Source organism: Halalkalibacter sp. AB-rgal2, from assembly GCF_041821005.1.
Classification (GTDB): Bacteria; Bacillota; Bacilli; order Bacillales; family Bacillaceae_D; genus Halalkalibacter.
The window spans coordinates 230,687-275,681 of the sequence record NZ_JBGUAV010000003.1; the positions used below are offsets into that span (position 1 = coordinate 230,687).

Annotated in this window: 42 protein-coding genes and 1 other annotated feature; of the genes, 10 read left to right on the forward strand and 32 right to left on the reverse strand. The window is 38.6% G+C overall.

Annotated elements, in window-relative coordinates; all coding sequences use genetic code 11:
* Nucleotides 1–4: 4 nt before the first annotated feature.
* From ACERJO_RS04230 to ACERJO_RS04260, 7 genes are all read right to left on the reverse strand, one after another.
* Entirely contained in the window at nucleotides 5–472 is a 468-nt protein-coding gene (locus tag ACERJO_RS04230; RefSeq protein ID WP_247104216.1) for a PRC-barrel domain-containing protein, read from the reverse strand.
* A 49-nt stretch (nucleotides 473–521) separates the two neighbouring features.
* Nucleotides 522–2,804: an SF1B family DNA helicase RecD2 gene (recD2, locus tag ACERJO_RS04235; RefSeq protein ID WP_373646656.1), complete on the reverse strand. Its 2,283-nt coding sequence runs from the start codon at nucleotides 2,802–2,804 to the stop codon at nucleotides 522–524.
* A 13-nt stretch (nucleotides 2,805–2,817) separates the two neighbouring features.
* A complete protein-coding gene (locus ACERJO_RS04240) occupies nucleotides 2,818–3,474 on the reverse strand; it encodes a tetratricopeptide repeat protein (RefSeq protein ID WP_373646657.1) in 657 nt (218 codons plus the stop codon).
* A gap of 60 nt (nucleotides 3,475–3,534) precedes the next feature.
* Nucleotides 3,535–4,656, reverse strand: coding sequence for a tRNA 2-thiouridine(34) synthase MnmA (mnmA, locus tag ACERJO_RS04245; protein ID WP_247104219.1), 1,122 nt, complete (start codon nucleotides 4,654–4,656; stop codon nucleotides 3,535–3,537).
* Between the two features lie 15 nt (nucleotides 4,657–4,671).
* Nucleotides 4,672–5,823, reverse strand: a complete 1,152-nt coding sequence (locus ACERJO_RS04250; RefSeq protein WP_373646658.1) for a cysteine desulfurase family protein — start codon at nucleotides 5,821–5,823, stop codon at nucleotides 4,672–4,674.
* 22 nt (nucleotides 5,824–5,845) lie between these two features.
* On the reverse strand, nucleotides 5,846–6,265 hold the full coding sequence (gene cymR, locus ACERJO_RS04255) for a cysteine metabolism transcriptional regulator CymR (protein ID WP_247104221.1): 420 nt from the start codon (nucleotides 6,263–6,265) through the stop codon (nucleotides 5,846–5,848).
* Between the two features lie 102 nt (nucleotides 6,266–6,367).
* Nucleotides 6,368–7,333, reverse strand: a complete 966-nt coding sequence (locus ACERJO_RS04260) for a LacI family DNA-binding transcriptional regulator (RefSeq protein WP_373646659.1) — start codon at nucleotides 7,331–7,333, stop codon at nucleotides 6,368–6,370.
* Nucleotides 7,334–7,425: 92 nt separating this feature from the next.
* Here ACERJO_RS04260 and ACERJO_RS04265 point away from each other — a divergent pair, with 92 nt between their 5' ends.
* From ACERJO_RS04265 to ACERJO_RS04275, 3 genes are all read left to right on the forward strand, one after another.
* Nucleotides 7,426–7,575: a hypothetical protein gene (locus tag ACERJO_RS04265; protein ID WP_247104225.1), complete on the forward strand. Its 150-nt coding sequence runs from the start codon at nucleotides 7,426–7,428 to the stop codon at nucleotides 7,573–7,575.
* 126 nt (nucleotides 7,576–7,701) lie between these two features.
* The gene (locus ACERJO_RS04270) at nucleotides 7,702–8,301 is read left to right on the forward strand and encodes a CBO0543 family protein (protein WP_373646660.1); all 600 of its coding nucleotides are present in this window, start codon (nucleotides 7,702–7,704) and stop codon (nucleotides 8,299–8,301) included.
* Nucleotides 8,298–8,786 (forward strand): CBO0543 family protein, encoded by a 489-nt coding sequence (locus ACERJO_RS04275; protein WP_373646661.1) that lies wholly within the window; start codon nucleotides 8,298–8,300, stop codon nucleotides 8,784–8,786. Before ACERJO_RS04270 ends, ACERJO_RS04275 begins: the two co-directional genes overlap by 4 nt.
* Nucleotides 8,787–8,829: 43 nt before the next feature.
* Here ACERJO_RS04275 and ACERJO_RS04280 read toward each other — a convergent pair whose 3' ends face one another.
* The 4 genes from ACERJO_RS04280 to ACERJO_RS04295 all read right to left on the reverse strand — a co-directional run bounded on the left by ACERJO_RS04280 (nucleotide 8,830) and on the right by ACERJO_RS04295 (nucleotide 12,712).
* Complete coding sequence (locus ACERJO_RS04280) at nucleotides 8,830–9,549, reverse strand: class I SAM-dependent methyltransferase (protein ID WP_373646663.1); 720 nt, start codon at nucleotides 9,547–9,549, stop codon at nucleotides 8,830–8,832.
* A 144-nt stretch (nucleotides 9,550–9,693) separates the two neighbouring features.
* Nucleotides 9,694–10,635 (reverse strand): glycine betaine ABC transporter substrate-binding protein, encoded by a 942-nt coding sequence (locus tag ACERJO_RS04285; RefSeq protein ID WP_373646665.1) that lies wholly within the window; start codon nucleotides 10,633–10,635, stop codon nucleotides 9,694–9,696.
* Entirely contained in the window at nucleotides 10,635–11,480 is an 846-nt protein-coding gene (locus ACERJO_RS04290; protein WP_373646666.1) for an ABC transporter permease, read from the reverse strand. The genes ACERJO_RS04285 and ACERJO_RS04290 overlap by 1 nt, the downstream gene beginning before the upstream one ends.
* Entirely contained in the window at nucleotides 11,480–12,712 is a 1,233-nt protein-coding gene (locus ACERJO_RS04295) for a quaternary amine ABC transporter ATP-binding protein (RefSeq protein ID WP_373646667.1), read from the reverse strand. The genes ACERJO_RS04290 and ACERJO_RS04295 overlap by 1 nt, the downstream gene beginning before the upstream one ends.
* Nucleotides 12,713–12,969: 257 nt before the next feature.
* Between ACERJO_RS04295 and ACERJO_RS04300 the strand changes: the two genes are divergently transcribed.
* Together ACERJO_RS04300 and ACERJO_RS04305 are read left to right on the forward strand one after the other, a co-directional pair.
* Nucleotides 12,970–13,515 (forward strand): GbsR/MarR family transcriptional regulator, encoded by a 546-nt coding sequence (locus ACERJO_RS04300; RefSeq protein ID WP_373646668.1) that lies wholly within the window; start codon nucleotides 12,970–12,972, stop codon nucleotides 13,513–13,515.
* A 146-nt stretch (nucleotides 13,516–13,661) separates the two neighbouring features.
* Complete coding sequence (locus ACERJO_RS04305; RefSeq protein ID WP_373646669.1) at nucleotides 13,662–14,111, forward strand: hypothetical protein; 450 nt, start codon at nucleotides 13,662–13,664, stop codon at nucleotides 14,109–14,111.
* A gap of 167 nt (nucleotides 14,112–14,278) precedes the next feature.
* Here ACERJO_RS04305 and ACERJO_RS04310 read toward each other — a convergent pair whose 3' ends face one another.
* From ACERJO_RS04310 to ACERJO_RS04325, 4 genes are all read right to left on the reverse strand, one after another.
* Nucleotides 14,279–15,544: an ABC transporter permease gene (locus ACERJO_RS04310; RefSeq protein ID WP_373646670.1), complete on the reverse strand. Its 1,266-nt coding sequence runs from the start codon at nucleotides 15,542–15,544 to the stop codon at nucleotides 14,279–14,281.
* A complete protein-coding gene (locus tag ACERJO_RS04315) occupies nucleotides 15,537–16,436 on the reverse strand; it encodes an ABC transporter ATP-binding protein (RefSeq protein WP_247104239.1) in 900 nt (299 codons plus the stop codon). The genes ACERJO_RS04310 and ACERJO_RS04315 overlap by 8 nt, the downstream gene beginning before the upstream one ends.
* Before the next feature lie 460 nt (nucleotides 16,437–16,896).
* Nucleotides 16,897–18,090: a chromate transporter gene (locus tag ACERJO_RS04320; protein WP_373646671.1), complete on the reverse strand. Its 1,194-nt coding sequence runs from the start codon at nucleotides 18,088–18,090 to the stop codon at nucleotides 16,897–16,899.
* Between the two features lie 106 nt (nucleotides 18,091–18,196).
* Entirely contained in the window at nucleotides 18,197–19,492 is a 1,296-nt protein-coding gene (locus ACERJO_RS04325) for a replication-associated recombination protein A (RefSeq protein ID WP_373646672.1), read from the reverse strand.
* 203 nt (nucleotides 19,493–19,695) lie between these two features.
* On the opposite strand from ACERJO_RS04325, the gene ACERJO_RS04330 reads away from it, so the two are divergent.
* Entirely contained in the window at nucleotides 19,696–20,310 is a 615-nt protein-coding gene (locus tag ACERJO_RS04330) for an RsfA family transcriptional regulator (RefSeq protein ID WP_247104242.1), read from the forward strand.
* A 277-nt stretch (nucleotides 20,311–20,587) separates the two neighbouring features.
* Here the strand turns inward: ACERJO_RS04330 and ACERJO_RS04335 are convergent, their stop codons facing one another.
* The 4 genes from ACERJO_RS04335 to ACERJO_RS04350 all read right to left on the reverse strand — a co-directional run bounded on the left by ACERJO_RS04335 (nucleotide 20,588) and on the right by ACERJO_RS04350 (nucleotide 24,020).
* Nucleotides 20,588–20,821, reverse strand: a complete 234-nt coding sequence (locus ACERJO_RS04335) for a hypothetical protein (protein ID WP_373646673.1) — start codon at nucleotides 20,819–20,821, stop codon at nucleotides 20,588–20,590.
* Between the two features lie 124 nt (nucleotides 20,822–20,945).
* The gene (locus ACERJO_RS04340; protein ID WP_373646675.1) at nucleotides 20,946–22,622 is read right to left on the reverse strand and encodes an EAL domain-containing protein; all 1,677 of its coding nucleotides are present in this window, start codon (nucleotides 22,620–22,622) and stop codon (nucleotides 20,946–20,948) included.
* A gap of 357 nt (nucleotides 22,623–22,979) precedes the next feature.
* On the reverse strand, nucleotides 22,980–23,540 hold the full coding sequence (locus ACERJO_RS04345) for an AAA family ATPase (RefSeq protein ID WP_373646676.1): 561 nt from the start codon (nucleotides 23,538–23,540) through the stop codon (nucleotides 22,980–22,982).
* Complete coding sequence (locus tag ACERJO_RS04350; protein WP_247104246.1) at nucleotides 23,541–24,020, reverse strand: GyrI-like domain-containing protein; 480 nt, start codon at nucleotides 24,018–24,020, stop codon at nucleotides 23,541–23,543.
* Between the two features lie 190 nt (nucleotides 24,021–24,210).
* On the opposite strand from ACERJO_RS04350, the gene ACERJO_RS04355 reads away from it, so the two are divergent.
* On the forward strand, nucleotides 24,211–24,366 hold the full coding sequence (locus tag ACERJO_RS04355; RefSeq protein ID WP_247104248.1) for a hypothetical protein: 156 nt from the start codon (nucleotides 24,211–24,213) through the stop codon (nucleotides 24,364–24,366).
* A gap of 236 nt (nucleotides 24,367–24,602) precedes the next feature.
* On the opposite strand, the gene ACERJO_RS04360 is transcribed toward ACERJO_RS04355, so the two are convergent.
* From ACERJO_RS04360 to ACERJO_RS04390, 7 genes are all read right to left on the reverse strand, one after another.
* Nucleotides 24,603–25,178 (reverse strand): hypothetical protein, encoded by a 576-nt coding sequence (locus ACERJO_RS04360; protein ID WP_373646677.1) that lies wholly within the window; start codon nucleotides 25,176–25,178, stop codon nucleotides 24,603–24,605.
* 203 nt (nucleotides 25,179–25,381) lie between these two features.
* Entirely contained in the window at nucleotides 25,382–25,738 is a 357-nt protein-coding gene (locus ACERJO_RS04365) for a PilZ domain-containing protein (protein WP_247104250.1), read from the reverse strand.
* Nucleotides 25,739–25,826: 88 nt separating this feature from the next.
* Nucleotides 25,827–27,497 carry a long-chain-fatty-acid--CoA ligase gene (locus tag ACERJO_RS04370; RefSeq protein ID WP_373646678.1) on the reverse strand — a complete coding sequence of 557 codons (1,671 nt, stop codon included), beginning with the start codon at nucleotides 27,495–27,497 and terminating at the stop codon, nucleotides 25,827–25,829.
* A gap of 76 nt (nucleotides 27,498–27,573) precedes the next feature.
* A complete protein-coding gene (locus ACERJO_RS04375; protein ID WP_373646679.1) occupies nucleotides 27,574–29,343 on the reverse strand; it encodes an acyl-CoA dehydrogenase family protein in 1,770 nt (589 codons plus the stop codon).
* The gene (locus tag ACERJO_RS04380) at nucleotides 29,340–30,536 is read right to left on the reverse strand and encodes an acetyl-CoA C-acyltransferase (protein ID WP_373646680.1); all 1,197 of its coding nucleotides are present in this window, start codon (nucleotides 30,534–30,536) and stop codon (nucleotides 29,340–29,342) included. The genes ACERJO_RS04375 and ACERJO_RS04380 overlap by 4 nt, the downstream gene beginning before the upstream one ends.
* A 15-nt stretch (nucleotides 30,537–30,551) precedes the next feature.
* The gene (locus ACERJO_RS04385) at nucleotides 30,552–32,945 is read right to left on the reverse strand and encodes a 3-hydroxyacyl-CoA dehydrogenase/enoyl-CoA hydratase family protein (protein ID WP_373646681.1); all 2,394 of its coding nucleotides are present in this window, start codon (nucleotides 32,943–32,945) and stop codon (nucleotides 30,552–30,554) included.
* The gene (locus ACERJO_RS04390) at nucleotides 32,926–35,082 is read right to left on the reverse strand and encodes a (Fe-S)-binding protein (RefSeq protein WP_247104256.1); all 2,157 of its coding nucleotides are present in this window, start codon (nucleotides 35,080–35,082) and stop codon (nucleotides 32,926–32,928) included. The genes ACERJO_RS04385 and ACERJO_RS04390 overlap by 20 nt, the downstream gene beginning before the upstream one ends.
* A gap of 181 nt (nucleotides 35,083–35,263) precedes the next feature.
* On the opposite strand from ACERJO_RS04390, the gene ACERJO_RS04395 reads away from it, so the two are divergent.
* Nucleotides 35,264–36,028: an electron transfer flavoprotein subunit beta/FixA family protein gene (locus tag ACERJO_RS04395; RefSeq protein ID WP_373646682.1), complete on the forward strand. Its 765-nt coding sequence runs from the start codon at nucleotides 35,264–35,266 to the stop codon at nucleotides 36,026–36,028.
* Between the two features lie 13 nt (nucleotides 36,029–36,041).
* Nucleotides 36,042–37,019: an electron transfer flavoprotein subunit alpha/FixB family protein gene (locus ACERJO_RS04400; protein ID WP_373646683.1), complete on the forward strand. Its 978-nt coding sequence runs from the start codon at nucleotides 36,042–36,044 to the stop codon at nucleotides 37,017–37,019.
* Between the two features lie 300 nt (nucleotides 37,020–37,319).
* On the opposite strand, the gene ACERJO_RS04405 is transcribed toward ACERJO_RS04400, so the two are convergent.
* From ACERJO_RS04405 to ACERJO_RS04430, 6 genes are all read right to left on the reverse strand, one after another.
* Nucleotides 37,320–37,766, reverse strand: coding sequence for a GNAT family N-acetyltransferase (locus tag ACERJO_RS04405; RefSeq protein WP_247104259.1), 447 nt, complete (start codon nucleotides 37,764–37,766; stop codon nucleotides 37,320–37,322).
* A 789-nt stretch (nucleotides 37,767–38,555) separates the two neighbouring features.
* Nucleotides 38,556–39,209 (reverse strand): pentapeptide repeat-containing protein, encoded by a 654-nt coding sequence (locus ACERJO_RS04410; RefSeq protein WP_373646684.1) that lies wholly within the window; start codon nucleotides 39,207–39,209, stop codon nucleotides 38,556–38,558.
* Between the two features lie 296 nt (nucleotides 39,210–39,505).
* Entirely contained in the window at nucleotides 39,506–41,173 is a 1,668-nt protein-coding gene (gene leuA / locus ACERJO_RS04415) for a 2-isopropylmalate synthase (RefSeq protein ID WP_373646685.1), read from the reverse strand.
* Nucleotides 41,174–41,225: 52 nt separating this feature from the next.
* Nucleotides 41,226–41,435: a binding site (T-box leader), on the reverse strand.
* An 84-nt stretch (nucleotides 41,436–41,519) separates the two neighbouring features.
* On the reverse strand, nucleotides 41,520–41,807 hold the full coding sequence (locus ACERJO_RS04420) for a hypothetical protein (protein WP_373646686.1): 288 nt from the start codon (nucleotides 41,805–41,807) through the stop codon (nucleotides 41,520–41,522).
* 30 nt (nucleotides 41,808–41,837) lie between these two features.
* Nucleotides 41,838–42,575, reverse strand: a complete 738-nt coding sequence (locus tag ACERJO_RS04425; protein ID WP_373646687.1) for a saccharopine dehydrogenase NADP-binding domain-containing protein — start codon at nucleotides 42,573–42,575, stop codon at nucleotides 41,838–41,840.
* 380 nt (nucleotides 42,576–42,955) lie between these two features.
* Complete coding sequence (locus ACERJO_RS04430; protein ID WP_373646688.1) at nucleotides 42,956–44,365, reverse strand: Na+/H+ antiporter NhaC family protein; 1,410 nt, start codon at nucleotides 44,363–44,365, stop codon at nucleotides 42,956–42,958.
* Between the two features lie 226 nt (nucleotides 44,366–44,591).
* Here ACERJO_RS04430 and ACERJO_RS04435 point away from each other — a divergent pair, with 226 nt between their 5' ends.
* A complete protein-coding gene (locus ACERJO_RS04435) occupies nucleotides 44,592–44,885 on the forward strand; it encodes a hypothetical protein (RefSeq protein ID WP_373646689.1) in 294 nt (97 codons plus the stop codon).
* The last annotated feature ends 110 nt before the right edge of the window (nucleotides 44,886–44,995 follow it).

Genomic DNA, 44,995 nt, shown 5'->3' on the forward strand with positions numbered 1-44,995 from the left:
TTTCTTACTCGGTCATAATCGCTCGCCCTTTGGTAATCGTTAATGGTTCTTCACTCTTAACGACTTTTCGACCCTCCATTAGATCAGCGATTAATCCTTCTGTCACTTCATACCCTACGATTGTCCCCACTTCTTCTTGAAAATATACATCTTCCATCAAACCTAGCTTCTCACCTTCTTGAGAAAGCAAGGTCATTCCTTGTAGTCGATTCTTTCCATGCTTCAATAAAAAATCATGTTTTCGTTCAAACAATTGGAGTTTCTTAGAGCTCGTAATCATAATAGCGTCTTTGCCAAAGCTTTTCACATCAGAAATAGGTAATAAGCGCTGTCTTGTAAGCCAACCTTTTGGATCAACGAGTAACCCCAATATCCTACCTTCCTTATACACTAAGTCATTCACATGACCACACTCTTGACCTGTCGCTTGCTCAATGACCGGAAAACCTTCTATTATTGAAAATGTCCGCAAAGCTATCGCCACCTTCCGAACATTTATAGCATCTGCAAGGCTATAATCTTTATACTAGTTGACTTTTTCCACTCGCCATTTGTTCTAGTTTATCTTTTAACATCGAATGACGCTCTAACTCATTTTGTTGTGTGATCGCAGACCTAAATGCAGATAGTTCTCCACACAATAACAAGAACTGCTTTGCTCGTGTAATGCCCGTATAAATTAAATTACGTCTAAGCATTCTCGCATAGCTTCGTAATACCGGCATCACGACAATTGGAAACTCACTGCCTTGAGACTTATGAATGGAGCAGCAGTACGCATGAGTAATTTGATTAAGTTCACGCTTCGGATAAACTACTTCCTTCCCATCAAATGAAACAACAAGTTGATCTTGTTTTTCTACATTTTCCTTCGCATAAAAAATGGCGACAATTTCACCACGATCGCCATTATATACATGCTCCTCAGGATTATTCACAAGCTGCAATACAACATCACCTGTCCGATAAACAATGTCACCAAAGCTCAGCTCTCGCCTTCCTTCTTTCTTTGGATTAAATAGCTCCTGTAAAAGGAGGTTTAATTCCGTAATACCTGCTTGACCTTTATACATCGGTGCAAGCACTTGGATATCCTTAGCGGTAAAACCTTTTTTGACGGCATTTTCACAAATTTGTGAAACAGCTTCTTTCACTTGGTCTAACTGACAAGGGAAAAAGCGCCGATCTGCTTGTGGCTCAGCTAGTGATTCAGGAACATGTCCACCTTTAATCGAATGAGCCAAATCTATGATAGATGATCCTTCCTTTTGTCGATAAATATCGGTTAAATGAACCGTAGGTATAACGTTAGACTCAAGAAAATCCTTTAATACTTGTCCTGGGCCAACTGAAGGTAATTGATCTTGATCTCCAACGAAAATGACTTGCATTTTCTGTGGAACGGCCTTCAATAGTTGATTCATCAACCAAATATCAACCATCGAACTCTCATCAACGATCAGTAATTCACCATCAATTTGCTCATGGTCCCCTTTTTCAAAGCCTCCACCATTCCCACTCCATCCAAGTAACCGGTGGATCGTTGTCGCTGGTAAATCAGTTGATTCATTCATTCGCTTTGCTGCACGTCCTGTTGGTGCAACGAGTAAAACTGGAAACGGGTTTGAGTTAGAATATGCATTTGGATCGAGTGACAATCCGTGTAACCTTGCATACAATTCAACAATTCCTTTTATAACAGTCGTCTTACCTGTCCCTGGACCACCTGTTAAAATCATCATTTGTGAAGAAAGAGCCGTTTGAATAGCTTCCTTTTGTGAATTTGCATAAGAAAGCTTTTGCTCTTCTTCTAGCTTTCCCAATTCCTTTAGAAATTCAGCTTCCGGAAATTCAGCTTCTACCTCTTGTGATAATATACGGCGTACATTCGTTACAATGCCTTTCTCCGCAAAAAATAATGTCTTCATATATACACGGTCATCTTCTTCCACAATTAAATCATCTTCAGCCATCATGAGAAGCTGCTGCTCCACTTCGTTCATTTCAATACTAAGTTGTGGCGTAGAGAGAAGTGAAATCACTTGAGGGGCAAATTGATCGCGATATAAAAAAACATGGCCTTCCTGCAAACAAAACTCTTGAATGAAGAATAAACAGCCTGCTCGTATTCGATCAGGGTGATTACCCGTAATACCAATCGCAGCTCCTAGTATATCCGCTCGTCTAAAACCAATTCCATCAACATCTTCAATCAGCTTGTATGGATTTGTTTGAATGATATCAAGTGCTTGTATTTTATAAGCTTGGTACACTTTTAATGAAAGTTCCACACCAAATCCATGCTTTGATAGCTCTAATAATACTTGCTCTACACCTTGCTGTTCAATCAACTCTGAATAAAGGTGATCGGCTTTTTGTCTCGTTAGCTTCGGAATATCATACAACACTGTTCGATCCTCAACAATTCGTGTAATCGCCCGTTCACCTAATTTATCAACGATTGTCTCAGCCGTCTTCTTACCAATTCCAGGAAATCGATCACTTGATAAATATTGAATAATACCACTTTTGGTATGTGGCAGATCTCGTCTAAACTGATCCACTTTGTACTGCAGACCAAATTTGGGATGCTCGGCGAATTGCCCATAGAATAAAAATGTTTCACCTGGCTCTGATTGTGGGAGAACTCCAACAACTGTTAGCTTTTTATCCTCAAGCTCTTCATTTGTCTTTTCAACACGAACTAGGGCAACTGTATAATAGTTTTCATCATTACGAAACAAAATATGAAGAATCGTTCCTTTTACATAACCTCTTTCGACCGTTTCAATTTCATCATTCATCCTTATTCCACCCTTACTTTAAGGCATTTTCAATCGTTTTCTTTCCATTTGCCGCAAGCATATGATCTGGTTGAATGTCTAGCGCTTTATTGAATGAATCTAATGCTAATTGAACCTGATCCTTATAAGCATAAGCCACCCCTAAATTAAATAAGGCGTCAGCATGATTCTCGTCTTTCTCAACAACGTGTCTAAACTCGTTAAGTGCTTCGTCCACTTGTTCTAGTTGTGCCAAACAAAGACCGTAATGAAACCTGGCATCAACATCATCCCCATTTAATTCAACTGCTCTTTTTAATGAACTTAGCGCATGAGGTAATGAGCCAAGCTGGTAATAGCTCATCCCAAGCATAAAATGGACATCTGGCTCATCTAATTTTTCCATGACGGCCTTTCTAAAGAGTTTAACCGCTTCTTCAAATTGATCTTTTTTGTAATAAATCGTAGCAGCACCATAATACGCCGTCGCTGCATGCTCATCTAATTCAATCGCCTTGTCAAAAAATGCAAGCGAGCGCTCAACATCTCCCACAATACCAAGTAAATTACCAAAATTAATGTAACCAGTTGGATCTTTTGGATTCTCTTCTATCGCAGCGGTAAAACATTTCGCTGCTTCCTCATACTGTTGTTCATTCATGTGCTGGATTCCTTGCTCCATCATCGTCATATATTCACAACCTTTTTATCAGTAAAAGCGACCTAAAAGCAAGGCTTCTAAGTCGTAATATTAAGAGTATTTAGCTAACTTTTCATGTAACGGGTAAGATGAACTGACACGATCTATAGTCCCTCCACCTAAACAAACATCACCATCATAAAACACGACAGCTTGCCCTGGTGTAATAGCCCGTTGACGCTCATCAAAAGTTACCAGAACCGTTCCATCTTCATTTGGTGTAACCGTAACAGGCTCATCCTTTTGACGATAGCGAAATTTCGCCGTACATCGAAACTCTGTTATCGGCTTTTCATTAATCCAATTTAGATCAATTGCATCGAGAGCCTCTGAGTAAAGACCTTCATGATGAAACCCTTGTCCAACGATTAAAACGTTGCGCTCAATATCCTTCCCAATCACAAACCAAGGTTCACCAGCACCACCAATTCCTAGTCCTTGACGCTGGCCAAGCGTATAATACATTAATCCATCATGAGTCCCTTTTACTTCACCTTCCACCGTTTGCATCTCACCAGGCTGAGCAGGCAAATATTGTGCAAGAAACTCTTTAAAGTCTCGCTCCCCAATAAAGCAAATACCTGTACTATCCTTTTTCGTTGCTGTTGCCAAATTAGCTTCGACGGCTATTTTACGAACATCATTTTTCGGTAAATGCCCAATAGGAAACATCGTTTTTGATAATTGCTTTTCAGATAGCGCATTAAGAAAATACGTTTGATCCTTATTCTCATCCCGCCCTCGTAATAAATGAGCTCGACCATCACGCCATTCCACTTGCGCATAATGTCCAGTAGCGACATAATCAGCTCCAAGTGTCAACGCATGATTTAAGAAGGCTTTAAACTTAATTTCCTTATTACACATGACATCAGGATTAGGTGTTCTTCCGGCTTTGTATTCTTCAAGAAAATACGTGAAAACTTTATCCCAATATTCCTTTTCAAAGTTCACTGCATAATAAGGGATTCCGATTTGATTACATACACGAATGACGTCTTCATAATCTTCTGTTGCCGTACACACACCATTTTCATCTGTGTCATCCCAATTTTTCATAAAGATGCCAATTACATCATAGCCTTGCTCCTTTAACAGCAAAGCTGTCACTGATGAATCTACACCTCCTGACATCCCAACAACGACACGGGTTTCCTCAGGTCGTTTGTTCACTTTGATCACCTCTGTTTAAATAAATTGCTCTGTCTGCTTAAGTCGCTTCACAATCTTAGCTGTCTGTTTTGCGACATACTCAATTTGTTCATTTGTGTTTCCTAATCCAAAACTAAACCGGATTGCTGAAGTTAACCGTTCATCATCCTTACCAAACATCGCTACAAGAACGTGAGAAGGCTCTACAGAACCTGCCGTACATGCAGAACCACTTGAAGCTGCGATATTAGCCAAATCCAAATTCATTAATAGCGGCTCAATCTGTACATCAAAAAAACTTATGTTCATAATATGTGGTAAACGGTTATACTGGTGACCATTAATCGTAAATTCAATTTCTTCTTTTAATAAGCGATCCACAAGCTGTTGTGAAAACAACTCATATTGCTCTCTTCGGCCTTGAATAGACTTAGTAGCTAACTCTAATGCTTTGGCAAACCCTACGATGGCTGCAACATTTTCTGTTCCAGCACGTCGCTTTCGTTCTTGTTCACCCCCATATACCAATGGCTTTAATCGCTTCGTAGTATAGAGTAAACCTACACCTTTAGGACCATTAACCTTATGTGCTGAAATTGAAGCCATATCTACTGGGAGTGTATTGAAATTTAGGTTGAGGGCACCACACGCTTGAACAGCATCTATATGAAAAGCAGCTTGATGCTCAAGTAACAGCTCACCAATTTCTACAATGGGCTGAATTGTACCAACTTCATTATTACCATACATTAGTGTTACTAAAATCGTATCCTTACGTAATACTTTCTCTACAGACTCGCGGCTGATGGTCCCAGATGTATCAACAGGTAAATACGTTACATCAAATCCACGCCTTTCTAACTCTTGACATGCATGAATAACCGCATGATGCTCAATTTGCGAAGTAATGATATGCTTCCCCTTTGCTTGATGCTCAAGAGCATAGCCGATAATCGCTAAATTGTCCGCTTCCGTACCACCACTTGTAAAGATTAACGTCTGTTCCTTCACTCCAAGAAGTGTCGCCATCGTTGAACGAGCCTGATCTAAGGCAGCTCGAGCTCTCCTTCCTGCTTTATGAATACTCGATGGATTTCCATATTCCGGTCCATAATAAGGCATCATTGCTTCAAGTACATCTGGATGTACCGGAGATGTCGCTGCATGATCAACATACACAAACTCCACTTCTTTTCACCGACTTTCTACATTATATATAGAACATGTAATATTCTTGTTTTCCATCATCCTCAAATGTCGCTAAATCATCTAACGTTGTTTCATCTAGTACATTTTTCACTGCATCACGGATTTTCATCCATAGATTACGTTTAGCTGGTTCTTCATCCTCCATCACTTCAACTGGTGTAATAGGCCCTTCTAATACGCGAATGATATCTCCAGCTGTAATCTCTTGTGCTTCCTTCGCTAGCATATATCCACCATAAGCACCACGAACACTTTTAACTAGCATCGCATTTCGCAACGGAGCAATAAGCTGCTCTAAGTAATGCTCCGAAAGATTATAATCCTTCGCAATTGATTTTAATGATACTGGACCTTCACCATATTTTTTTGCTAATGCAATCATAATCGTTAAACCGTAACGTCCTTTTGTCGAAATCTTCATATGTCAACCTCATTTCTTTAATAAATTCATATCAACAAAGCCTCTTATCGTCCCAACCAACTAATTCTTAGCCATTATAGCATGATCCATTGATTTATGCAGTTAGACAGTTTCCCGTTCAATGAGTTTGACAATAACCTCTTCATATGTAGGTTCTTTATTATTTTGAATGGCTTGCTGAAACAACTTTTCACCCAATTTAACAATTGGGATTTCAATGGTTGTTAAATGCATTAGCTTCGCGATTGGTTGATTATCAAACCCCATTAAAGCCAAGTCTTTTGGAACCTTTATGCCTTCTTCTAGACAACATGTCATAACACCAGCTGCAACTTGGTCACTTGTTATAAGCATTGCGCTCGGTCGATCTTCCATTGTACTAAGCTTCTTAGCCACTCTTTGTCCATCCTCTAAGTGGTAACATTCATAAAAAATATTCGCTTCGTTCAAGCTGAGAGAATACTTATTGTGAAAATTCTTATACGCTTGAGCTCGCCGGAGACTATTTGCCCCATTCCTCCGACCGACACAATAGCCTATATTTCGATGCCCGTTATCATACAAATAATCAAGCGCCATCATAAATGCTTGATAGTGATTGACAAACGTTGCAGAGACTCCTTTGCCACGAGTATCCTCACACATAACGATCGATCCTTCATTCATATAAGCTTCAATTATATCCCATGTGCTTTGACGTGAACAAATAATGAGTGCATCTATTTGACGATTTTCTAACATCTTTAAGGCCTCAAGCTCTCTTTTCTCATCATAATTTGTCTGAACGAGTACGAGGTGGTAGCCATGATTAGCAGCAGCCCTTGTTATTCCTTCAATGAGTAACCCAAAATATGGATCATTCGCAAATGGAACGACCACTCCAACTAAGGACGTTTTCCCTCTACTCAAGTGAACTGCATTTATATTGCGGTGATAGTTACTTTCTCGCACCGCACGTAAAACCGCTTCTTTCTTTTCCTTACGAACATACCTATGCCCATTTAATACACGCGATACGGTCGTGACTGATACACCTGCCATTTTTGCAATATCATGAATATTGGCCATTTTATTTACAACTCCATTTTAGTAAATTACTACTTGTTCTGAAACGCATTTCATAATATACGATGTTCTCAAGTAGAGAAAGGAGGAAAATTATGATATTTGTCCAAGGACTTATTTCACTCATTTTCATGTGTAGCACGATACTTATCTTTGCCTCTGTTTGCATAAAGGAAAATAAAATAACAGAGACTCCAACTGAAACGAAGCAATATGACTATTTGTTTCATTCTTTTCATTCCTAGGTTACAGAGTGTGTGACATTCCATGTAAATGTTACACACTTTTCAAGTTAGGTCATTATGCATGATGAATACCGTTAAGGATATACTAATTTATAACCACTGACTGATAAACAAAAGGAGAACATGATGAAACAAAAACACCTTGGCTTCATTTTAGTGATGATTTTTATAAATGTTTTCTTACGGACATGGAAAACATTCCCTGAATATTACAAAAGTTTATTATACGTTGCATTCATTAATTCTTGTTATTATTATTTATTTAAAAGGAGGCTGTTATGGGATTTCAACCCAGGGGAGTTCAATATTTATGTATTACGTGCTTTACATTTATTTATAGGTACTCCTTTACTCGTACTCAGCTGTTTGGCTTATTTTCCAAAAACATTAAGTAAACAGACCATCTATATTTTAACATGGACATTAGGATCGACATGTATTGAATATATAGCATCCAAGTCTAAATTAATTACCTACCACAATGGCTGGAATATTTTCTGGTCATGCTTTATCTACTTTAAAATGTATACGTTCAGCTATTTATTTCAACTAAGACCTATATTGACATGGGGGCTATCCACAATTTCTCTCATATTTTACATGATTCGCTTTCAAGTCCCTTTAGAAACTCGTTTTCTTAAGGGGCCGATTCTACTATGGCTACAAAAAAATATTCAACCGTATACACAGATTAATCGACTAATAAAGAAAGGGTTTATTTCATGAAAGAAAAAACCGAACAAAAGATATTATGGGGAGTTTTAGTTACGTCTATTATTTCTCTCATTTATTTATTGAAAAAACCATCTATTAAAGATTGGTTGCTTGTTTATTTTATGAATGGATTTTCTAATGTTTTTATTGACGCCTTTTTCGTTTCAAAAGATATGCTGTCCTATCCGACTAGGTTATTTCCAAAAATTTTGAAAGGGAATTTTTTGTTTGATATCATCGTTTATCCAACCATAATGGTTTACTATAATCAAGTAACTCGAAATGATTCCGTCTTTCCTATAACCGTAAAAATTTTTCTATTTACAATTCCAATGTTATTGATTGAGCTATGGGCTGTCCAAAACACGTCGCTCATTCGTTGGAAGAAGGGATGGACTTGGAAACATACGTTTATCTCTACAACATTAAAGTCATTGCTAAACCGGCTCGCAATAGGGGTTATTCGCAAAATCGATGCCAATATAATTCAAATGTAAATCAGGAGACCGAAACGAGAATTTTCGGTCTCCACTGTTTTGATCACTTCGTAAGGACTAGCATATGTGTGGCACCTTTTACAAACTGGAAATCAACCTTAGCTTGTTTAATCGTAACAGGTAATTCAGATAGCCTTTGCTTTAGTTCATCTACATGCGGATACAAGTCTCCATCAAAACCTAATAATGGGTAGAGCCGAATCTCACCACCAACTTCACAAATGCGGATTAGCTCACGCAATGACCTTTCGTGAAAATCAAATGTAAACTTCTTCCCATATAGGAACAAAAAATGACTACATACAATAAGGGAAAACTGGTTATTCGCAAAAGGTAATAGGGTAAGCTGCCCATTTATATAACGTTCTTTACATTCTACATAGTTATTTAAAAACATAGTTAACGATCGCTCTCTCAATTTCATTAACTTATCAATCGATCCATACGTTTCCCAATTAAATAACTCATATGCATGTAACAGCTTCTTTCTAGCTAGTAACAGCTCATTGCTGCCTTCTTCCTGTAATACATTTACAGACTTTTCATATTGAGGATCCACTGCATATGCATCGATCCCCCTTTTCAGCGCTTCCGCTGTAAAAGAAGATGCTCCTGCTGCAACATCTAATACTTTACCTTTCATGGTTTGTCTCAATTGAAACATTTGCTCATATTCCGTGTAGGAGCGACAGGTCATCGCCACACCAACCTGTTCATATTTCAACTCTCGTAGCTCAGCTTTTCTCAACTCTTCTCGACTCATCTATTCTCACCTTTCTCTACACATGAATTTTTGTGTAGACTCTATTAATTCGACAAAACCATCCTTTTTCCTTTAAGAAAAACTCAGTTAGGGGTCTTTTTTAAAAGGAAAAAACGCGCAATCATACTTGCGCGTTTTCAATCATTATTCTACTACTAAATCTTCAATTGAATGAATATCTTCCATGTAAGTTGGAACAGCTAATCCTAACTGTGTTCCGTGAAGATTTGAACCTAAATCTTCAAATTGGCCTTCATATTCTGCATAATATTCAGCGTGAGTCGTCGGTAACCATGCACAAACAATCGCATCTCCACTACCTGATGCAATACCAGCCCACATTGGACCCGCATCAATTTGAGTTAATGTCACATCAAAGCCTAACGTTTCAAGAACATGGCCTACAACATTTGTCGCTGCAATCGTTTCTTCCCAAGCTACATAAAGAAGCTCGAGCTCTTCACCTTCTACTGCTTCAACACCATCAGTCCATGTTGCAACAAGATCCTCATTTTCTTGTACGAATTGCTCTGCTGCTGCTTCCTCAGCTCCACCTTCGTCAATAAGAGCCATTACATACTCGATATGATTAGGTTCCCATTGGAATTGATTTAAAAATCGGTATGCTTCTGGTTGCTCCTCATCTAAGCCTAATCGAACAACTGTATGAATATCTTCTGTGTCGCCAAAAATATTTTGTGGATCTTCTAAATATTTAAGATCAAAGTTATTAAACTTAAAGTGTGGACTCCATGCAGTTACAATAATTGGCTCCTCATTCTCATAAGCACTTGTTAATGAAGCGACCATTGCTGCACTTGAGCTTTCCACAACTGTCCAATCATCTTCAAGTCCATATTCAGGTAATACATCATTCATCGTAATATTCATAAGCCCTGCACCAGGGTCAATTCCAACAATTTGATAATCGACAGATCCACCATCAAACCCTGTTGCCTCTTCTGTGCCTTCTCCTGCTGGCTCCTCGGATTCAGAACCTCCATCTACTGGCTCATCACTTCCACATGCAACTAAACCTAACGCGAATACTGTTGCAGTTGTTACTCCTAGTAATTTTTTTAACATTACTGTGTTCCCCCTTGTTTTTTGTTTCCTATATTTTGAGTAATCCGGTCTAGAATGATTGCAATAATAACAATCGCCAGACCAGCTTCAAAACCTGTACCTGTTCGAACCTGAGTGACAGCGCGGTAAACCTCTGCACCAAGTCCAGGCGCACCGACCATTGCTGCAATAACGACCATTGATAGAGCTAACATAATACTTTGATTAATGCCGGCCATAATCGTCGGCATTGCAAGTGGAAGCTGCACCTTCAGAAGACGCTGCTTCGTTGTTGAACCAAACGCTTCTGTCGCTTCAATTAAATCCTTTGGTACTTGTTGAATACCTAGTATCGTTAATCTAATTGTCGGTGGCATCGAAAAAATAACAGACGCCACAACACCAGGAATGACACCAATATTAAAAAAGAAAATAGCTGGAATTAAGTAGACAAATGCAGGCATTGTTTGCATTAAGTCCAAAATAGGTGTTACGACTTGTTTGACGATACTTTTTTGTGATGCCCAAATTCCGATAGGTATCCCAATGACAACAGACACAATAACAGCTGTTAGTACCAGTGCCAATGTTTTTGTCATTCCGTCCCAATAACCTAAATTCCATATTAAAAGTAGCCCAGCAATCGTAAAAATCGCCATCCGCCACTTACTTGTCTTCCAAGCTATCGCAGCAATAATTAGAATAAATAAGATCGGAGGTAAAATAAGCAAAACTGTTTCAATACCATTTACAATTCCACCTAATATAAAACTAATAAAATCAAATAGACCACTTAAATTAGCTGTTAACCAATTAATAAATGAATCAATATTTTCTGCAATAGGGAGTTTCGGTATCGAATCCATTACTTCACCTCCCCAATTGTAGATTCAGTCAGATTGTTAATATGTTCTTCATTTCCAGCTAAAGCGCCAATGACGGCTCCCTTAACGACGATTCCTCTTAAACGGTCAGATTCATCAGTCACCGCTACAGGAACTCCAGCTTGCGACACTTTCTCAAATAAATCAGTCAAGACAATATCTGGACGAACAGCTGTTACATTTGTTGTCATTACATCTGAGATACTAACCTTATCTTCAATTGCCTTCGTCGCTGCATCGGCTGTTAATGCACCGAGTAATTTCTTTTGCTTATTCACTACGTAAAGAGAAGAAATCCCCCGTTCCTTCATCAACTGAAGAGCAACTCTCGGACCTTTCTCAAGCTGAATCGACTCTGCGCGTTTCATCACATGTTCAGCTGTTAACACTTTAGAAAGATCAACATCTTCGACAAATCTTTCTACATATTGGTTAGAAGGATTCATTAGAATTTCTTCTGGTGTACCGACTTGAACGATATTCCCATCTTTCATAAGGGCAATTCGATCACCAATACGTAACGCCTCATCTAAATCGTGTGTGATAAAGACGATCGTCTTCTCCATCGTAGACTGTAAATCTAGTAATTCATCCTGCATATCTTTTCGTATAAGTGGATCTAACGCACTGAACGCCTCATCCATTAATAACACGTCAGGATCGTTTGCTAGTGCCCGTGCTAAACCGACACGTTGCTGCATTCCACCGCTTAATTGACTTGGGTACTGATCTTCATACCCTTTTAATCCAACAAGTTCTAACGATTGTAATGCCTTAACTTTACGTTCTTCCTTAGGTATTCCTTGAATTTCAAGACCATACTCTGCATTTTGTAAAATCGTATAGTGAGGAAGCAAGGCGAATTTTTGGAAAACCATACTAATTTCTTTTCTTCTAACCTCTCGTAATTGCTCCTTACTCATCTTCACGACATCTTGATTATTAATAAATACATGACCGTTTGTTGGATCAATTAAGCGATTAAGTAATCGAACAAGTGTCGATTTCCCACTTCCTGACAGTCCCATAATCACAAAAATTTCGCCTTTATGAACCTCGAAGCTTGCTTGATTAACCCCAACTGTACAGCCTGTCTTTTCGAGAATTTCTTGCTTTGTTTTTCCTTCTTTTAATTTCTGTAAGGCCTGCTTTACATTTTTTCCAAATATTTTTGTAACAGCTTCGACCTTAATCTTCACATCTCTTTCTATCATTATTTCACCTTCGTCTCTAAGGTTTTCCGTTTCACAACTACTCTCGTATTATAAAAATAGCAGGACAATAATACAAAGCCGAAATTAAGGCTTATTAAGCTTATTAAGTTCATACAGTTTATACTGTATGAACATTTTGCGCTTAATACATAGAATTCCTACCATATGCGACCAAATCCTCATATCTCTCATTTTTACAATTCAAAACCCTTGTGCTAATCTATATCTATAAGAGAAAATGATGGGGACGTGGTCGGATGAAGGATGTTGAGAAACTAGAGAAAGCAAGATCTCGTTGTATAGACTCGCTCGCTCAAAATTTACACCTTTACGGAGTGAATCAGTCAGTCGGGCGATTATATGGGTTGCTTTACTTTAACGAAGAACCGATGACTCTTGATACAATGAAAGACGAGCTTGGAATGAGTAAAACAAGTATGAGCACATCAGTAAGACAGCTACAAGAATTGAAAATGGTTGAAAAAGTGTGGAAAAAGGGCACTCGTAAAGATTTGTACGAATCAACAGATGACTGGTACCAAACGTTTGCAGACCTTTTCTCTGTTAAATGGCGAAAAGGAATTCAATCCAACATAGATCATATTTCAAAATCATTAGGAGAATTAATAGAATTAATTGATCATTCAGATACTTCTGAAGAAATAAAGAAAGCGGCTACAACGGATAAGGAAAAACTCGAATATGCACTTGAATATTATGATTGGCTAAATCGTCTTGTTGATAGTATCGAATCTAAAGAAATTTTCAACTGGATTCCCCAAAAAGAAGAAACTCCGAAGTGAATCTTCGGAGTTTCTTCTTTTTGGGGAATGTACTGCTGTGCATTTTTTCTCATCATTGTCAACCTCCTCATGTATAGAAAAGTAAAAACTAACAAAGTTTATAAAATAGAAGTATTTCAATGGACGAAAAAATTCGAGGTGAATGAATGTTTAACCAATTCGTTTTATGGACACTATTTCTTGCTCCTTGGGTTCTCCTTATTTTCATTAATCAACAAGTAGTAAAACGATATTTACCCGCTGCACTTTTTGGAGCTTTGATTATTACAATTGTTTTCCAAATCGCTGACAATTTTAATTGGTGGGTAATAAAAGAAAACATTTTCATCCTAAATGTTGTCACACCATTTGTGTATGGAGCGTTCCTTGTAGGAACCGTTATTATTCTCGCCTTAACCTTTCAACGCTTTTGGTTATTTATAATGGTCAACTTAGTTATCGATGCCATTCTATCATTTGTCATTAGTCCATGGTTTGAGCGAATTGGCCTATATCAATTACAAGAAATGAATGCGTGGGGTGTATACGCTCTGACGACTATTATTGCCATTTTCATATACGTTTATCAGAAATGGCAAAGTAGTGTATTTCAATAAGAAACATTCCAGTAAGTTTTTTCTTAATTGCGTCGTGCTAGTTTAAAACAACCATAGCTGTCGATCTCCATGAATATCCTTACACAATTCAAAAATTTCAATTTCAAAACGTACAAAAGGGTTAGTTTGAAAAGGCACTACCCTTTTCGAACTAACCCTCTTTTTACTTATTCCTTTTTCGATAATTGTAAGGCTCGCTTAAAATCTTTCAATGAAGTTGATGTTCCATACATTAAGACCCCACCTCTGTACACTCGCGCCCCGATTATCGCAAGTATCACGATTGTTACAAGCATGAAGCCAATACTCAATCCAACTTCCCACATTGGAACATCTAGCATACCTACTCGTAAGAACATAAGCATTGGTGTGAAGAATGGGATAAATGAAGTAACAGTAACCAGCGTTGAATCTGGCGTGGTCAAGCTGAACATCGCAATCATAAACGGAATCACAATTAATATGATAACAGGCATCATTAATTGCTGAACATCTTCAATCCGGCTTACAATAGAGCCAAGCATAGCTGACATTGTTGCGTATAGAAGATAACCAAGCAAGAAAAAGACAATCGCATATACATATGTCGCTGGATCAACATCCATTAACCCAAAGAATTCAAACATACTTCCGGCAGCTTCATCTTGTTTTTGCTGAATGAGTATATAGCCAAATAAGATAATGACTACAAATTGTGTCAATCCTAATAATGCAATACCAAGGATTTTTGCAAACATTTGACTGACTGGAGATGAACTTGAAATCAATATTTCCATAACTCTTGAAGTCTTCTCATTGGCAATGTCCATCGCAATCATATTTCCATACGTTATGACGGCAAAATACAACAGAAACAAAATAATATACACGAGTCCAATTGCTCCTGAAATTTGCTCCTCTGTTCTTGTTGAACTACCATCTCCACTATCAATCGCCACTGTTTCAAATGAAACCGGCGCATAAATACTTGCGAGTACGTCTTCATCAATCCCAGCTTGACTCGTTGCAAGGGCTACTTTCATTTGTTGAAGCTGTGCTTCGATATGGGATTGTATCATAGTATCTGTAAATTGATTCGTATGATAGGAAGCCATAGGCAATTCATTTTGGTCGGTAAATAATTGTAAAACTCCATCATGCTGACCATTTAAAACAGCTTCTTCTGCCTCTTCTAACGTACCATCATATTCAAATAATTGAATAGAAGGATCGACCTGCTCCATACTTTCCGATAAAACATCATACAAATAATCACTTTCATCGAATACAGCTACAGTTTGTTCTTCCTCATCAGAAGAAAATAATTCAATAATTGACTGTAAATTAACCATCGCAAAAATAAACAGTAAAAATAATGCCGTCGTTATGATAAATGATTTGGTTTTTACACGACTTAAATACGTGTGTGAAAGAACAATCCAGAATTTATTCATAGGATTCACCAGCTTTCTCAATGAAAATATCGTGTAAAGTCGGCTCCTCTAGCTCAAATTTCCGTACAAATCCCTTACCTTGAAGAGCTAATAACACTTGTTGAGAAACCTCTTCATTAGAGATTTGCAATATTCCACCCTCTGTCGTTTTCTTCAATCTGATAACACCATCAATCTCAGCAAGAAATTCGATGTCAAAGTCGGCATGAACGGTCACATTTTTCTTCCCAAAAGAGCGCTTGATTTCTCTTAATCCACCATGAACGATCGGTTTCCCATGTTGAAGAATACATAGGTACTCACACAGCTCCTCCACATGCTCCATTCGATGTGACGAGAAAAGAATCGTTGTGCCTTTTTCCTTTAAATCAACAACCGCTTCCTTTAGTAATTCCACATTCACCGGGTCAAGACCAGAAAACGGTTCATCTAAAATGAGAAGTTTCGGATTATGTATAACGGCTGAAATAAACTGGATTTTTTGCTGATTTCCTTTCGAAAGCTCTTCAATTTTCTTATCAATATATTCTGGAACTTTGAATCGTTCAAGCCAACTCTCTAATTCTGTTAAAATATCATTTTTTTTCATCCCACGAAGCTTACCTAAATAAATAATTTGATCACGCACTTTCAGCTTCGGATATAAGCCGCGTTCTTCAGGTAAATAGCCAATTTCATCACTTTTACTATAATCGATTCTTTCCCCATTCCATGAAATCTTTCCACCTGATTGATCCATCAATCCGAGAATCATGCGAAAAGTCGTTGTTTTTCCAGCGCCATTTGCTCCAAGAAAACCAAAAATTTGTTTCTCAGGAATATCTAATGATAAATGATCTACAGCCGTAAATGAACCAAACTGCTTCGTTACGTCATCAAGCACTAACGACATATCATAAAACCCCTCTCCTTAAAAAGTACTTAATTAGACATACGTTACAAACACCTTAAAAGTTTCAGCTTTCTTATAGTTAAATGAATTGATTATTACCATAACATATATTTCATCCACTGTGTACAAATACTAATATTTGTAAACTTATGTGTATTGAGGGCAGGTTGAAATCTACCGGCGTGCTTGCTAGTTCAACGCCCTCCTGCGGATCTGGAGCAAGGTCGAAGCACCGTATCGTGGCAACTAATTAAAAAAGCCTGTCGACTATCTCGCTTTTGCGAGACTTTATCGACAGGCTGAAATCAACCCAAGTGTACCTAGCCTCTGCTGTCCTCGTCAACATAACCTTTTACAACTAGCTTTCCAGTTACCTTCACTATGATTGTTACTTGCTTGCGTTACAAGTTCCTTTTTTAAGCAATTCATTCAACAGAACTCTCCAAGTTATTTCGTATAGTTAGATGAATATCGCTAATAGCGATCCACCGATTGCTCCTGTTAAAACGACAACCCAAGGTGGTAGTTTCCAAAAGACTAGCATACCAAATAACAGAACGGCAAAGGAGAAATCAACACTTGTTGTAATCGCGCTTGTGAAAATAGGATCGTATAATGCCGCAAGTAAAATTCCAACTACGGCAGCATTAACCCCCATTAGCGCTCCTTTCACCTTTTCATTGCGGCGTAATTGATCCCAAAACGGTAAAGCGCCGAATACGAGCAAAAATGCTGGAGTGAAAATGGCAACTGTGGCAATGATTCCACCTAACCATCCATTCATAACCGCACCTATGTAACTAGCAAATGTAAACAATGGGCCAGGTACTGCCTGTGCCGCACCGTACCCTGCTAAAAACTGTTCCTCTGTCAACCAACCAGTCGGTACAAACTCACGTTCGAGTAAAGGCAAAACAACATGTCCACCACCGAACACAAGTGATCCAGCACGGTAAAAACTATCAATCATCGCAACGAGTGTCGAGGAGGTTAGCTCACGTAAAATCGGTAAAGAAATTAATAATCCAACAAATAGTAGTAAGCAAAACGCACCTACTCGACGAGTAATAGGAAAAGAACGACCAGCTGCAGAATCATCTATCTTTTGATTGCGATATAATAAATATCCAACTACAGCAGCTCCTAAAATAACCACTACTTGCGAGAACACAGCTTGCCATATAAGAACGATGACAACAGCAGCCATGGCAATTGTTTTTCTCTTCACATCAGGAGTTAAGTTCTTAGCCATACCAAGGATTGCATGCGCGACAACGACAACCGCGACGATTTTTAATCCTTGTATCCAGCCAGCATCAAGAGCACCATACTGTAATAATACAAGTGCAAATAAAATGAGTACAACAACCGAAGGAAATGTAAATCCAATAAAGGAGATGACTCCCCCTATTAACCCTCCACGCATTAGGCCTATTCCCATTCCAACTTGACTGCTCGCCGGCCCTGGTAAAAATTGACACAAAGCTACTAAATCCGCATAGCTTTTCTCATCCATCCATTTTCTTCGTCTCACATATTCTTCATGAAAATAACCCAGATGAGCAACAGGTCCTCCAAATGAAGTTAATCCCAGTCTTGTTGATATGAGGAAGATTTCAAGAAGTATACGCCACTTTGGCTTTGTTTCTTGCACGCAAATTCCTCCCTTCCTGTCTCATAAGGTCTATCTTAAAACAATCCCCTCTTTTCATCTAGTATCATTTGAAATCTTTACATGAGCTTTACAAAACGTTACAACCTTATTTGTGCAACTTTAACTCTTCTAAGCGATGAAACACTTTATAATATTGTTTTTCAAATCCATTTTCATTCGGACTGTAATACTGTTTACCTATTAAAAGATTAGGAAGGTATTGCTGATTGACCCAGGAATTCGGATAATTGTGTGGGTATTTATAGCCTTCACCATGACCTAATTCTTTTGCTCCTGCATAATGAGCATCCTTCAAATGAGTAGGTATTTCGCCAATTTGCCCTTTACGTACATCTTCAATTGCATAGTCCAGTGCTTTGTAAGCACTATTGGACTTTGGAGATAAGCATTGCTGAATTACGACATTCGCAAGTGGAATACGCGCTTCAGGTAACCCTAACCGTTCTACTGCTTCAACAGCTGCCACCGTATTAGTTGCTACCTCAGGTGCTGCAAGTGATATATCTTCATAGGCGATGACAAGCAAACGACGACATATTGATGTTAAATCTCCACCTTCTATTAAACGCGCTACGTAATGAAGTGCAGCTTGAACATCACTTCCACGAATCGACTTCTGCAAGCATGAAAGAAGTGAATAATAAATATCGCCATCCTTATCATGTGAGAAACCCTTGTTTTCAGCACATTCTATAACTGCAGCTTCCGAAACATAGATAAGGTCCTCGTCCTTATCCATAGAAGCTTCTACTGCTTGCTCTAACACATTTAACGCTGAACGAGCATCACCATTTGTAGAATTTGCAATCAGTTTTATCGTCTCATCTGTCAGATTGATCTTTTTATTCCCTAATCCACGTTCGTCATCCTTTAATGCATCCTTTATTAATTGTTCAATATCTTCAAATGTTAAAGGCTTTAATTCTTTAATTAGACCACACCTGCTCCGTATAGCAGGGTTTACATCATGAAATGGATTTTCAGTTGTAGCACCAATTAACGTAATTAAACCGCGTTCAACATGAGGTAGAAGGTAATCCTGTTGTGCTTTATTAAACCGATGAACCTCATCTATAAATAAAATTAAATTCCCTTCCGAACGTGCTTGTCCTACAGCCTCTTCGATGTCCTTCTTACCAGCCGTAGTCGCATTTATGGACTTAAATGGTTTCTGAACTGTTCCGGCGATCGCATTGGCAATCGATGTTTTTCCTGTTCCAGGAGGACCATAGAATAAAATAGACGGCACGTGACCATTTTCGATCATTTTATATAATGCTGTTTCCGGTCCGACGATATGCTTCTGCCCGACCACATCATCTAATGTTCTAGGTCGCATTCTATATGAAAGAGGTGATTGTATTAAAGAATCAAATAACATGAAAAGCTCTCCTTTACGGACAATATCATCATTTATATAGTATACACACATACCGTCATTTTGTCTTATTGGCAAAACAAATTCTGTCATTTGCTCACTCGTTCGCTCGTGTTTCTAAAAAAAATTCTATCATCCTTGTATAAACCTTGGAAAAAATGGAGACAATTTGTACCAAATAAGCAAACTAAAAGGAGTTGAACAGAATGAAAGTAAGACAAGATGCATGGTCTCATGAGGATGATGTATTACTAGCAGAAACTGTATTAAAGCATATTAAAGAAGGAAGTACACAATTACGAGCATTTGATGAGGTGGGTGATCATTTAAATCGAACATCTGCAGCTTGTGGTTTCAGATGGAATGCTGTCGTGCGTAACCGCTTTGTCAAACAAATTTCTGAAGCGAAAAAAGAACGTAAAGAACGTAAACGTGCTGCATCTTTTTCCTATTATCCACCAGTTCGTCAGCTTTGGAGCGCATTGCCAGAATCTACTCTGGATCAAGGAGATTTATCGCTTGAAGCCGTGATTGCCTTCTTACAAAAGCTAGCGCAATCCCACCAGCAAACAAGTGTACTAGAAACAGATAAAACTCGTCTAGAATTAGAAAACAAAGAATTACAGCAACGAAACCAGCAACTAGAGAAAGAGTTAAAGAAAATCAAACAGGATAATAGTATTATTGAAGAGGATTACCAATCTCTTATCCAAATTATGAACCGTGCTAGACGTATGGCTATTTTGGAAGATGAGGATTCGCTGTCTAGTGCAGCTTTCAAAATGGATAAAAATGGTAATTTAGAGAAACTTGCGAAATAACAAGTACACAGAGACTGAACTGGGACATAACTAGCTTTAAATAGTGAAAAAGGTGAATTTGAGTACTCAAATTCACCTTTTCTATTTTGGTGTAAAGTTGTCCTTATATTATTGTAAAAAATAAGCTGTTTTTATAAAGGTTGTAGTTCTGACGATAGGTTATTCTCATAGTGGCTGAAGCTCAATGGAACGAACCTGTGTCAGCCCCTTACTTTAAAGAGTAAGAAATAATGAAGGTCGGTGATTTCAGAGGAGGGTTTTGTCCCAGCCTCTGTACTTATTCCATTGAGTATGTGCTACGCTTACGTCGCCATAGAACCCATCCTAATAGAAAACCAAATGGAAAAGCGATGACAAACCGTGCAATTAGCGTAAGAACACTTTCGACAAATGGAAAAGTTTGTATATTTTCACCAAGGCTAAAAAAATCTAACACAAAGTTTACAAGAGCAAACAACGCACCCCAAATAAAACCGATTTTTAACATATAAAACCATTTTTTCTTTCCCATATAGCAATCAACCCTTTTTCCTAATTGAAAAGTTATCATACTCCTACCATACCATACTTATCATCGTATTTGCATTTTTGAATAAAATCAATTAGATTTTTCTTGATCATTTATTTTAACTTTTTCAAATAAAAAAATGATTCACTTCTTCTGCTGGAATAGGTTTACTAAACAAATACCCTTGTACTTCATCGCATTGATATTCTTTTAACATCCTATATTGATCATCGTTTTCAACACCCTCTGCAACTACTTTCATACCTAATTGATGCCCAAGGTCAATAATCATTTTAACAACCTCTCTCTCCTTTGAATGTTCCACCATATCTCGAATAAAACAACGATCTATTTTAATAATATCAAGCGGAAAGTTCTTTAAGTATTGCAAGGATGAATAGTACGTACCAAAATCATCAATAACAATTTGAACACCGATCTCTTTTAAATCATATAACGTATCAATCGTAGTCTCAACATTTACCATCATGACAGATTCCGTCACTTCAATTTTTAGAAGATGTGGTTCTATTCCGGTTGCTAGAATCGTTTCTTTCACAGCCGAAACAACCCCTTCTTGCTGTAACTGCCTTGCCGAGAAGTTAATTGATAAAGAGCATGAGTAAATACCTTGACTATGCCAATCTTTAATTTGATTACAAGCTTCCTTCAAAACCCATTGTCCAATTCCAATAATGGCCCCAGTTTCTTCCGCAAGTGGAATGAAGTCATAAGGTGAAATGTACCCGTATACGGGATGCTTCCAGCGAAGAAGAGCCTCCACACTTGAAATATGGCCTGTTTTTGTATCAAATAAAGGCTGATAAAACATTTGAAATTCATGATTAAGGGTTGCTTTAGATAGCTCTGCCATTAGTACATAGTTTTTCCTTATATCTCGTTCCATCTCTTGTTTAAAAAAGCAGTACTGGTTACCACCTTTATTTTTCACAAAGGTCATCGCTGATTCAGCTTGGGACAATAATTTTTGGGGAGTTTCTCCATTAAAAGGATACATACTAACCCCTATACTCGGTGTAAGTAAGCGACTTTCTCCTTGAATAAGAATAGGGTTTGATAGCAATGATAGCATCTTCTCCAATATTTTAAACAACCTTTGTCGTTCTGAATGTACAAAGAAGCATACAAACTTATCTCGATTCATGCGCGATACTGTTCCATTGTTAGAAATAAGCTCCTTCAATTTTGCTGCTATTTCCTTCAATAAATGATCACTGATCTGAAAACCTAGTGGATCTTTAAAGCTTTTTAAACGGGCTAAGTCAATCATCATGATAGCAATTGATTCATGATGGCTCTTTGAATACATCATCATTTGCTCAAGTCGATCTTGAAACAGCTTTAAATTCGGGAGGCCTGTTAGCATATCATAGTAGTTCATATGATCAATCAGCTTTTCACTTTGTCTTCGTTCCGTAATGTCCTTACAGTAGATAACGACCATCTCTTTTGTCGGGTGTACAGTTATTTCAAAATATGTTTGTAACGGTTCATAGAAACTTTCAAAACAGGATGCTTTATCTAATGAAATCGCTTTATACATTTGATACTGGAATTCACTATTTACAGCGTTTGGTAGAACCACCCACAGATTCCTACCAAGCACTTCCTCACGTTTAATTTTCAGATGAGTGGCAGTCACTCTATTTAAATAAATGATCGTACATTGATGATCCATGACTAAAAAACCATCGTGTATGTTTTCCAAAATTGAAAGAATCGGTTGTCCAGCTGCTTCAAATTTCTTCTCCAAATCCTCATAGCTTGTTACGTTCTTCTGCATGTATCTCACAACCTTTATATTAATGGGTTTACAAAAGGTAAGAGAGAAAAGCATTCCATGAAATAAGGCATGCTTTCTTCAACGACAACTGGCTAGCATCGGATAAAAGATGAATCGTCAATGATAATATTCGACACTATTTTTTATAACTTTGTCTTTACCTAATTTAATTAATGAGACTTTATATACAAGAAATAAGTCCTATAATAAGAGGTTAAATGATTCATAACAGAATTGCAATTAAACCTGTTTAAAAATTGTGAATCCTTCTTGTTATCGGCTTCTTCTTAACACTGCTACCCTTTGTTATTTGAAAATAAAAAAGCACAAAGGCCGATAAGCCTTTATGCCATTATGTTACTTTAAAAAATGTTGCTGAATCCTAACCGCAACCTCTTTTGCACTTAAATGCATATTATTTATTTTTAAATACTTCTCGTGTTTAATTTCGCCTGCTGATGATTGCAGACGATGCCTCACTATAGACTCTTTTAGCTCACGCTCTGATATGTCCACATTTCTCTTCGTAGGCTTTTCTTGCAATCGGTATGACGTACGATTTCTTTTCAACCTCTCTTTAAGGTCAGCCTCTAATTCAATAAACACTACATTAGACCCATACGACTCAAATAACGATTTTACCTCATTTACAAACTCCCAATCTTCCTCTTGATCAAAAGCCCAAACAAACGTAAAGATAATCCCTTTTAATTGACCTTCCTTGACGATTGCTTGAAAGATTTCTTTTCGAAATAATGTCGACAATCGCCATGTCTCTTGACCAAACCCAAAAAACGGATACAGCAACTCTAGTGTCATATGGTTATGAAATAGCTTATAGCCGGTCAACTTCTCCAATTCACGGCCGACTGTCATCTTCCCAACCGCTTGTGGACCAAATATGAAAATACATTGCACTTATCTACCCTCAATAGCGATATAAATGTCTACTATCGCCTCATTCGGATTTCCCGCTCGTTCATCATATATTTCGAAATCTCCTGAATACGAACGAATTTCTATTGACGTACTAAAATAGTTCCAAATTTCTTGCCATAATTGTGGAACAACTTCTGATATAGGACCTTTTTTAGATGTAAAAATGATATACTCCGCAGCAGGTATTTCCTTTAACACTACACCTTCTTTCTGATCTGACCTTGACTGTAATTGATGACCAATTCGAAAGAAGTACGCACCACTTACATCAGATTCATAATCAGAATACAAAGCTAACACCGTATTGTCCTTCTTATTTTCTATCATTTCTGAAATCGATTGTTGATAAAATTGTTCCCACATTTTCGGAATGACACCCTCAGCTGTCAGCTCCTTCTCGTTACTCGTTTTCGTTCCTACACCAGCAAAATAAAACGAATCCAACTCTACTCGTCTCATGTTAATGATTCCTCCTTTTCAATTCCCTTCCTTATATAATAAAAAGAGTTCTACAAAAGCCGAAAAATCCCTCTTTTTGCTTTATTATTTTCTTCAAAATGAATTCACTAGAATTGTCCTGAAATGTTTACAGCAAAAAAGTTCGGGTATTGCATGTATAAGCTTAATCACAAACAAGGAGGTTTCATTCATGAATAAAGATGTTGATATGGAAAAGAAAACCGTTGAGAAAAAGAATGATGTCAGTAAAGTTGGATCTGCTTTTATAAAATACCTTACGTATATTATTATTTTCTTTGGGTTCCTATGGTTTCTCGTTAATTTCGTATTTCCATTATTTGAATGAGACGTATAATTAAAAGTTTAACAAGACCTCATTCAACTTTTCTTTCACAAAGAAGAGTATCTCTACAAATCATGTAGACATACTCTTCCTTCTCTTAATAACTCAGTTAAATAGTAACCTCCCATCCTTGATTCATAACTTGTTTCATGCACCCTAACATCAGACTATCACCTCTAGTGTTACACGAACGTTACAAAATTTTTAACCTTTTTGGTGTCCTTTATTTTTCACCTTTATTACTCCTCAACTTTAAAACCAATTTGCCCCTCCATCCGATACATATCCTTTTCCACATTCTCAGGACCAACATAAAAATCAGCAAAGCCATTCACGATGTAGTAGCCAGTTAGAAAACCATTTTCAAGAAAGTCCTTCATAAAATTCTGATATTCTTCCTCGTCTTGGTCGCTGTATCCTCCACTTCTTTGATACTTCTCACGATATGGCTCACCTTGCTGTAGAATCGTTTCCACTAATGGTTCATTCATTGAATAACCAATATCAAAGCCTCGCACTTCTTCCTTCATTGGAAAATAAAATGGAGAGGCCGCGTGATAAATCGTCATTTCATCCTTTTCACCAATATATTCAAGCTCTGCATACAATTGTACAGCTTCATCCTTATAGTAATCCTTTTCAGAAACTAGCCTGTATATAAAATCTCCTTCTGTCACTTCAACTGCGGTTTGTTGAACGTTATACTCTTCTAAATCACTTACTGTTACTGACGACCTTTGTTCACCCTGATTTCCAGTTCCACATGCCGTTAACCCTACCACAACTAGACCTATTGCCACCATTCGTTTAATCACCTTCTACACCTCCATTACTACTTATATAACGAAAGCTTTCCTATAAACGTTTCACGAAAGTTACTCAAATGAATGGCAGGAGAAAAGTCGAACCTTACTTCTTCAGAGGTTTCACATGAAAACCAATCAACCTACTAACCTTAAGTTACTTCACATCAAAAAATGCTCCAAGAGTTTCACGCTCATGAAGCATTCTCCCATTTCTATTCTTCAATTGTTTTAATATGTTTTTTTAATAAATGAATTAAGTATTTCTCTAATTCTTCATCTTCCTCTGCTTCAAATCCATATACAAACTGACCGTGTGATGGCTTTTTCCATACAATCGTCCCTATTATCTCGACCCGTGCATCACTTAATACCGTCTCGACTTTTAAACGATACCCTTTTTCCTCAATCGGAAGGTCAAGCATTGTCGTGAATTTTATCCCTCCTGGACTTACATCATAAATATGAATTGAAGCTGGTTTTGATGTCTCCCTCTCCGTTAAGATTGTAAACGTCCCATCTAACGGTTGTTTAAATTCATAGCGAAATGATTCATCTCTTTTGTATCTCATTCCTATTCCCCATTCATAACATATTTGAGCATAATCCCCCTCCTTTATCTTATCCCCATTTCAGCAAGATTCAAACGATTCCGTTGGATCATTGATTTTCTTTTTCCTCTTCTATTAATACCCTCCGTAATGTCTTACCAATTAATGTTTTTGGTAAACTATCTCTACATTCATAGATTCTCGGTACTTTATAAGGAGCAAGCCGTTCGCGACAAAAGGAATCGATCTCCTCTTCATCCAATGTTGTTCCTTCTTTCAGAACTAGAAATGCTTTTACTGTTTCACCACGATATTCATCGGGTACTCCTACGACAACAGCATCAATAATTTTCGGATGATCAAACAAAACCTCTTCAATATCACGAGGATAAATATTGAAGCCACTAGCAATAATCAAATCTTTCTTTCGATCGATAATATAGAAGAAACCATCATTGTCCATTGTCGCCATGTCCCCTGTGTAAAACCAGCCATTTTGTATGGCTTGATGAGTTTCTTCAGTTTTTTTCCAATAGCCTAGCATCACCTGTGGACCTCGAATAACGAGCTCACCAATTTGACCATTATCGACATCTTCACCCGTTTCGGGATCAACGACCTTTGCCTCAGTATCAGGAAATGGTATTCCAATTGAACCTAGCTTTCGTTTTTCCCAAATCGTATTGGCATGTGTTACTGGAGACGTTTCTGTTAAGCCGTAGCCTTCCGTTAGCCTCCCTCCTGTTAGCTGTTCAAAAGTATCCTGTACATCCCCAGGGAGAGGGGCTGCACCACTAATACAAATATTCACAGAGGATAAATCATATTTTTTTACGTCGGGGTGATTGATCAACGAAATATACATCGTTGGAGCCCCAGGAAAGATCGTTGGCTTTTGTTTATCAATCATCTTTAACGCCATATCAATATCAAATTTTGGTAACAAAACTAACTCTCCAGCCATTCTCATCGATAAATTCATTAATACCGTCATTCCAAATACATGAAAAAACGGTAGTGCTGCCAAGTACTTTTCCCTAGCTTCTTCACTTTTGTAACACCATGCTCTCGTTTGCAACGTATTAGCAACTAAATTGTAATGGGTCAGCATCACACCTTTTGATACGCCAGTCGTCCCTCCTGTATATTGTAACAATGCCAAATCCTTCGTCGGCTTGAGCTCAACCGTACTTGGTGTACTTGAAGTTGTTTTCAGTAGCCTAATAAATGAATAGATTGTGTCACTGTACATGACATCCATCGATAAGCCGTCTTTCTTTACTTTTAATGGATAGAGGATATTTTTCGGGAATGGTAAATAATCTTTAATAGAAGTGAAAACCTGATACTTTACATTCGTTTGTGGAATCACTCGTTGGACACGCTTATATAAAAGGTCGAGGGCAATGATTATTTTTGCATCAGAATCATTTAGCTGATATTCAAGCTCTCGTTCAACATAAGTTGGATTCGTTTGTACGACAATCGCCCCAATCATTAATGATCCATAATAGGAAATAATGGCTTGTGGACAATTCGGGAGCATAATGGATACGCGATCTCCTTTACGGATACCAATATTCTTTAGAGCGTTTGCGAATTGGTATGTCCTCATTAATAATTCATCATACGTCATCGTTGTTCCTAAAAAATATAGCGCTTTCTTCTTAGGGTACTTTTGGGCAGTATCAATCAAAAATTGTGCGAGGTTTTGTTTCGGGTATTCATAAGACGGTGCCACTTCTTTTGGGTACGTACTTAACCACACCTTTTCAGACATCCCTTACACCCCTTTATCCATATTCTTGTTGTCAACAGGGGTGCTCGTCGTCGACACCCCCTCCCTAAACCACTTATTAAACAATAAACTTTTCAGCTGTCACAACCTTCTCAGCAATTTGACGCTTTAGGGCAATCGTATTGACAGATGAGCGTCGTGAAAGCTTTTTCAACAGTGATAGCTGTGTTCTCAGTAAATCCCCCTCCTCCATAGCGACGAGCATTTCCTTTGCTAGCATTTCCACTTTCGTAAAAGCATCATGAACAGCGACCTTCGTCATCGTCATGGCATGACTAGCTTTCTCCTCTCCTTTTGCATCCATTATTTTCATCGTTCGCGCATAAACACTTTCACTTCCGTAAATGGCAATCATCATATCAGCTAGGTGACTTAGAAGCTCTTGCTCCTGCTCAATCTGTTGCTGATACTTCTGAACGGCTACCCCTCCAACCATTAAAAAGATTTTCTTCCCCATTTCTATTAAATGACGCTCCTCATCAAGCGCTCCTGAAAATGTCCGAGCTGGAACGAAGGAAAGTAATTCCTTTTGCAATTCTTGAGCCTTTTCCATAAGAGGAAGCTCACCTTTCATGGCGCGTTTAAGCAATGTACCTGGTATGAGTAAACGGTTAATCTCATTCGTCCCTTCAAAGATACGGTTAATTCGTGAATCACGATAAATTCTCTCAACCTTATATTCTTGAATAAAGCCATAACCTCCATGAATTTGTACGGCTTCATCGGCAATGTGATCCAATGTTTCTGACCCTAATACTTTGTTAATAGAGCACTCTATTGCATATTCAGCTATAGCTTTAGCCGATGCCGTACCGACATCCTGCTGTTCTTCTACTTGATTAAGACGTTCCTCCATTAAACCTGCTGTTCGGTAAACAACACTATCTAACACATACGTCTTAACAGTCATCTCTGCTAATTTTTTTTGAATGAGTGGAAAAGATGAAATCGACTTGCCAAATTGAGTACGTTCATTCGCATAATGAGCACTCAGTTCAATCGTTTCCTTGGAAGCACCGAGACAGCCAGCCGCTAGTTTAAAGCGACCGATATTTAAAATGTTAAATGCAATTACATGCCCTTTCCCAATATCCCAAAGCAGGTTTTCAACAGGTACACGAACATCTTCTAGAATAAGTGGACATGTTGATGACCCTTTAATACCCATTTTCTTTTCTTCTGGACCAACAGTGACACCTTCCATCGAGCGTTCGATGATAAATGTACTAAATTCCGTGCCATTTACTTTCGCATAAACGATAAAGACATCGGCAAAGGCAGCATTTGTAATATATTGCTTTGTGCCATTTATGACATAATGCGTCCCATCCTCTGATAATACCGCAGTCGTTTTTGCACCAAGGGCATCAGAACCAGAGGATGGTTCTGTTAAACAGTAAGCGGCAATTTTCCCCCCTGTAACAAGAGCTGGTAAATATGTTTCCTTTTGAGCTTCACTTCCAAAATAAACAATAGGTAAAGAACCGATACCAACATGTGCTCCTAAGGAAAGTGCAAATGAAGAACCTTTTGCTAGACGTTCACTAATTAATGTCGAACTAATTTTATCAACATCTAAACCACCATACGCTTCAGGAACTTCTGCCCCTAATAAGCCGATATCACCTGCCTTTTGTAAAAGTTCGACCGTTCGTTCATAATTAAGCGCCTCAAGCTCTTCATCACGTGGGATCACTTCTTCCTCAATGAACTCCTTTGTCGTTTCTGCAATCATTCGTTGTTCCGTCTGAAAGTCCTCTGGTGTCATGACAGATTGATAGTTCACCTCATTTAACATATAACTACCACCTGCTACGTACTTTGTCATTTTTCTCTCCCCCTCTCTCCATTCACTTCAATCACAGCAGCTGCACCCATACCTCCTCCGATACACATTGAAACAACACCAATACCTCCCCCGCGTCTCTTTAACTCATAAAGTAAAGTGGTCGTTAACTTCGTCCCTGTACAGCCTAATGGGTGGCCAAGTGCAATGGCCCCACCGTTCACATTAACCTTATCTTCATCAAGGTGAAGCTCACGAATGATATGCAAGCATTGAGAGGCAAAGGCTTCATTAATTTCAAACAAATCAACATCTTCAATACTGAGTTGAGCCATTTCTAACGCCTTAGGAATGGCCTTTACAGGTCCTACCCCCATAATGTCTGGCTCAACACCCGCTAATGCGAAAGACCGAAACGTCGCTAGCGGCTCTAATCCAAGTGCTTCAGCCCTTTCCTTACTCATAACGATAGAAGCAGCTGCTCCGTCACTCATTTGTGAAGCATTTCCTGCTGTGACTGTTCCTCCTTGTTTAAACGCTGGTTTAAGCTCTCTCAATAATTCCGCATTTGTTTCTGATCTCACCCCTTCATCCTGCTTAACCTCCACCTTCCATTTACGCAATTGATTATCGACAAATTGCGTTCGAAGCGTCTCTACAGGGACGATCTCCTCAGTAAAATTCCCATTCGCTAATGCTCGTGCCGCTTTTTGATGACTTTTTACTGCAAATTGATCTTGTTCTTCTCTGCTTACATGAAAACGCTCAGCCACCACTTCAGCTGTCATCCCCATTCCCATATAAACATTGGGCATCTCATCAACCATTACTGGATGGGGAGAAAAATGAAAGCCGGTCATCGGCACATGACTCATACTTTCCATCCCTCCAGCAATAATCGTCTCTGCTCCACCTGCACGAATACGATCTGCTGCAAGGGCGATAGACTGTAAACCAGATGAACAGAAACGGTTAATCGTTATGGCTGGTACTGAAACAGGAAAACCAGCATATAACGTAATCGTTCGTGCCATATTCAATCCTTGCTCTCCTTCTGGCATTGCACATCCGATTATGACATCATCTACATCCTCTTTCGTAACTCCCGGTGCTCGACGAATAACCTCTTGTAGTACAACCTTACCTAAATCCTCAATCCTCGTTTGGACAAATGCTCCTTTTTTTGCTTTTCCAACGGGGGTTCGTGCAATTGATACGATAACAGCCTCTCTCATCTTCTTCACCCCTTCCTAATTACGTAATGGCTTCCCTTTTATTAGCATGTGCTCCATTCTCGCTTGTGTCTTCGGTTCGCCACATAAACTTAAAAACGCTTCTCTCTCCAGGTCGAGCATATATTGCTCACTCACCAACGTACCTGCTCTCACATCCCCTCCAGCTAATACATAAGCGAGCTTGCAAGCAATTAGGTGATCATGCTCACTTATTGCCCCTGCTAGCTTCATTTGGTTTGCCCCGAGCTTCATAATGGCAGCTCCTTCTTTTCCAGTGACACGTATCTTCTGTTCCTCTTGAGGCTGATATCCGTTTCTAGCGAGCTGTAATACCGTCTGTTTCGCTTCGTAGATTCGTTGATCCTCATGTATAATAACTCGATCATTTTGTCGTAAATACCCTAATCTTTTCGCATCATCAGCACTAGTTGACACTTTCGCCATTCCGATCGTTTGAAATAACTCATTTAAAACAGGTTGAACATCCACTTGATCGCAAGGAATGCTCTCACTCATTCGACGTACATATTCCTTACAGCCTCCTCCTGCTGGAATTAAACCAACACCGACCTCCACTAGCCCTACATACGTCTCCGCCTGAGCGACAATTTGATCGGCAGGTAGGCATACTTCAACTCCACCACCTAACGTCATTTGATGAGGGGCTGCAACAACAGGCTTTTCACAGTGCTTTAACTTTTGCATCGTCTGCTGGAATATGTGAATAATATGCTCAACCTCATCCCACTCTTCATCTTGAGCTTCCATTAAAAGCATCATTAAATTAGCCCCAACACAAAAATGCTTTCCTTCATTTGCCAATACAAGCCCTATATAATCACGTTCTACTAGTTCAACAGACTTCTCAATCATTTGTAATATATCCGCACCGATCGCATTATTCGGTGAATGGAACTCTAGACAAGCCACTCCATCATGAAGATCAATTAAGCTAGCTCCTTGATTACTAGTAATCAAGTGTGTTTTCTTAAAAGACTGTAGCGAGATTCTCTTATCATTTATCCCTCTCTTTTGCCACTCACCATCTTTCACAAAATAGCTATGTTGCCCTTCTTCTTTATAGAAAGACGTATGTCCAGCAGCTAGCCATTCATTTACCCAATTCGGCATTACCTCCCCTTCCTGCTTCATTCTTGCAACTGTCTTTTCTAAGCCAAGAACATCCCATGTTTCAAATGGTCCAAGCTGCCAATTAAAGCCCCACTTCATCGCCTGATCGATTTCAACAATCGAATCAGCAATCTCCCCGACCTTTTCTGCTGAATAGAGCAGCACTCTCTTCAATACTGTCCAAGCAAAAGCTGAATATTGATCATTCGTTGCAAGTAATGCTCGTAACCGTTGTCTTGCTCCCTTAGCAAGCTTTGCTGCTTCCAAAGATGCTCCGCTTACTTGTTTTCTTTTTTCGTACGTTAATGTATGAACATTCAACGATCGTATTTCCTTGCTGCTTCCTGTCCTTACTTTTTCGTAAAAGCCCTTCCCTGCTTTTTCACCTACCCAACCTTTTTCTACTAATTTCAATAGCAGCTCTGAAGGTGCAAATACGTTCTTCTCAGCTTCATCTTTGACCTTTTCATACACATTATTTGCTACGTGGGTAAACGTATCAATTCCGACTAAATCTAACGTCCTAAACGTTGCACTTTTCGGGCGTCCCATGGCCGGTCCTGTCACTGCATCGACCTCTTCAATCGATAATTGATACTCGTTCATCTCTTGAAGCGTCACCAACAAACCGTATGTCCCAATCCGATTAGCAATAAAGTTCGGTGTATCCTTAGCAATAACGACTCCTTTTCCAAGTTGATTTTCTCCAAATTGAGCCACTTTCTTCACAATCTCTTGTTTCGTATATTCACCAGGAATCACTTCCAACAGCTTCATATACCTTGGTGGGTTGAAAAAGTGTGTCCCCAAAAAATGTGATTGAAAAGCGATACTTCTTCCATTTACCATTTCATTTATAGACACACCTGATGTATTTGAGCTAACAATCGTTCCCTCTTGCCAAACCTTCTCTAACCGTTCAAAAAATTGTTGCTTCACCTTCACGTTCTCTATAATCACCTCGATGACCCAATCGACTTCTTTCACTTTCTCAAGGTCATCATCGATATTTCCCGGCCTAATTCTATTTGCGAAATCGTTATTGTATAAGGGAGCTGGTTTCGTTTTCTTTAATCGTTCAATTGCTTGCTTAGCAAGACGATTTCGTACTTCGTTGTCATCAAGAGACCAGCCTTTTTGACGTTCTTGTTCCGTTAACTCACTCGGACATACATCAAGTAGCAAGCTCGAAATGCCAACATTAGCCAAATGAGCAGCAATACTAGCACCCATCACACCTGAGCCAATGACAGCCACTTTACGAATGACTCTTTCCATTTGTTTCCCTCCCATCACCGAACACGGCAAGCTCCAGAATTTCAGCAATATCACGAGCTTTTACTATCTCCTCCACTTCCTTTTGCTTCGTTCCATCCTCAATCATCGTTAAGCAATATGGACAGGCACTACTCACGACAGTCGGATTCACTTTAAGGGCCTGCTCCGTTCTGGCAACATTCACCCGCTGTCCGACCGACTCTTCCATCCACATCATTCCTCCTCCTGCACCGCAGCACATCGCATTGTCATGATGTCTTTCCATCTCAATTAGTTCTACACCTTCAATTGCCCTTAATACGTTTCTTGGTTGCTCGTAAACAGCATTATATCTTCCTAAATAACAGGAATCATGATACGTAATTCGTTCGTCCACCTTATAAGTTGGTGTTAGCTTACCTTCTCTCACTAACTTTTCTAATAGCTCAGTATGATGAAGAACGTCCACCCCTTTTAATCCAAAGTCAGGATATTCATTTTTAAATGTATGATACGTATGTGGACATGTCGTTACGATCGTTTTCACATGATATTTTTGGAAAGTAGCGATATTCTCCTGACAAAGCTCTTGAAAAAGGAGCTCATTACCCATTCGTCTCGGCGTATCTCCTGAGTTTTTTTCTTCGTTTCCTAAAATAGCGACATTTACTCTTGCATGATCGAGTAAACGTACAAACGCTTTTGAAACAGCTATACTACGTGTATCATAAGATCCCATCGATCCTACAAAATAAAGAATATCAAAGTGTGGATTTTCCTTTATAGTCGGAATGTGAATACCGTCTAGATCATCGAGCCAATTTTCCCGATCACGACGATTTAGCCCCCACGGATTTCCTTGTCGTTCAATATTTTGCATCGCTCGTTGACCTTCAAATGGTACCTTCCCTTCCATCAACAGCAAATGACGGCGTAGATCAACAATTTTATCAACATGTTCATTATCAACGGGGCATTGATCCTCACAATTTCGACATGTCGTACACGCCCATATTTCTTCCTCTGTCATAACATCACCGATTAACCGAACAGATTGAGGATCTTGATCAATTGTGCTCCAGCTTTGCTGCTGCATATACATCGTTGCCTCAATTGAGGTTCCGACTTGGTTGTTATTACTGAATCCGTCTCCACTCACTTTTTGAAATGAATGAGTTCCACTTTGAAATAATGATGCTGGCACCCATGCTGCCTTGGAAGTAACAGCTGCTCCTTTTTCTGTTAAATGATCACGCATTTTCGTAATAAGATGCATCGGAGACAATAGCTTCCCGGTGTTTGTAGCGGGGCAAACATTCGTACAACGTCCACACTCCACACAAGCATAAAAATCAAGTAGCTGTTTTTGTGAGAAATCCTCCACCTGACTGACTCCGAACGACTCTGCGTTCTCATCTTCAAAATCTAATTTACTCAATTTACCGACAGGTTCTGTTCTTTTTAGAAAAATATTCACCGGAGCTGTTAACAAATGAAAATGCTTTGATTGTGGGACATAAATGAGAAAAGCTAATAAAATCAGCAAATGAAGCCACCAGCTAACATAAAATAGACTCGAAGCAACTGTGGAATGGATATTAATAAATGGAAGGGCCAAAAATGAAGAGATTGGTGCAAAAGCTGAAAAGACTAAATCATGCATCACGCGCTCGAATGTTAGCGTTAAGTAGACAGAGATCATTAGTGAGACAATAAAATATATAACGATACTAGGTTTTTTTCCTCGCTTTAACCGTGGTAGCTTTTCACCGTAGCGTCGGTATGCTGCATAGCCAATCGCCAATAATACGAGTAAAACCGTTATTTCTTGAACAAGAACAAAGACATCATATCCAGGTATTGGAAGCCTTTCAATACCAAATCCCTTAACGATGAGATCGAGTGCACCTAACTGCAAAATGATAAAACCATAAAAGATCAACAGATGCATCCAGCCACTCTTACGATCCTTCAGTAGCTTTGTTTGCCCAAATACTTCCTTACCAAACACACGAATTCGTTTCGATAAATCTGTCTTCAACTCTGTTTTTCGGCCAAGCTTCATATAGAGGTAACGATGATAAACAACCTTTACGAACAAATAAAAGCTGCAAACGCATACAGTTAGAAATGCCAGCAACTGTAGCCATTGAGCCATCCCTCTCCCCCCTCCAATGCTTCAAACTCTTTGTCTGTACACTTATATTGTCAACGAATAGAAGATATTCATAGGAAACAAGCTGTTCTAGTCAATTTACATCATTCTTCTAAAAGTAAGCATGTTAGCATAGGCAAGCAACATAGATGTATAGAAGTTAAGAAGGAGAGGAGTGTCAGACATGAATATTTTTGTGTTACTGAAGCAAACGTTTGATACTGAGGAAAAAATCATTATTGAAAACGGAATCATAACAGAGGACGATGCTCAATTTGTCATCAATCCATATGATGAATACGCAGTCGAGGAAGCGATTCGCCAACGAGATGAGCATGGCGGAAACGTAACGGTTCTTTCTGTTGGTCCAAAACGAACAAGTGATGCATTGCGAACAGCTCTTGCTATGGGTGCTGATGAAGCCATTCATCTCTTAAATGACGATATACCAGAAGATGCAAGCTGCATAGCGAAAGTACTGTCAGCCTTTTTACAAAACAAAGATATTGACCTCATACTTGGAGGCTACTTTTCCATTGATAATGGTGACGGGCAAGTGGCTATTCGTCTTGCTCACGCACTCAATCTCCCGCATGTCAGCTCGATTACCTCACTTTCTATACAGGAAGGTACAGCCCAAGTCATACGAGACGCTGAAGGGGACCTCGAAACGATTAACGTAACGTTACCAGCTCTATTCACCGCTCAACAAGGGTTAAATGAGCCCCGTTACCCTAGCTTGCCTGGGATTATGAAAGCAAAGCGCAAGCCTTTAAAGGAGCTCCTAATTGATGACCTTCACTTAGCTTCTGATGGCTTAATCGCCAAAACGACACAACAGACTGTCTTCCTACCACCGAAAAAAACAGCTGGCGTACGTCTAAATGGAGCTCCAGATGATCAGGTCAAATCTTTGATCGCTAAGCTACAAGAACAAATACATTTGTAAAGGGGGAATAATTGTGGGCCAAACGACTCTTATAATTGCGGAACACCGAAATGGCGTGCTCCGCCAAGTGACTTTCGAAGCGATTGTAGCAGCACAAATCGTCGATGCTAGCTCTATTAACGTTGTCGTCATTGGGCACAAGCTTGAGACAGTCGTCGAAACATTATCGGCCTATGAGCTTGATACGATTTTCACAATTGATGATCATTCCTTAGCTCATTACATTCCTGAGTCTTATGTTCATGCTTTGAGTGATGTCCTCGTAGAATGCCAGCCTACCGGTATCATCTGTGGACATACAGCAATCGGACGTGATCTTGCACCGATGCTTGCTGCAGCTCTAGATGCAGGGCTAATCTCTGATGCTACTTCAATTGAATGTGATGAAGAACATATTGTCATTACACGTCCTATTTATGCTGGAAAAGCATTTGAAAAAAAGACATTCCACCACTCACCGTGGGTTTTAACGATTCGACCAAACAATTTATCAGCAAGTACATCAAGAGGGAACGTTGCTCAAGTAAAGAATGTACCGTTTAAGCAGCCTCCATCTTTACAATCTACAATTAAAGACATTGTCCAAAAAACAACTGGAAAGATTGACTTAACCGAAGCAAAAATAGTCATAGCCGGCGGGCGAGGCGTTAAAAGTGCTGATGGCTTTAAACCACTTAAACAATTAGCCGACGTTTTAAATGGTGCTGTTGGTGCATCTCGTGGAGCCTGTGATGCAAACTATTGCGATTACTCATTACAAATTGGGCAAACAGGAAAAGTTGTCACTCCTGAACTCTACATCGCCTGTGGGATTAGTGGAGCCATCCAGCATGTTGCTGGAATGAGTCAATCACGGGTCATTGTTGCTATCAATAAAGACCCTGATGCGCCGATTTTTTCAATAGCTGATTACGGAATTGTCGGTGATTTATTCGAGATAGTACCGTTATTAACAGAGGAGTTTAGAAAGGTATTGAAAGAGGAATCGTGAAATAAAAACGTATCTTTCCAAAAGAAAGCGGAAAATCGACCGCTACCAAGATGCAATCTTATTTTACACCTCATCATAAGAGACCCTCAAATAACCATCCATCATAAATTTTTCTGATGGATGGTTATTTTCAAAATGTTTGATTTTTTATTCATTTTGGCATTTGTGAAAATTGGATTTAAACAAGTAAAAGAGTTCCAGGTAATAAAAATAAGATTCCATAGCGATTCCCAAAAGCTGCTTCATCGATTGATTTGTCAATCGAATCTTAGCGATTTATTTGCTTTGCAATCTCTCACCTCACAACTTCTTCTCCAACACAATTTTGTGCCTACCCTTATCATCCGTATATGTTCGGATTACATCGAAACCCATTTTTATATTTAACAAAAGCATTTGTCGCCATCTGTTCATCGTTTTCGTCTGGACTTTCTCATAACCCAGCTCTTTTAAAGTTGTGTGTTGCTTTTCCAATAGCTTTGCCGCTATTCCGCGCTTTCGATAGATTGGATCCACCCCGCCTAGCCAACTGTAAAAAGTCTTATTTTCCAGCTCATAGCCTATTTTATAACCAACTGGTTTACTTTGATGGAGAGCAAGATGGACAATTAATCGTGGCTTGTCTGTCATTTTATCAATAATTGAGTGAGACGAGCTGAAGACCGTTTTGTGTAACACATCTACTTGATTTAATTCTTTATCCGTTAATGGTCGATCAATCGCTTCATACGTAATCGTTACTGCCAATTTATATCCCCCTCTTATTCATTTTAGTGAAACGATACATATTCTAGTTCTACTCTTTTAGTAATAACAAACAAAAAGCTTGTCATATAACCTAACGCATCTCCTTACAGCCTTCTAGATTCTTGCTAAGATGTAAGTAATCAAATGAGCGTCACATTCAGGAGGGAACGTTTAATGAAAAAGCAAGGCTTAAAAAACCCAGGAATCTTTACAGTCATCCTTCTCACGATTAGCTTATTTACATCATAAACGGAAAACTAAAACATGTATAAGTTGAAGCCAGTATTCCTCAAACGGAACCTGGCTCCTTTTTATTATTACAAAACAATCATTATGGTTAGGGCGATCGTTTAGAAATTTCTTTTTTTTATTCTCTATAATCATATCATTAATAGCTATATGAAGTAAATCTCAATCACATAAAAGCTTGTTATATTACCTAACGAAACCTCTTACAGCCTCACATTATCTTGCTAGAATATAAGTAATTAAAAGAACGACACATTCAGGAGGGAATGTAGAATGAAAAAGAAAAACTTAAAAAACCCAGGAATTGTCACAGTCATCCTTCTAACAATTAGCTTATTTATTTCATAGAGAGAGGGCCGTTCGATGGATTTCTTTAAACATGTTGAGCCGGGTTCAACTCATTAGACTCCGGCTCCTTTAATTCTTATGCTTCTTTACGTTCCAATACAAAATTCATATTTCGCTTAAAAACTTGGGAGTATCAAGCTCTTTTCAGCATTCCAAATCATTTCTTCCCTTTAACTTACACTAAAGTAGACTTCACGAGTGATCAACAATCTCTAATCCGAGTAATTTTGCAAAGCCGACAGCTTGCTCCTTTGATACTTTACATCCTCGTAACGCCTCAAAGCTTACATGAAGCTGCTCAAAGGTCGAGGTACTTAGATCCACACTTTTTAAGCTTGTCTCGATAAAATCAATATCCGTTAAATCACTTTTAGAATAGTTAACGTTTTTAAACTGACAACCGTAAAAGTTTGCGCCTTTTAACGATGACTTTTCAAAATGTACTTGCTTTAATGTTGCTTCAGTAAATTGACTGAGATCAATGATGCACTGCTCAAAAGTGACATGACCAATGTGAGCTCCTGAAAAATCAATCCCCGTTAATTTACAATCCTTAAACGTCACTCGATGAATCAATCCTTCTCGTAAACTAGCATTTGCTAAGTTACAATTTTCAAATACGACATCTGTCAGATCAACTGCAGGAAGATTCGCTTTGTGAATGGTGATATTCTTAATAAGCACTTTAGACATAATTGCTTTTCTTAAGGAAAAACCTTCAATCGTCTCTCCTTCTATTTGCGCTTGTACTAATTCATGTTCATCGTCATTATATAGTTCGTGTATAGACGTTTCTCTTAAGCTAGTATGTAATTTCGGTTGATCTATTTTCATTTTTTTAGCCATTTATTCACCTCCTAAATTACCATACGACCATGGTATATTCGTCTTTAAAAAAGGACATCCAATGAATAGATTTTCAATAATTGAAACTGCTTTTCGCTCATCCTCCTACCCCATGCTAACGCTTTAAAAAAATGGACTACACTGTAACACGTATACAGCTCCCAATTAATTGTCTCATCTTCATGGTAGCCATCTAGCTCTCCAATTGAGAACGGAATGTTTATCCGCTTTGCAAGAAATCAAAGCCAATGAGCAAAAGAGCGATACCTTTAGTCAGTATCACTCTTCCTTTCCTTTTACCGGCTCGCCATTACGAGTTTATTAACAGCGCTGAATAATGCTCTAATGGATGATGTCATAATATCAGCGTCTATCCCACAGCCCCAAAAGACTTCGTCATTTCCATCTGTAATTCCAACATATGAGACGGCCTGAGACTGTGATCCTGCTTCTAGCGCATGCTCAGAATAAGCTAGATTTGAATATTGCACTTGTAGCCTTTCTTGAAGCATTTGACTAATCGCATCTAACGTTCCATTGCCAATGCCAGTTAATTCTAGCTCTTCCCCGTCTACCTTGACCTTCACTTTAACAGATGATGAGCTTTGATCGCCTAACGTATAATGGAGAAACTCAACTGGGTTTTCAACATTAATGTATTCTTCTTTAAAAATCCCATAAATTTCTTTGGTGCTCAACTCTTTGTTTTGATGATCTGATACATTCTTCACTCGATAACCGAAGCTTTCGCGCATTTGTAGTGGTAAGTCTAATCCGTACGTTTGCTTCAATACGTAAGCAATACCGCCTTTTCCTGACTGACTATTAATCCGTATAATATCTCCTTCATATTCTCGGCCAATATCAGCTGGATCAATTAATAAATAAGGTACAGTCCAATGATCAACTTCATGTGTTTCATGCCATTTCATCCCTTTAGCAATAGCATCCTGATGCGAGCCTGAGAATGCTGTGAACACAAGCTCCCCACCGTATGGATGACGTTCATGTACTTTCATTTTCGTCATGCGCTCATACACTTCAATGACACGAGGAAGATTGTTTAAGTTTAACTCTGGATCAACACCATGTGAGAATAAATTTAGAGCAAGAGTGACAATATCAACGTTCCCTGTACGCTCACCGTTTCCAAATAAAGTACCTTCAACACGATCTGCACCAGCAAGCATTCCTAGCTCTGCATCAGCTACACCTGTACCCCGATCGTTATGTGGGTGAATCGATACAATGACATTATGACGATATTTCAGGTGATTACTCATATATTCAATTTGACTCGCATACACATGTGGCATAGAAAGTGACACGGTTGCTGGAAGATTGATGATCACCTTATTGGCTGCAGTTGGCTTCCAAACATCTAACACTCGATTACAGATCTCCAGTGAAAAGTCAATTTCTGTCCCTGTAAAGCTTTCAGGAGAATATTGGAAAATAAACTCTCCCTCCGTCTCCTCAGCACATTGCTTTAAAAGTTCTGCTCCTTTAACAGCAATATTAATAATTTCCTCTTTTGACTTACGGAATACTTGCTCACGCTGGGCAACAGAAGTTGAATTATATAAATGAACGACTGCCTTGTGCGTTCCTTTTAACGATTCAAACGTTTTACGAATGATATGCTCACGTGCTTGTGTCAGCACTTGAATAGTCACATCTTCTGGAATCAAGTCTTGTTCAATAAGCGTTCGCAAAAAGGTGAACTCTGTCTCAGATGCAGCAGGAAAACCGACCTCAATTTCTTTAAAGCCTAGATCAACAAGCGTTTGAAAATACTCAAGCTTCTCCTCTAAGTTCATTGGGACGATTAATGCCTGATTCCCATCACGAAGATCGACACTACACCATTTAGGTGCCTTTGTTACATATTCCTTCTCCATCCAATTTGTACTCTTTTCTGGAGGCATAAAATACGTTCGTGTATACTTTCGATAACTTTCCATGACAAACATCCTCTCCTTCAAAATAAAGCAAAACAAAGAGCCTACCATCTCCTTAAGAGACGATAGGCTGAACCTACGTGGTACCACTCTTCTTGATTCGCGAAAGCAAATCCACTCTACAACTGATTACGGACGTTATCCGTTAAGGCCTTATCAGCCTTACCACTCCTGGGTAAGTTGGGGATTCTGTTGACTGCCTTTCACCAACCGACAGCTCTCTACACAACAGGGACTCCTTAATACTCCCAATCCTCGCGTTTTTAGAACTTTTTGAAATTTTGAATTTTACTCATTTTATCGCTTTATCGTTTTATCTGTCAAGGGGGTTTACAGAATCTTTTTATTTCTAACACTCGGTTAAACTGATGCTTTTCGAATTTATAATGTTTAATACTGTATCGACATCTGTTAGTTCAAATGGAAAAACAACTCCAGCATGACGATTGTTAATCACGTTAACTAGTGCAGCTGTTGCCATTGCAGTTACTTGATAATCAGAAGGTGTTGATAATGTCAAAGCCTTCTTTTTTCGCGTACCTGATATCATCCCAATCACTTCAACCGTCAAAAAAGCTTCTTCACCTTTCGACTGATTATGCTTAACGAAATGGGACAACAGTCTTGGATTTTTCATTTTTACGAGCCGCTTTAATAAGCCTATTTTTTATAAAATGAAAAGTAAATGATTAAAGGAATCGTTATTCCAAGCAGTCCAATAATGAATCGAATCTAGACCTAACTTTTCAGCTACAAATTCCTTTTCGTCATGGTGGATCTCTCTGACAAACCGTAGTGTCTGACAATCACCGAAGGGAAGTTTTTTACGCCTTGTAAATCCAGTGTACGTGAGCTGATTCTCTTTTGTTACAGGCTCTGAAATGATTTGAAGCATATCCATGATACCCGTTATTCCGGCTTTAGCATTTGTATGTTGTAGCAATGCGACATCAACATTACTCACTTCATCAAATTGTTTTACTGCTTTCTTCACCATTAAAGCAGATAATCCAGGAAAGAATCCAGACATAGTAATAGAACAAACTCTCTTTTCAAGAGCATAATTATGTAATTGCTCTACTTGACTAGTGAACGACGAAAAAGGAGTCACATCTATACAGTGTACTCCCCTCCCTATACAAAGCTTCTGCACAGCTGGTTCTTTTTGTTTTAATGCGACGATAACGACATTTACTTGACAAATAGCAGCTTCGATACTATCGCGCTTCGTTATATCCACATAACAAAACTCTGTTTGATTACTTAGCGATTGAGCTAATTGTTTTCCTCTCTCTATCTGATAATCCGCTACAACTAATTGTGAACGATCCAATTGCCTAAGTATCTCTTGACAGACCAGCTTCCCTAATATACCAGTAGCTTCTATGACGAGTACCTTATTCATCTTCTATCGCTCACCTTTCATTACTAATCTATTAGGCATAAGCTCCAACAAAACGAGAGCCATTTCGGTTAACTATTGTACCTTTCAATTGATTTACTTCATGACACCTTCCGTATGCATCAATAGAGAACGGGACAGCCATCCCATCATACAAATATAACAAAATTCAGAACAAATTCTATATGTATTGTTAAGAAAACGATCGTATACCTATTTCATGATGAATCTTAATATGACTTACTAGTTGACCTCGTACGCTAACCATATTAACATAAAAATCCAAGTAGCAACTATCATTCCTTTCACAAGACCGATTATAGCACCTCCTTATTCAATACAGTTTTGCATATGAGGAGGTGCTCAGGAAATATACTAGCTAACTAAACGACAAACGTCACAACTGTATACAAAACAGCCGTAATCGCTGCGGCTATTAATGCTGGTTTTAATTTATACTTGGCATAATCAATAACGGTTAATCCTAATATTTTGGCAATTGTATTCGTATCATCACTTAACGGTGAAGCAAACGCTCCGAATGCACCACTTGCAAAGACCGCACCGACAACGAGTGGGAATGAAACGTCACCAGCTATCGCAAGAGCCATTCCGAGTGGCATAAGAATTCCCCACGTTCCCCATGCGGAACCGATAAAATACGAAACGGCAGCACCAAACAGGAAGATCAACGGAGCAATAAACAATGGTGGAATCCAACTAGTATGAGCTGTAACAAAGCTAGAAAATCCCAAATCATCTGTTACAGCTGACAATCCCCAAACGATAGAAAGAAGAATAATGACACTCATTAATTCATTTCCACCGAACACAAAGCTTTCAATTAAATCAGACAGCTTAAATTTTTGTAATAAATAAAATACCATCGTCATCATCGTCGTCAACAGCAACGCCACCACCATTGCATCAAGGACGTTCGCTCGAATAAACGCTTCGAATGGCCCTACTCCACGTTCATACCCGTCCCACCAAGTTAAAAACAAAGTCAACCCGATAACGAGAACTAGTGGAAGAACCAAATTCCACGGCTTAATCGGCAATTCCGTTGAAACGACTGGATGACATTCATGCCAATCATCCTCTTCTTCCCTATCTGTTATTTCTAAAGGTGCTGTTGATTTTTTCTTTGCACGATGAAAGAAGCTCAAATAAATCCCTAAGCCGATCATGACAATGGAAAAAAAATTAAAAGGTATACTTTGAATAAAGAGAGAGTAAGGATCGATTTCAAGCCCTTCATTCTCTGTTGCCATTTGAATAACAGATACCATATAACCGACAAATGCCGTTGCAACTGGAATGAGGACAATAACAGGAGTTGCTGTCGTTTCGATAATAAATCCTAATTCAGCAGTCGTCATTCTCACTCTTTTCAACAAAGCTCTCATAATCGGTGCGATTGTAACAAAGCGAAATGTCGGAGCACTAAAGGTCCCGATTGTCGACACATACGTCAAAACTAACGCTTGCTTTCTCGTATGAATTCGTTCAGCAGCCTTCTCCACAAACCCTCTAATCCCACCAGTTACTTTTACCATACCAACTAAGCCAGAAAACGAATATAGAAAGACTATTATTTTAATATTATTTGGGTCAATTAACGCTTGAACAACATAAACAAACATTGCTTGAACTCCACCTAGAAAGGTCGGTTCGATTAAATAAGAGCCCACTAAGAGACCAACGAACAGACCTGGGAGAACTTGCTTCGTATAAATCGCAATGGGTATCACAAATAAAAAAGGAACAATCGCAAGCCAGCTTGATTCCATTCTGCTCACCTATTCTTCTTTAGACATCATTTAACCTTTTTATCATGTGAGCAAAAATATAAATTATACAAAGACATACACACACATACAAAGATCGAAATTCGAATATACTAGTAGTACATAAGGACAAAGAATGAATTTCTATAGTAAAATGAATGTGGAGCTGTAAATCAGTTAGGTAGTTGAAAGAGAGAGAGCTTGTCCCTATGAAAAAGGAGTGGAGAAAATGGAACTAAATTTATTAGAATTGTATGAGGAAATGCCAGATTTCCACAATCATAATGAAGCAAGCCTATGGTTTCATAAGAAATTCCCAAATAATATCCAATTTAAAGAGATTGACACGATTAACGGAACAAAGGTGTATTACTATCACATCATTAAAGATCGAAAAACGTATGAAGATTATATGCACAGCCTAAAAGAGCCTCTAGAGCAAACTATCATATCGAATGAACCATTCAAAAGTTATTCTACTGTTGAAATTAGTGAGGATGGTGGAGTAAGTGTGACGGAATAAGCCACCTTATGCTACTAATAGTCGTTTCGTTCAAAAGCCCTAACGCGTCTCTTACACCCTTCTTAAGTTAAACACTTCTTAGATTCCTAAAAAATTTTACTTTACAAGTG

Bases quoted from the DNA above. Each gene is read 5' to 3' on its own strand.
- recD2 (WP_373646656.1), bottom strand. From the start codon at position 2,804: ATGAATGATGAAATTGAAACGGTCGAAAGAGGTTATGTAAAAGGAACG.
- ACERJO_RS04240 (WP_373646657.1), bottom strand. From the start codon at position 3,474: ATGACGATGATGGAGCAAGGAATCCAGCACATGAATGAACAACAGTAT.
- cymR (WP_247104221.1), bottom strand. From the start codon at position 6,265: ATGAAGATTTCGACAAAAGGACGTTACGGTTTAACGATTATGATTGCA.
- ACERJO_RS04260 (WP_373646659.1), bottom strand. From the start codon at position 7,333: ATGGCCAATATTCATGATATTGCAAAAATGGCAGGTGTATCAGTCACG.
- ACERJO_RS04265 (WP_247104225.1), top strand. From the start codon at position 7,426: ATGATATTTGTCCAAGGACTTATTTCACTCATTTTCATGTGTAGCACG.
- ACERJO_RS04270 (WP_373646660.1), top strand. From the start codon at position 7,702: ATGAAACAAAAACACCTTGGCTTCATTTTAGTGATGATTTTTATAAAT.
- ACERJO_RS04275 (WP_373646661.1), top strand. From the start codon at position 8,298: ATGAAAGAAAAAACCGAACAAAAGATATTATGGGGAGTTTTAGTTACG.
- ACERJO_RS04280 (WP_373646663.1), bottom strand. From the start codon at position 9,549: ATGAGTCGAGAAGAGTTGAGAAAAGCTGAGCTACGAGAGTTGAAATAT.
- ACERJO_RS04285 (WP_373646665.1), bottom strand. From the start codon at position 10,635: ATGTTAAAAAAATTACTAGGAGTAACAACTGCAACAGTATTCGCGTTA.
- ACERJO_RS04290 (WP_373646666.1), bottom strand. From the start codon at position 11,480: ATGGATTCGATACCGAAACTCCCTATTGCAGAAAATATTGATTCATTT.
- ACERJO_RS04295 (WP_373646667.1), bottom strand. From the start codon at position 12,712: ATGATAGAAAGAGATGTGAAGATTAAGGTCGAAGCTGTTACAAAAATA.
- ACERJO_RS04300 (WP_373646668.1), top strand. From the start codon at position 12,970: ATGAAGGATGTTGAGAAACTAGAGAAAGCAAGATCTCGTTGTATAGAC.
- ACERJO_RS04305 (WP_373646669.1), top strand. From the start codon at position 13,662: ATGTTTAACCAATTCGTTTTATGGACACTATTTCTTGCTCCTTGGGTT.
- ACERJO_RS04310 (WP_373646670.1), bottom strand. From the start codon at position 15,544: ATGAATAAATTCTGGATTGTTCTTTCACACACGTATTTAAGTCGTGTA.
- ACERJO_RS04315 (WP_247104239.1), bottom strand. From the start codon at position 16,436: ATGTCGTTAGTGCTTGATGACGTAACGAAGCAGTTTGGTTCATTTACG.
- ACERJO_RS04325 (WP_373646672.1), bottom strand. From the start codon at position 19,492: ATGTTATTTGATTCTTTAATACAATCACCTCTTTCATATAGAATGCGA.
- ACERJO_RS04330 (WP_247104242.1), top strand. From the start codon at position 19,696: ATGAAAGTAAGACAAGATGCATGGTCTCATGAGGATGATGTATTACTA.
- ACERJO_RS04335 (WP_373646673.1), bottom strand. From the start codon at position 20,821: ATGGGAAAGAAAAAATGGTTTTATATGTTAAAAATCGGTTTTATTTGG.
- ACERJO_RS04340 (WP_373646675.1), bottom strand. From the start codon at position 22,622: ATGCAGAAGAACGTAACAAGCTATGAGGATTTGGAGAAGAAATTTGAA.
- ACERJO_RS04350 (WP_247104246.1), bottom strand. From the start codon at position 24,020: ATGAGACGAGTAGAGTTGGATTCGTTTTATTTTGCTGGTGTAGGAACG.
- ACERJO_RS04355 (WP_247104248.1), top strand. From the start codon at position 24,211: ATGAATAAAGATGTTGATATGGAAAAGAAAACCGTTGAGAAAAAGAAT.
- ACERJO_RS04365 (WP_247104250.1), bottom strand. From the start codon at position 25,738: ATGAGATACAAAAGAGATGAATCATTTCGCTATGAATTTAAACAACCG.
- ACERJO_RS04370 (WP_373646678.1), bottom strand. From the start codon at position 27,497: ATGTCTGAAAAGGTGTGGTTAAGTACGTACCCAAAAGAAGTGGCACCG.
- ACERJO_RS04375 (WP_373646679.1), bottom strand. From the start codon at position 29,343: ATGACAAAGTACGTAGCAGGTGGTAGTTATATGTTAAATGAGGTGAAC.
- ACERJO_RS04380 (WP_373646680.1), bottom strand. From the start codon at position 30,536: ATGAGAGAGGCTGTTATCGTATCAATTGCACGAACCCCCGTTGGAAAA.
- ACERJO_RS04385 (WP_373646681.1), bottom strand. From the start codon at position 32,945: ATGGAAAGAGTCATTCGTAAAGTGGCTGTCATTGGCTCAGGTGTGATG.
- ACERJO_RS04390 (WP_247104256.1), bottom strand. From the start codon at position 35,082: ATGGCTCAATGGCTACAGTTGCTGGCATTTCTAACTGTATGCGTTTGC.
- ACERJO_RS04395 (WP_373646682.1), top strand. From the start codon at position 35,264: ATGAATATTTTTGTGTTACTGAAGCAAACGTTTGATACTGAGGAAAAA.
- ACERJO_RS04410 (WP_373646684.1), bottom strand. From the start codon at position 39,209: ATGGCTAAAAAAATGAAAATAGATCAACCGAAATTACATACTAGCTTA.
- leuA (WP_373646685.1), bottom strand. From the start codon at position 41,173: ATGGAAAGTTATCGAAAGTATACACGAACGTATTTTATGCCTCCAGAA.
- ACERJO_RS04420 (WP_373646686.1), bottom strand. From the start codon at position 41,807: ATGAAAAATCCAAGACTGTTGTCCCATTTCGTTAAGCATAATCAGTCG.
- ACERJO_RS04425 (WP_373646687.1), bottom strand. From the start codon at position 42,575: ATGAATAAGGTACTCGTCATAGAAGCTACTGGTATATTAGGGAAGCTG.
- ACERJO_RS04430 (WP_373646688.1), bottom strand. From the start codon at position 44,365: ATGGAATCAAGCTGGCTTGCGATTGTTCCTTTTTTATTTGTGATACCC.
- ACERJO_RS04435 (WP_373646689.1), top strand. From the start codon at position 44,592: ATGGAACTAAATTTATTAGAATTGTATGAGGAAATGCCAGATTTCCAC.